Below are 55969 nucleotides of genomic sequence, written 5' to 3' on the forward strand. Positions count from 1 at the left end.
GCAACCCGCGGCCCGCCTATATGCCCGGGCCTGTTGGGGGGCCCGCCCGGGGCCCCCGGGGCGTGGGGGGGGGGGGCGGGGGGGGCCCCGGCCGGCGCCCCCCCACCACGGTCGTGTTCCGGCGGCGGCACGTCCGTCAGGACTTCCCGGAATCCGGCGGGAATGGCGGCGGAAGGTCGTCATCGAACCTCTCCCGGCCCGCCGGTGGGGGAATTCGCCGCAGCCGCGGTGGGGGCATCGGCAAGGGACCGCTCCGGGTGGGCGGATTCCTCTCGACGAGGCAAAGGGCGTGATGTCCCGTCGCGGCCTTCAGTCGGGTGAATTCACGCCGCGGGCGGGAGCGCGGCAGCCGTCAGGCCGCCTGCTCCGCCTCCTCGACGATCCGGCCGTCGTGGAGCTCGATCACCCGGTCGGCGAGCCCCATCAGCGTCGGGTCGTGGGTGGCGACCAGGACGGTGACGCCCTCGCTGCGGACCACCGCGCGCAGCAGCTCCATGATCGAGCGGCCGGTCTCCGAGTCCAGCTGGCCGGTGGGCTCGTCGGCGATGATCAGACCGGGCTCGTTGGCCAGCGCGCGGGCGATCGCGACGCGCTGCTGCTGGCCGCCGGAGAGTTCGCCGGGCCGCTGGCCGGCGTGGTCGGCGAGGCCGACCAGGGCGAGCAGGGTGTGGGCGCGCTCCTCGCGCTCGGCCGGCGGGACCTTGCGCAGCCGCATCGGCACGCCGACGTTCTCGGCGGCGGTGAGCATCGGGATCAGCCCGAAGGACTGGAAGACGAAGCCGATCCGCTCCCGGCGCAGGGCCAGGCGGCCGTCCTCGTCCAGTCCGCCGAGGTCGATGCCGTCCAGCCTGATGCTGCCGCCGGTCGGCGCGTCCAGACCGCCGACCAGGTTGAGCAGGGTGGTCTTGCCGGAGCCGGAACGGCCCTTGAGCGCGGCGAGTTCACCGCGTTCGATGGAGAAGTCGATGCCGCGCAGGGCGTGGACGGTCCGCTCGCCGGTGCCGAAGCTGCGCCGGAGGCCGGTCACCTCCACCATCGGGCCGGTGGTCGTCGGGCCGGTCGTCGGGGTGGTGTCGGCGGCCTGGTGTCGTGTCATGCGGCGTCCCCCTGCGGGCGATGGGGCCCGGTTCTCTCCGGGCCAACGGATGTGGTGGCCAATTCGGTTCAGCGTCCCGGGCGGAGAATTCGTAACGGAGGAGTTCCCTGGTCAAAGGGGTGCACGGAAGCCCGAGTTGTGAAGTGTGCATGGCATTTCAATGGCTTGTCCCCGGTGGGGTGATGGCCAATACAATGAATTTGCTCATTGCTTACTTGATTCGCGCAAGTCCCTTCCGTTCCCGGATCGAATCTGACAGCATCGTCCGCTATCCGGCGATCGAATGCCGGGGATCACTGCGCCGGTGTGCCCGTGGGGTGTTCGTCCGTGGCCGAGATGTGCCCGGACCGGATCGACAGGCGCCGGGATGCGACCGGGGATGCAACCGGGGGAGGAACTTGATGCTCGGCTTCGTCGTGCGCAGGCTGCGCGGGCGACTGCCGCTGGCTGCTGCCGTCCTGCTGACGGTACTGATCACCACGGCGGTGCTGACCGCCCTGGTGACCTTCAACAGCGGTGTCGGCCAGGCCGGCCTGAGGCAGGCGCTCCAGGGGCCGGGTCATGCCCGGACCACCGTGGTGGTGACCGCCGAACACGGCCTCGACCAGCGGCAGAAGGACGAGGAGGCGCTCGCCTCCTACCGGCAGAAGCTCTTCGGTGACCTGCCCGTACGCACCGACAGTCTGCTCCGCAGCCGCTCCTACGGCCTGCCGGGCGGTGACGCCCCGGCGGGCGGTGCCCCGGCGGGCACCTCGACGAACGGCGCCCCGGAGGGTGCTTCGGCGGGTGGTCAATCCAGTTCCGACAAGCCCGACTTGACGGTGCTGGCCGACCTCGACCGGTCCCGGGTGAGCCTGGTCGCCGGTGCCTGGCCGGGCGCCGCCACCGGTCCGGTCCGCTCCGCCGCCCCGCAGGTCGCCGTCCCGCAGGCCATGCTGACCCGGCTCGGCCTGACCGCCGAGGCGCTGCCCGCGGACGTCCGGCTCGCCGACCGGTTCGACGGCTCGCCGCTGACCGTCCGGGTCACCGGCAGCTACCGGGTCGTCGACCCGTTCGCCCCCTACTGGCGGATCGACCCGGTCGGCGGCCACGAGATCCAGATCGGCGGGTTCACCACCTACGGCCCGATGATGGTCGACCAGAGCGCCTTCACCGCGGGCGGCCTGCCGCAGAGCAGCCGCGGCTGGCTGCTCGACGCCGACTTCGCGGGCGTCGACCAGAGCACGGCCGAGGCCATCGGTGCCCGGGCCCAGGGTCTGGGCGCCGACCTGCGGAAGACCTCCAGCCTCACCGCCAACACCGAAGTCCAGGATCTGGTGGGCGAGTTGTCGGCCAGCCTGCTGGTCGCCCGGTCCACTCTGCTGATCGGCGCCCTGCAACTCGCGGTGCTGGCCACGGCGGCCCTGCTGCTGGTGGTCCGACTGATCTCGACCCGCCAGGAGCGGGAGAACGAACTGCTCGCCGCCCGCGGCGCCTCCGGTGCCCGGCTCGGTGGCCTCACCGCGCTGGAGTCGGTGCTGCTCGCCCTCCCGGCCGCCGTGTTCGCGCCGCTGCTCACACCGTTCCTGGTCCGCGTCCTGGCCGGCCTCGGCCGCTCCCATCAGGTCGCCCTGGAGACCCAACTGCGCTGGACGCTCTGGCCGGTGGCCGTGCTCTGCGCCCTCGGCTGCATCGTCCTGGCCACCGTGCCCAGCCTGCTGCGCGGCGCCGGCGCCGCCCTGCGCCGGCGAGCCGGCCGCCGCCAGGCGGTGGTCTCCGGCATCGCCCGCAACGGCGGGGACCTCGCGGTGCTCGCCCTGGCCGCGCTCGCCTACCAGCAACTCGACCAGTACGGCGGCGGACTGTCCACCGACTCCTCCGGTCGGCTCGGCGTCGACCTGCTGCTGGTCGCCACCCCCACCCTGGCCCTGTGCGCGGGAACCCTGGTGGTGCTGCGGCTGCTGCCGCTGGTCGCCCGGCTGGGCGCCCGGGTCGCCGCCCGGGGCAGCGGCCTCGGCCCGGCCATGGTCGGCTGGCAACTGGCCCGTCAGCCCGCCCGGGCCACCGGGCCGGTACTGCTGCTGGTCATGGCCGTCGCCACCGGGGTGCTCGCGTTCGGCCAGCACGCCACCTGGACCGCCTCCCAGAACGACCAGGCCGCCTTCGACACGGCCGGCGGCCTGCGGATCTCCGCCTCGCACAGCTCGCTGATGGGCCAGGGCGGCCGCTACGGCGACCTGCCCGGTGGCGATCGGCTGGTCCCGGTGGACCGCGAGGACCAGGCGCTGCCGAACGGCAACGGCCAGGTGCTCGCGGTGGACACCGCCGCCTTCGCCGACCGCGTCCCGGTCCGCGCGGACCTGCTCGACGGCGCCGACCGGTCGAAGCTGTTCGGCGGGCTCGCCCAGCCGGCGCCGACCGGCGCGAAGGCCGGTGTGCCGCTGCCCGGCCGCCCGCTGCGGATCGACGTCGACCTGACCGTCCGGCAGGAGTACAACACCACGCCCTCGGCCCCCGGCCTGCCTCCGGTGACCCCCACCCCGCCGGAGCTGACCCTCCTGCTGCGGGACCGCTTCGGCTACGTCCACAAGGTCCTGGTCACCGGTCTGCCGACCGGCGGCGAGCAGCGCGCCTCGGCCCCGCTGAGCCCGCTGGTCGACGCCCCGATCGGCTCCGTCGCCGCACCGCTGAGCCTGGTCGGCGCGACCGTCACCTTCAGCGACCGGGCCGGGGGCGAGTTGACCGTCCGCCGGCTGGCCGTCTCGGACACCGCCGACGGGCCCGCGACCGACGTCCCGGTGCCGACCGGACTCTCCTGGACGGGCGGGGTGGTCGACGGGCCGCGGCTCAAGCCCGGTGAGCCGCCGCTCGCCACCGCACGACCCGAACCGGCCGACGCCGGGCGGCTGTTCGCCGTCGACTACCGTCCCGGGAAGGGCGTCGGCGGCACCGTGCGGGCCGTCCTCGGCATCGCCGGAGCGGACGCTCCGGGCGTGCTGAGCGGCGTCGCCACCCAGGACTACCTGACGCTCGTCGGCGCCCGTGTCGGTGACGTCCTCCGGGTGCCGTTCGCCGCGACGACCCTCCAGGTCAAGGTCACCGGGGAGGTCCAGGCCGTACCGGCGACCGGGCGCACGGCGCTGGTCATCGACCTGGCGACCACCGCTCGGGTGCTGGCCGCCCAGGGCCGGTCCCTGCCCAGCCGCGCCGAGTGGTGGCTGCCCGCCACCGGGCCGGGCGACCGCGTCCCGGCCCAGGCCGCCGCCGCCGTGCGGGCCACCCCCGGCTCCCAGAGCGTCCAGCTCTACGACGAGGTCTCGGAGGGAATGCTCAGCGACCCGGTGGGCGCCGCCCCGCAGAACGCGCTGCTGGCCATCGCGCTGGTCACCGCCGTGCTCGCCGCGATCGGCTTCGTCGCCGCCGTGGCCGGCTCCGCCCACGAGCGCGCCCGGGACTCCGCGCTGCTGCTCGCCCTGGGCGCACCGCGCAAGCAGGTGTCCCGCACCGTCGCGGCCGAACAGGCCCTGCTGGTCGGACTCGGCGGGGTGGTCGGGCTCGTCCTCGGCACCCTGCTCGTCCACCTGATCGTCCCGTTCGTCGTGCTGACGCCCGCCGCCCGCCGGCCGATGCCCGAGGCCCTGATCGAGCTGCCGGTCGGCCAGGCCCTGCTGTTCGCGGCCGCGATCGCGGTCGCCCCGCTGCTGTCGGCCTTCCTCATCGGACGCCGCCGTCGAGACGTGGCCAGCCGGCTGCGCCACGTGGAGGAGATGTGACCACCCAGGCCGGCACCCACGTGCCCACCCCGGAGACCGCCCACCGCCCCGCGCGGTGGGTCCGCACCAGACTGCGGGCGAACCCGTCGGCCGCCCTGCTGATGGCGGCCCTCGCCTTCGTCACCGTCTTCCTGGCGGCGGCCTTCCCCCGCGTCACGGACCGGGGCGCGGACACGGCGCTCCAGGACTTCGTCCGTAAGGCGGGTCTCAGCCAGAGCAGCCTGCAGACCACCTCCAAGACGCTGGACGACGACTACGCCGCCGAACTCGACCGGGGGCAGCGGCAGATCGCCGAGATGGTCGGCCGGCAGCTGACACCGGCCCCGGCGGGCCAGGCCTACGGGGCCCGGGCCCTGGGCGAGCGCGGGATGGGGAACCCGGAGTACGTCCGGTTCGCCGAGAAGCACACCGATCCGACCCTGAGCCTGCTCTACCTGCACGACCTGGCCTCCAGGGCCACCCTGACCGACGGCACCTGGCCGACCCCCGGCGTCGTCGGCGGTCCGCTGCCGGTCGTGATCAGCAAGAAGGCCGCCGAGTCCATCCACATCAAGCTCGGTGACGCCATCGACAACGGCGTCGAGGGTTCGGGTAAGAAGCGGACCACCGTGGTGGTCGGCCTCTACCAGGTCAACGACCCGCTGGACCCGTTCTGGGACGACCTCGGCTGCCCGGCCCGGGCCTGCCTGCGGACCGCGCCCGGGCACGAGCACTGGGCGACCACTGGATTCGTCGACGGCGGCAGCCTGCCCGCGATGGCCCGATGGGGGTCCAACGCCGAGAACTTCTGGCGGACGCCCGTCGACATCTCCTCGTTGCACGCCGACGGGCTCGCCCACACCCGCAACGTCCTCAGCTCCTTCCTGACCGGGCGCGACGCCACCGCCATGGCCGGTGCCACCGGGCGCGTCGACCTGCACACCTCCTCGGGCCTTCCCGAACTCCTCAGGCGGGCGGACGACCGCTACCAGGCCTCGCTGCCGCTCAGCACGATCGGCCCGGCGGGCGTCGCGGGCGTCGCCACCGTGGTGCTCTTCCTGGCCGCCGCGCTCACCACCGACCGGCGCGCCGCCGAGATCCGGCTGCTCCGGGCCCGCGGCGGCTCCCGCACCGGGGTGCTGGGACGGCTGCTCGGCGAGGGCGCCGTCACCGTCCTGCCCGCCGCCGTGCTCGGCACGGTCCTCGCCCTGGTGCTGCTGCCCACCGCCCGGTGGGACCGCTCGGTGCTGGCGGCCCTGGCCGCGACCCTGATCGCGCTGCTGGCCTTCCCGGTCCGCGCCGCCCTGCTGTGGTCGCGCCGGCGGCCGGCCGCCGGCCGGCGCCGCCTGGTCGGCGAACTCGCCGTCCTGGCGGTCACCGTCGCGGCCGTCGCCGAGGTCCGCCGCCGGGGCGTCGGCACCGGCGGCGGGCTGGACCCGCTGCTGGTCGCCGCTCCACTGCTGCTCGCCGTCACCGGCGGACTGCTGCTGGCCCGGACCGAGCCGGTGGTGGTCGGCTGGCTGGCCGCCCTCGCCGGGCGCGGCCGGGGCCTGATCGGCTTCCTCGGCCTGGCCCGCGCCGCCCGCGACACCTCGGGCCGGCGTCGGCCCTCCGTACTGCCGCTGCTCGCCCTGCTGATCGCCGTCACCACGACCGGCTTCGGCGCCAACGTGCTCGACACCGTCGACCACGTCCGGACCCGCGCCGCGCGCATCGTGACGGGCGGGGACATCAGCGTGTCCCTGCCGGACTACGGCACCCTGTCCGAGTCGTTCGTCAAGGCCGCCGACGCGCTGCCCGGCGTCCGGGCCTCGACCGGCGCCTGGGTCGAACCCAAAGCCCGTTTCGTCGGCGCCGACCAGGACTTCACCGAGGCCTACCTGGTGGTGGTCGAGCCGACGGCGTACGCGGAGATCGCCCGGACGGTCGGCGTCGGCGAGTTCGACCCGGCGAAGCTGGCCGGGACCCCGGGCGGCCGGGACACCCCGGTGCCCGCCCTGTTCAGCCGGGACCTGGCCAAGCGCCTGGCCGGCGGCCCGGCCGGGGTGCGCACGCCCAACGGCAACGAGCTGCGCACCACCGTGGCCGGGATCGTCGCCGCCACTCCCGCCCTGCCCGACCCGGGGAAGCCGTTCGTCGTCGTCCCGTCCGGCCCCGCCTGGGAGCGCCTGCCGGACGTCGCGCGGGCGAACAAGTGGTTCGCCGTCGGCGACGTCGACCCCGAGCAGGTCAGGTCGGCGCTGCGGACCAACGGCGGTGCCCAGCTGACGGGCATCGCCAAGCTGGTCGGGGAGAGTGCCGCGGAGGCCGGCAAGGCCACCCACGGCCTGCCCGCCGGATACTCGGTGCACAGCAGCCGGGAGACCTCCGCCGCGCTCGGCGACGACCCGCTGCAGCACGCGGCCGAGCGGCTGTTCTGGTACGCGGCGGCCGCCGGGGCCGGATACGCCCTGCTCGCGGTGCTGCTGACGCTGTTCCGCGCCGCGCCCGACCGCACGGCCGTGCTCGCCCGGCTGCGCACCATGGGCCTGCGGCCCCGGCAGGGACTGGCGCTGATCATCACCGAGGCGCTGCCGCAGACCCTGGCGGCGGCGGTCGGCGGCGGCCTGGTCGCGGTGGCGGCGGTCGCCCTGCTGGGCGGCGCCTTCGACATCTCGACGCTGGTCGGGGCCAAGGTCGGGGACGTCATCACTCCTGCGCCGCTGCCGGTGCTGCTGCCCACCGCGGGCCTGGCCCTGCTGGTCGGCCTCGGGGTGGTGCTGGAGACGCTGGTCGCCGGCCGGCGCCAGATCGCCACCGAGCTGCGGGCCGGGGAGCAGTCGTGACAGCGGGACCAGCGGCACGGACCGCGACAGCGCAGAACACCGGGGTCGGCCGGCCGGCCCGCAAGAGCCGGGTCGGCCGGACCGTTCGGACCAGCCAGACAGCCCAGACAGCCCAGACCGTCGAGACAGGAGAGCAGCCGTGAAGAGCACCCCCCAGGAGCGGCCGGCCGTCGAGGCCCCCAGCCTGCAGGAGCTCCGGCAGCGGGCCCTGGCCGCCGCCTCGCCCAAGGCGTACGGAGCGGGCGCGGCCATCGTCTGCGACCGGCTGGTGCGGATCTTCAGCGCCGAGGGGATCGAGGTCCAGGCGCTGCAGGGCCTGGAACTGACCATCCAGCAGGGCGACCTGGTCGCCCTGGTCGGCGCCTCCGGCAGCGGCAAGTCCACCCTGCTGACCATCCTCGCCGGGCTGGACGTGCCGACCGCCGGCACCGCCACCGTCGCGGGCTGCGACCTGCTGGAGATGTCCGCCAAGGAGCGGCTGCGCTACCGGCGCGAGGTGGTGGGCTTCATCTGGCAGCAGACCGCCCGCAACCTGCTGCCGTTCCTGACCGCCGCCGAGAACATCGCCCTGCCCATGCAACTGCGCGGCCGCCGCGGCGGGGCGCTCGCTGCGAAGCAGCAGGGGGCCCGGGTGGCCGAGCTGATGGAGGCGCTGGAGATCGGAGAGCTCGCCCACCGGCGCCCCAACGAGCTCTCCGGCGGCCAGCAGCAGCGGGTCGCGATCGCGGTGGCGATGGCCAACGACCCGCCGGTGCTGCTCGCCGACGAGCCGACCGGCGAACTGGACTCCGAGACCGCGGGGGTGATCTTCGAGTCCTTCCGCACCGTCAACCGGGAACTGGGCACCACCGTGGTGATCGTCACCCACGACCCGATGGTCGCGGGCGAGGTCCGCCGGACGGTGGCGATCCGCGACGGCCGGACCAGCAGCGAGGTGCTGCGCCGCACCGTGACGGACGAGCACGGCGAGGAGTCGGTGAACGAGCGCGAGTACGTGATGCTGGACCGCACCGGGCGGGTGCAGCTGCCGGTCAAGTTCCTGGAGGCGCTCGGCATGGAGCACCGGGTGGCGGTCGACCTCGCGGCCGACCACATCGAGGTCCGCCCGGGCGACCTCGCCGGGAGCTGAGGTCCGCTCAGCCGTCGCCGCCCATCCGCTGGAAGAGGCCGCTGCCCTCGGCGTCCTTCCGGAGGTCGGGCGGCGCGGCCCCGTCGGCGCGCTCGCCCCGGGAGGCGGCGGTGCAGAGGGCGAAGACGAGCAGGGCACTGGCCGCCGCGGCGAGGATGCCCAGTGCGGTCAGGACGCGTAGCCAGGTCAAGGGAGTGCCTCCTGGGGACGGTGCGAGGGAGCGCCGCCGGGGTGTATCGGCAGCTCGGCCCGCACGGTCGAGTGCCCACGCTCGGTTCTTCCCGCCGACTGCGGTGCGACAGGTGGTCTGCGCGGGCGCTCGAAGCATCGAGGGGGCGTGTCACACTCCCTCGCGCGCCCCCGCGCGGCGGTGACGGTCCGTCCGGTGCGTTCCTCGACCAGGGCGCGCAGCGCCGACGGGTCGGGCTTGCCGAGCCCGTTCGGCGGGATCGAGGACAGCACCAGGACGGTGTCCGGGGCGCACCGGGCGTCCGCGTGCTCGCGCGCCCAGCGGCGCAGTTGCTCCGGGGGCGCCGGGGCGTGCGGCCGGACGGCCACGACGGCGTGGACGCGCTCCAGGCGGTCCGGGTCGGTGGTCGCGAACATCACCGCCTCGCGGACGTCCGGGTGGGTCCGTAGCGACTCCTCGACCTCCTGGGGGAACACATTGTGCCCCTCGACGATCGTCATCTGGTCCCGCCGCCGTGGCACAGCGGGGTGCAGAGCAGGAAGCACGCACCCGACAGCAGCGCGGGCCGGGCGGGCCGGGCGAAGCGGCGCAGCACGCCCTTCGGCCGGCCGGTGGTGCCGCCGGTGAACCGGAGGGCCGTCACGTCCTCGGGGCGGTAGGGCCTGGTCGGCGGCACGCACGGAATCCGCCCCGCGGACCGCCGGTGCGGGCGCGGGCGACGGCCTTGTTAGGGTCGTCGGTCGGACGGTGACGGGGGAGCGGTGGGCGGCGAGGTGGAGGCGGCGGTCGTGGCGCCGCGCGGGGTGCTGGACCTGCGGGGCGAGGCCGGGGCGGGGCTGGTGGTGGCCTACCCGGCCGGTGCCGTGGTGGTGGTGTCGGGCCTGCCGGGGGCCGGCAAGAGCACCCTGCTGCGGCGCTGGGCGGCGACGGGCGGAGCCGTGGCGACGGTGGATCCCCGGACCGTGCACGAGGCCTGCGAGGCGGTGATGCCCGCGCGCCTCCCGTACGCGGTCTACCGGCCCTGGGCGCGGTTGGAGCACTTCCGGCTGCTGCGCGCCTCGGTGCGGCGCGGCGGCCCACTGCTGGTGCACGACTGCGGCAGCCGCGCCTGGATGCGCCGCTGGCTCGCCCGGGAGGCCGGCCGGCAGGGCCGGGAACTGCACCTGGTGCTGCTCGACGTCGGCGCCGCCACCGCCCTCGACGGCCAGCGAGCCCGTGGACGGCGGGCCTCCGCCCGGGTGTTCGCGCGTCATCGTCGGGGCCTGGGGCGGTTGTCGGCGGCGTTCACCCGGTACGCGCGCTGCGGCGGGCCGGTGCCGACGCCGGAGGCGGCGTCGGTGCTGCTGCTCGACGCCGTCTCCCGGGCGCGGGCGGAGGCGGTCACGTTCCGGACGGCTCGTTGAGCTCGGCCGCGGGCCGGGTGTCGCGCCTCGGTTCCGGCGGATCGGCGGATGCCCCCGGTGCGGCGGGGCACAGCACGGCATGATGGCACGGACCCGGAGGGAGACGTGGAGCGGATGGTGCGGATCGAGACCCCTCGGCTGGTGCTGCGGCGCTGGCGGGAGAGCGATGTGCCGGTGATGGCCCAGGTGCACGGCGACCCGGAGGTGATGCGCTGGATCGGCGAGGGGAGGGCCCTCACCCCGGAGGAGAGCCGCCGGGCCGTCGAGCGGTTCGAGAACACCTGGGAGACCGAGGGCTTCGGCCTGTTCGCGGTGGAACTGCGCGACACCGGTGAACTCGCCGGGTTCACCGGCCTGGCCGTGCCGTACTTCCTGCCGGAGGTGCTGCCCGCCGTCGAGATCGGTTGGCGGCTCGGCCGGGCGTACTGGGGCCGGGGCATCGCCACCGAGGCGGCGTGGGCGGCGCTGCGGTTCGGCTTCGAGACCGCGGAGCTGGACCGGGTGGTCAGCATCGCCCAGATCGGGAACACGGCCTCCGAGCGCGTGATGGCCAAGCTCGGCCTGCGGCCCGAGCGCGAGACCACCCGCCCGGACAGCGGCACCCCCTTGCGCGTCCACGAACTGACCCGCGCCGACTACTTCGCCCGCCCCCGGCGGGCGCACGAGGGGGGTGGCACGCCGTAACCGTCCCCGGGGCGGCGGGCGCGCTGCGAGACTGGGGTGAACAGCGTCCGACACGGAGAGAGGTCACACCCCGCATGTCCAGCAGCGCCGCCGTCGACAACCCGTGGTTCCGCCGGTTCAACCCGTCGGACTCCGCGCCCGCCCGGATCGTGATCTTCCCGCACGCGGGCGGCTCGGCCAGCTACTACCTGGGGTACGCCAACGCGCTGGCCCCGTACGCGGACGTGCTGGCGGTGCAGTACCCGGGCCGGCAGAACCGCTTCGCGGAGCCGACGATCCACTCGGTGCCGGAACTCGCCGAACAGCTCTACCGGGAGCTGCGCGCGTGGATGGACCGTCCGGTCCTGTTCTTCGGGCACAGCATGGGCGCGGCCGTCGCGTTCGAGGTCGCCCGCCGCTTCACCCGGGACGGACTGGCCGGGCCCGAGCGGCTGTTCGTGTCCGCGGGCCGCGCGCCCTCGCTGCCGCGGGACAGTTCGGTCCACACGCTCTCCGACGACGGCATGCTGCGGGAGATCGTCCGGCTCGGCGGGACGGACGAGCGGATCCTGGATGTGCCCGCCCTGCGCGAGCTGGTCATCCCGGCGCTGCGGGCCGACTACACCGCCATCGAGACCTACCGGGCCGAGGCGGACGCCGTCGTCCCCCAGCCGATCACCGGTCTGGTGGGGGAGAGCGACGGCAACGCCACGGCCGAGCAGGTCGCCCAGTGGGAGCGGCACACCAGCGGCGGGTTCAGCCTGCGGACGTTCCCGGGCGGGCACTTCTACCTGGCGGAACAACTCGACGCGGTGGTGCGCCTGTTGGCCGCGCACCTGGGCGGCTGAGGCCCTCGGGCCGCGGGGGCGAGCGGGTCAGGTGGTGTAGTCGGCGTTGAGCTTGACGTACTCCTCGGTGAGGTCGCAGCCGTAGACGGTGAACGCGCCGTCGGCGATGCCCAGGTCGATCCCGATGACCACGGCCTCGCCGCCCAGGTAGGCGCGGGCCCGCTCCAGCAGGGCGTCGTCCGGGTCCTCGGGGTACATCGGGAGGTCGCCGAACGCGATCCGGACGGCGGCCGGCTCGATGTCGGTGTCGTCCTGAAGCTTGCCGACGGCCATGGTGACCCGCCCCCAGTTCGGGTCGGCGCCGTGCACGGCCGCCTTGACCAGCGGGGAGTTGACCACGCTCTTGCCGACCCGCTTGGCCTGGGCCGCGTCGCGCGCCCCGGTGACCCGCACCTCGATCAGCTTGGACGCCCCTTCGCCGTCCGAGGCGATCTCGCGCACCAGGTGCAGGGCGCACTCGTACAGCGCCTGTTCGAAGGCCGCCGGGTCGACCGGTCCGGCCAGTCCGTTGGCGAAGACCGCGGCGGTGTCGCTGGTGGAGGTGTCGGTGTCGATGCTCAGCGCGTTGAAAGTGCGGTCCATCACCCGGCGGAACAGGGCGTCGAGTTCGGCGCCGGGGAGGTCCGCATCGGTGAAGAAGAAGGTCAGCAGGGTCGCCATGTTCGGCTCGATCATGCCGACGCCCTTGGCGATGCCGACGAGCAGGGCGTCCCCGCAGCGCGCGTGGACGTACTTGGGCCGGGTGTCCGTGGTCATGATCGCGCGGGCCGCCGCCGGGTAGTCGGCCTCGGGGAAGGGCCAGGTCAGGGCGGAGAGCCCGGCGCGGATCCGGTCCATCGGGTACGGGCGCCCGATCACGCCGGTGGAGCCGATGACGAGTTCCTCCGGGGCGATGCCGACCACCTCGGCGACCCGGCGGCGCACCTCGGCGGCGTTCTCCGCTCCGGTGCGCCCGGTGGCGACGTTGGCGTTGCGGGACAGCACGACCATCCCGCGGCTGCGCCGGAGCGCGGCCGCCTCGCGGCTGAGCAGGACGCTGGGGCCGGCGAACCGCGAGCGGGTGAAGACCGCCGCGGACCGGCAGGGGACTTCGGAGACGACGGCGGCGAAGTCGTCCTCGACGTCCTTGAGGCCCATGTTCGTCGTGATGGCCCGGAAGCCGCGGGGTGTCACCGGTTGCATGGTCGATCGACCCTCTCGGAGTGGTGGAGTGGCGGGAGTGCTGGATAGATTTGCAGATTAACGGATACCTTGGCAATCGGTTTTGGTCAACGGACAGGCTGAATCAGGCGGTTCACTCTCCGCTACTGCATGAATATGCGGGGAGTGGGGTGGTGCGGCGGGCGATCGGTCCGGCCCGACCCCTGCCCGCGGCCCGGGGGCTCGGCTACTGTGCGAGCTGGACGCACCGTGTTCGAAGAGCCGACAGACCGTCAGCAGACCACCGGGAGGCCGCCGTATGAGCCCGATCGCCGTCGTCGGAGCGGGTCAGGCCGGCCTGCAGCTCGCGCTCGGGCTGGTGGACGACGGGTACGAGGTGACGCTGGTCGCCGAGCGCACCCCGGAGCAGGTCCGGGGCGGGCGGGTGCTGTCCACCCAGGCGATGTTCGGCCCGGCACTGCGGATCGAGGCGGCGGCCGGGTTGGACCACTGGGCGGGCGAGGCCCCGGCGGTGGACTCGGTGGACGCGGCGCTCGTCGCGCCGCCCGGCACCCGGGCCCTGGAGTTCACCATGACCCTGGACGAGCCCGCCCGGTCGGTGGACCAGCGGATCAAGCTCGCGCACTGGCTGGAGTTGCTCGCCGAACGCGGCGGCCGGATCGAGTACCGCTCGCTGGACCGGGCCGGGCTGCACGAGCTGGCCCGGCGGCACCGGCTCACCGTGGTCGCGACCGGGCGCGGCGAACTGGCCGGGATCTTCGAACGCGACGCCGCGCGCTCGCCGTTCGACCGGCCGCAGCGCGCGCTGTCCTGCCTGTACGCGCACGGCGTCGGCTCGCCGGACCCGGCCGCCGGGCCCAGGGCCCGGATGTACGCCCTGCCCGGCCTGGGCGAGCTGTACCTCCAGCCCGCCCTGACCCGCTCCGGCCCCTGCGACATCCTGCTCTGGGAGGCGCTGCCCGGCGGACCGCTGGACGTGTTCGGCGACGGCCCCGCGCCCGACGTCCAACTCGACCGGATCCGGGCGCTGTTGGCCGCGTACCTGCCCTGGGAGGCGGAGCTCTGGCAGGCCGCCGAGCCGACCGACGCCGGGGCCGGGCTGTGGGGCGCGGTGACCCCGGTGGTCCGTCGCCCGGTGGCCGAACTCGGCTCCGGCGTCGACGCGGTGCACGTGCTGGGCCTGGGTGACGCGGTGGTGGTCAACGACCCGATCACCGGGCAGGGCGCCAATGGCGCCGCCCGCGCGGCGGAGGCGTATCGGCGGGCGATCCGCGAGCACGGCGACGCGCCGTTCACCGCGGACTGGATGTGCCGCACCGCCGAGCGCTTCTGGCAGCGACACGCCCGCCACAGCGTCGAGTTCACCGCCGCGATGCTGACCATGCCGGACCACCTGCAGGGGGTCTTCGCGGCCGCCGCCGAGCACCCGGAGGTCGCCCGGCGGCTGGCCAACACCTACGCCGAGCCGAGTGACCACGCCGCCTGGCTGGCCACGCCCGAACTGACCGCCGGGTACCTGTCGACGCTCGGCGGCTGACCGCAGGCTGGGCGGGGGAGCGTCACACCAGGTCGTAGGCCGTCGGCCCGCGCCCGGCCCAGATGGTGCGGGAGGCCTGCCCGGGGTAGCGGACGGTCTCCGGGGCGGCGCTCAGCACCCGGGTGAGCTGCCGCTCCGGCTCATGGGCGGCCCAGCCGGGCTCGCCGGTGGTGACGAACCGGGCCCAGGCCTGCCGCAGCTCCCGGGAGAGTTCGACGGCCTCCGGGGCGGGCGGGGCGCCGAGGAAGTGCCGGCCCATCGGGCTGTCCAGGGTGCCGAAGGCCAGCGGGACGTCCAGCCCGTGGCAGGCGCCGAACGCCCCGTCCAGTGCGGGGGCCGGGTAGCCGAGTTCGATGAGGTACGAGGTGCCGCCGGCCGCCGTGTTGCCCTCGGCGAGGTGGAGCGAGGGCATCCGGAACAGCGCGTCGGAGAAGACGGCTTCGACCAGGTCCCCGGGCGTGGCTGCGGGGAAGGCGGCGCGGTAGGCGTCCGGGCCGTCCGGGTGCGGGGCGAGCTGGTCCAGGGCGAGTCGGGCGTCCTGCTCGGTGAAGGTGCCGTGCCGGCCGGCCAGCACGGCGAACAGCCGGAACTCGTCCCGGGCGTGGCTGACCAGCAGCTCCGTCCCGGCGGCCCGCCCGGCGGACAGGGCGGCCCATGGCTCCTCGGGCAGCACCTCGCCGTCGACCACCGGGACGGTGGCGACGCCGGTGTGGGCGAGCCGCCCCCAGCGGGCGAGGTGCCCGGGGAGTTCGGTGCCGAGGTCGGTGACGGCCGCGGCCAGCCTCCAGGGGTCGACCTCGGCCAGGCCGGCGGCGGTGGGGGCGGCGCCGAGCCGCTCCGCCAGGGTGGCGGTGACCTCGGCGGCCAGCGCGGGGGTGGCGAGGTTGCCGCCGACGGAGTGGGCGATCGCCCGGTGGAACAGGCCGCGGGCCCGGGGCATGGTCAGCAGCGCGGCCACCGAGGAGGCCCCGGCGGACTGGCCCGCGATGGTCACCCGGCCGGGATCGCCGCCGAACGCGGCGATGTTGCGCTGCACCCACTCCAGGGCGGCGATCTGGTCGAGGAAGGCCCGGTTGGCGGGGGCGCCGTCGAGGAGCGCGAAGCCCTCCGCCCCCACCCGGTAGTTGATGCTCACCACGACCAGACCGGTCCGGGCCGTCTCGACCGGGTCGTACAGCGGGTCGGCGGCGGTGCCCGCGATGAAGCCGCCGCCGTGGATCCAGACCAGCACCGGCAGCCCGGCCGCGTCCGGGGTCGGGGTGCAGACGTTGAGCGTCAACCAGTTGGTGCCGGTGGTCGGTTCGGCCTGCAGCGGCCCGGACTGGGGGGCGACGGGGCCGAACTCGACGGCCTGGCGGACGCCGTCCCAGCGCTCGGGCGGGACGGGCGCGGCGAACCGCAGCGCTCCGACGGGCGGTCGGCCGTACGGGATGCCACGGAAGACGGCGAGGCCTCCGTCCAGGAGACCGCGGACGGCTCCCTCGGTGGTGTGGGCGACGGGCTGGACAAGCATGGGGCGCTCCTCCCTCGGAGTGCCCCAGCGTTATCGGTCGCCTGTATTATGTCAATCGTATTGGAGTGAGGGGGTCGTCGAGGAGAGCCGGGCCATGCCCAAGCAGGTGGACCACCAGGAGCGCCGAGAGACCATCGCCCGGGCGCTGTGGCGAGTCGTGGAACAGCGCGGCGCCACGCAGCTGACCCTGCGCGAGGTGGCCGGCGAGGCCGGGATCTCGCTCGGGCAGCTCCAGCACTACTTCCGCTCCCGGGCGGAACTGCTCGGCTTCGCGATGGACCTCGCCGGGGAGCGGAGCGGCCGGCGGGTCGCGCGGGCGCTGGCGGAGCTGGGCGAACGGCCGCACCCGCGGGCGGTGCTGCGGGCGATGCTGGTCGAACTGCTGCCGCTGCACCCGGACTCGCGGGTGACCAGCCGGATGAGCGCCGCCTACGTGCTGGAGGCGCTGCACGACGAGGAGGTCCACGCACGGGTGCGCGGCGGGCTGGTCCGGGGGCGGGAGGCGGTGGAGCGGGTGGTCCGGCAGGCGGTCGCCGACGGGCTGGTCCCGGCCGACCGCGACCCGCTGGTGGAGACGGACCTGCTGCTCGCGCTCACCGGATTCACCACGCTGCTGGAGCTGGACGTGGTCGAGCCGGACGCCGTGCTGACCGCCGTGGACCGGCACCTGGACCGGCTGTTCGCGGGGGCGGAGGGCGGGTCGGCCGGGTCGTGACGGCGGGGGAGGATCGCTCGGCGGGCCCGTGGCGGCGCGGGAGGGCCGGTCGGCCGCCCCGTGGCGGCGTGGGAGGCTGATGGGCGCCCACCGCCGTCTTCCAGGACGCCGACCCCGTGACCAGGAGCACCCGCATGGACCGACCCGTCGTCCTCCGCCTCGACGCCACCGCCTCCGGGCACCCGGCGGGCATCCTGGACGCCGCCGAGCAGGCCGAACGCCGGGGCATGGACCGGCTGGTGGTCGCCGAGACCGCCTACGACCCGTTCCTCCAGCTGGCCCGGGCCGCCGACCGCACCCGCGAGATCGAGCTGGCCACCGGGATCGCGGTGGCCTTCGCCCGCACCCCGATGACGCTGGCCTACCAGGCCTGGGGCCTGCACGCGGCCTCCGGCGGACGGGCCGTCATCGGGCTGGGCTCGCAGGTCAAGCCGCACATCGAGAAGCGCTTCGGGATGCCCTGGGACCGTCCGGCCGCCCGGATGCGGGAGTACGTGCACGCGGTGCGGGCGATCTGGCACAGCTGGCAGACCGGTGAACGGCTGCGGTTCCGGGGCGAGTTCTACACCCACACGGTGATGACGCCGGTCTTCTCGCCCGACCCGATCCCGGCCGGGGTGCCCCGGATCCTGCTCGCGGGCGTCGGGCCGCTGATGACCCGCACCGCCGGGGCGGTGGCCGACGGCTTCCTCGCCCACCCGTTCTCCTCCACCGCCTACCTGGCCGAGCAGGTGCTGCCCGGGCTGGTCGAGGCGCGCGGGCAGGCGGAGGCCGAGGGCGCCGGGTGGACCGGGCGGCCGTTCGAGATCGTCGGCAATGTGCTCACCGCCACCGGCCGGACGGAGGAGGAGCTGGCGGCCAACCGGGCCGGGGTGCGGGAGCGCCTCGCCTTCTACGCCTCCACCCCGGCCTACCGCCCGGTGCTCGCGCAGCACGGCTGGGAGGGCCTCCAGGAGGAGCTGCACACCCACTCGGTACGCGGGCGCTGGGCGGAGATGACGGCGCTGATCTCGGACGAGGTGTTCGACACCTTCGCGGTCTCCGGCACGGTGGAGGAGGCGGCCCGGGAGATCCACCGCCGGTACGCGGGGCTGGTCACCCGGCTGTCCGTCAACCTGCCGGAGGACGCGGACCAGGAGCTCGGCCTGGACGTGCTGGCGGCGGTGCGCGCGCTGGGCTGAGGCGGGCATCGGGCTGAGGCGGCGCGCCGGGTTTGAGGTGAGCGGGGCTGGGGGGCCGGGGGTGAGCGGGGCTCGGTAGCTGCGACGGGCGAGCGAAAGCGGCCAGGGTTCCGTCCTTGCGGGGCGGTGACCGGTCATGAACCGATCAAGAAAGGTCACCTTCCGGCAAGCGGCCCCCGGCGGCCCGTCCGGGCGGCAGGATCGCGCTAGCAGGTGGACCGTGCCGGGCGGCGCGCATCTGTCATGCCTTGGCCATCCGCCGACGATCGTGGGGGTGCCCGCGTGTCCGTGTCCGACGATCGCCTGGTCGATGACGACCCGTACGGGGAATGGGGGCCCGTCGAGGACGACGAACTGGCCGACCTCGACGAGTTCCTACGCGTCTGCGCCGACCTGACCGGCTTCGACGTCCCCGACCTGCGCGCCACCGGGATGGCGCACGAACACCACCGGACCACCCTGGCCCACCGGGTCCGGGACGAGCACGCCCTGGTCCACCTCTGGTACGTCGGCGCCTGGCCCGGCGAGGCCCCCAGCTCCGCCCGCGCCCACGACCAGGGACTGGTCTGGCGGACGTTCCGGGCCAGACCGCCCGGCGCCGCCGCCCCCGGCCACGGCAGCTGGGCCGAGGCGCCGCTCGGGGGTGAGCAGCGGTGAGCGCCCAGCGGGTCGGCACCGGGAGCGAGGACGCGCACTGGGACGCCGTGGTCGTCGGCGCGGGCTTCGCCGGGAGCCTGGTCGCCCAGCGCCTCGGCGCCCGGGGCTGGCGGGTCCTCGTCCTGGAGGCCGGACGTACCGCGCCCACCGCAGCCGAGACCGCCACCGCCCACCGCGCGGCCGGCGGCGGCCCGCCCACCGCGCCGTACCCGCACAACCCCGACGCGCCGTCACCCGACGTCACCGACCTCACCGGCCACCCCGACGGCGGCTTCACCGCCACCGGGTACCTCCGGCAGTACGGCCCGCTGCCCTACGCCAGCGGCTACCTGCGCGCCAACGGCGGCACCGGACTGCTCTGGACCGGCCTCGCCCCGCGCATGCACCCCGAGGACTTCCGCACCGGCGAGCTCGGCCACGGCCGCGACTGGCCGATCGGCTACCACGACCTGGAACCGCACTACCGCGACGCCGAACGGGAACTCGGCGTCGCCGCCGACGCCGAGGAACAGCGCCAGGCCGTCGGCCTGCCCATCCCGGACGACTACGCCTTCCCGATGCGGGCCATCCCGGCCAGCTACCTCGACCGGCGACTCGCCGACGCCCTCGACGGTCGGACGGTGCACGACCCCGCCGCGCCCGACCCGGCCCGGCTCGCCGTGACCTCCACCCCGCACGCCCGCAACGGCCGGCCCACCCGCCCCGGCACCGGCCACGGCCCGCTCTGCGCGGGCAGTGCCAGCTGCGTCCCGGTCTGCCCGAGCGGCGCCAAGTACACCCCGCTGCGCACCCAGGCCCGCTGGGCCCCGGCCGTCGAACTGCGCACCGAGGCCGTGGTCGGCCGGGTGCTCGCCGACCCGGTGACCGGACGGGCCACCGGAGTCGAGTACCTGGCCGGCGGGGCCACCCACCGGGTGACCGCCGACCTGGTGGTGCTCGCCGCGCACGCGATCGAGAACGCCCGACTGCTGCTGCTGTCCGGCCTGGCCAACCGCAGCGACCAGGTCGGCCGCAACCTGATGGACCACCCCGCGCTGCTCACCTGGGGGCTGATGCCCGACCAGGTCGGCCCGTACCGGGGGCCCGGCTCCACCGGCGGGCTGGAGGCCTTCCGCTTCGGTGGGGCCCGGCGCCGCCGGGCGCCGTTCCGGATCGAGATCGGCAACTGGGGCTGGTCCTGGGCCGGCGGCAGCCCCGAGGCCGAGGCCGCCGCGCTGCTCGCCGCCGGACTGCGCGGCAAGGAACTGCGCGAACGCCTCGGCGACCGGCTGGGGCGGCAGTTCTCGCTCCAGTTCGAGCTGGAGCAGCCCGCCGACCCGGCCAACCGGGTCACCCTCGACCCGCACCGGCGCGACCCGCTCGGCCTGCCCGCCCCCGCCATCCACTACGACCTGGACGGCTACGTGCGGGAGGGCATGGTCTCCGCCCGCGCCGTCTCCGACCAGCTCTTCGCCCTGCTCGGTGCCGAGGACCACACCGCCTACCCCGGCGCCGGCTGGCCAGGCCGGCTGGAGCACCGGGGCGAGGTGTACGGCTACCGGGGCGCGGGCCACGCCGGCGGCACCCACCTGATGGGCGACGCGCCCGGCACCTCGGTGGTCGACCAGTGGCAGCGCTGCTGGGACCACCCCAACCTGTACGCCGTCGGCTGCGGCTCGATGCCCTCGCTCGGCACCTCCAACCCCTCGCTCACCATGGCCGCCCTCGCGCTGCGCAGTGCCGGACGGATGCACCAGGACCTGCTGGCGCTGCGTCGGCCGGCGACCCTCTCCGTCCAGCCCTTGCGTTCCGTCCCCTCCGTCCCCTCCGCACCTTCCGCGTGTTCCTCGCCTTCCTCGCTTTCGGAGCCCTCATGACCGGCCTGCCGCTGCCGCCCGTCCCGGAGCCCTACTGCCTGCCCTTCCACTACGGCGCGCTGCACAACATCGGCGTCGACTACCTGGTGGAGCCCGAGCAGGCCCGCCGACTGCTCGACAAGCGCCACCCCGGCCTGGCCGTCGCGGCCTTCGACGGCGGGGCCTGCGTCTCGCTCAACTACCAGCTGTACTTCGCCCAGTACCCCAACGGCGGAGGCATCACCGAGGAGCTGGAGATCAACCTGATCGCCCACCCGGTGTTCGCGGAGGACCGCGTCCCGGTGGTCAACTACGGTCAGTACGCCCGGGGTTACGACCAGACCAAGCTGCTCGGCATCGCCCGGCTGCACGTGCTGTGCGACAATCCGCTGGCCATCGACGCCGGGCGCCGGCTGTACGCCGAACCCAAGCACCCCGGCTGGTTCGAGACCACCCTGCCCTCGCTCAACGCGCCCGCCGTGCGCGAGCGGTGGAGCGTCTCCTGCCGCCGGGCCGAACTGGGCGCGGACGGGCCGGGTGAGGGCGGGCCTGGCGTGGGCGGGCCTGGCGAGGGCGGGCTGCGTCGGCACCAGGAGGAGATCCTCGCCCTGGACGTCGACCTGACCGGCCTCACCCCGGAGTCCGTCAGCAGCACCCCGATCACCGGCTACGGCACCGACGACGAGGGCAAGCTGCTGGCCGGCCCGCTCAATGTCCACCAGCCCTACCGCTACTACGCGTTGGACGACCGCACCGCCGGCCGGGTCCGGCTCGACCTCGGCAATCCCGCCGAGGAGGCCGCCCGCGACCTCGCCCTGCTGATCGGCGACGCCCCGGCCGCCGGGGTGTGGACCTACCAGTCCGCGCCGGTGGCCGCCCACCAGCGCCCGTACTACGTCCGGTGACGGGCGCCCCCTACCCGGCCGGCAGCACCGCCGTACGCCGGGACGTCGTGGGCGGCCGGATCTGGACGGCCATGCCGTACACCGTGCTCGCGGACGACGGCACCACCCTGACCCTGACCGCCCGCCCCGGCACCGAGAGCCTCGCCCCCGCCAGCTGGACCGCCTCCCGGCGACACGGCGACGTCGCCGCCCGCAGACGCGGCATCGACGACCTCGCCGCCGGGAGCTGGGAGCTCGACCACTGGGTCTGGCGCGACACCGTGGTGATCAGCCGCTTCACCGCTGGGGAGCCGTACAGCGTGCACCGGTTCCTCAGCCCCGAGGGCCGCCCGCTGCGCTGGTACGTCAACTTCGAGCTGCCGTACCGGCGGACGGCCATCGGCATCGACACCTTCGACCTCTACCTGGACCTGGTCGTCACCCCCGACCTCGCCTCCCACACCTGGAAGGACGAGGACGAGTACGCCGAGGCCCGGCGGCTCGGCGTGATCGACGAGGCCACCCACCGCGAAGTGGACCGGGCCCGCGACCATGCCCTCGCCCAACTCCGGGACCGCACCGGCCCGTTCGCACCCGACCCGGCGGCCTGGACGCTCCCCGCACCGGGCCCGCTGCCCGTCCTGCCGGCCGCCGCCCTCAGCATCCCGACAGCCCGCTGGGGGTAGGCTCGCGTTCCGACATGGGCGACACACACGTGGACGGACCGAGCGACATCGAGGCGCTCGACCACCTGCACGAACCCGGGGCCTACCTGCGACTGGCCGAACGGACCGCGGACCCCGGGGTGCTGCGCGTGCTGGGCCGGTGCGAGTACCCGTTCGTCTGGCACGCGATCGCCCGGAACGCCGCCGCGCCCGTCGACGTGCTGGTCGCCCTGGCACCCCGGCGGCACGACACCTGGAACGACAACTGCCTGCTGAAGCTGCTCGCTGCCCACCCCGAGCTCACCGGCACGGCCCTGGACGGGCTGGTCGAGCTGGTGGGCGCTCGACTGGAGGAGGGCGAGCGCCCGTACGCGGCGGTGCTGGAGCTGGCCCGGCGGCCGGAGCTGTCGGACGAACGGCTGAGCCGGCTGGGGCACCTGCCGGGTGCCTCCAGCCGGCTCCGCCGGGGGATCAGCCGGGCGCTGGTGGCCCGCCCGCCCGGCTGAGCTCGGCCGGCGGCTGCCCGTCGGCCGGGACCGGCGCGGGGGTTCGGGCCCAGCGCCCGGCGAGGACGGTGCCGACGACCAGTTGGAGCTGGTGGTAGGCCATCAGCGGCAGCACCATCACCCCCGCCTCCGACCCGAACAGCACGGTGGCCATCGGCAGCCCGTTGGCCAGGCTCTTCTGCGAGCCGCACAGCATCGCCGCGATCGCCGCCGGGCGGTCCAGCCCCAGCCCGCGCGCGCCGAGCCCGGTGACCGCCAGGGCCGCGGCCAGCAGGGCCAGCAGTACCACGAGCATCCCGAGCAGGGCGACGGGCGTCGCCTGGTGCCAGATGCCCTGGGCCACCGCCGCGCTGAACGCCGTGTAGACGACCAGCAGGATCGAACCGCGGTCCACCGGGGTCAGCAGCCGTTTGTGACGGGCCACCAGGTCGCCGATTCGCGGCCGCAGCACCTGCCCGAGCAGGAACGGCGCCAGCAACTGGGCCCCGATCCGCAGCAGCCCGTCCGCCGACAGCCCGGCGTGCGAGCCCAGCAGCCCGGCGACCAGCAGCGGGGTGAGCAGCAGCCCGGCGAGGCTGGAGTACGTCCCGGCGCAGATCGCCGCCGGGACGTCACCCCGGGCGGCCCCGGTGAGCGCCACCGAGGACTGCACCGTGGACGGCACCAGGCAGAGGAACAGCACCCCCGCCTGCAACTGTTCGGTCAGCGGAACCGGCGTCAGCAGCGCCGTGGCCAGCCCGAGCAGCGGGAAGAGACCGAAGGTGGCGGCGAGCACCAGGCCGTGCAGTCTCAGGCGGCGCAGCCCGGCCAGGGTCTCGCGGGTGGACAGCCGGGCGCCGTAGAGGAAGAACAGCAGCGCCACCGCGGTGTCACAGGCCGCCCCGGCGACCCGGGCCGAGGCGCCGGAGGCCGGGAACAGCGCGGCCAGTGCGACCGCCCCGGCCAGTGCGAGCAGGTACGGGTCGAACCTGTGCCACCATCGTGCGCGGGCCGGCCCTTCGGTGTGGGCCGGTCCTTCGGCGTGGGCCGGCCCTTCGGTGCGGACTGTCATGGCGGACCCCCGCCGCCGGCCAGACCGTTGGCCAGACCACCGCCCAGACCTCCGACCAGTGATCCGGCACCGTCGTGGTCGCTCCCCGCCGAGCCGCCGCCCTGCTGGACGTTGGCCGTACGGTCGATCTCCAGCCAGGAGTCGGCGTTCGAGTTGTCGATGACCGTGACCAGGCTGCCACCGGCGACGGCCGGGGCCGCGCCGACCGCGAGCAGGGCGCACGCCCCGGTCAGCCCCAGGACGGTGGCCCGCAGCGCGGCGGCCGCCGCGCGCGGGGCGGGGCGGCGCGGCCCGGGACTCAAGCCGTCACGTCCGCGAGGCGGCGGGAGCGTGCGATGTTCCGCTCCAGCAGCTCGGTGGACTCCCGCACACCGACCGGCCTGCTCTCCCCGGCCGGGGCGGGCAGCCGCCCGTCGGCGGTCTTCAGTCCGGTGAGCGCCTCGTCGATCGCCCGGTGGGCCGCGAACAGGCACGGGGTGCTGTAGATCGCCACGTCGACGCCGAGCTCGGTCAGCTCGGAGAGCGACAGTCGGGGGGACTTGCCGCCCGCGATCTGGTTGAAGAGCAGCGGCTTGTCGCCGACCTCCTTGCGGATCCGGCGGATCCACTCCTCGCTGCGCACGCCGTCGACGAGCACCACGTCGGCATCCGTCTCGGCGAGCGCGCGGGCGCGGCGCAGGATGTCCTGCTCGTCCGTGGCGTCGGTGCGGGCGACCACCAGCAGGTCGGTGCGGTCGGCGAGGACGAGTTCGAGCTTCGTCAGGTACTCCTCCAGCGGGAGGACCTGCTTGCCGTCGGCGTGCCCGCAGCGGCGCGGGCGCTTCTGGTCCTCCAGGATCACGCCGGAGGCGCCGATGGCCTCCAGCCGCCGCACGACGTGGCAGGCGACCTCGGGATCGACGTAGCCGTCGTCGATGTCGACCAGCAGGTGGTGCCGCGGGAACGCGCCGCGCAGCCGTTCGACGAACGCGACCATGTCGGGCCAGGCGATGAACCCGATGTCCGGCAGGCCGTAGTAGGAGGCGGCGAAGCCGAAGCCGGAGACGAACATGCCGTCGTAGTGCTCGGCCGCGATGGAGGCCGAGTACATGTCGTGGACGCCGATCAGGGGCGTGGTCCCCTGGTCCGCGATCGCCGCGCGGAGCCGCTGCCCGGGGCCCGCAGGGGTGGAGGAAGCGTGGAACACAGGTCTCTCCTCACTCGCAAGGACTTTGCCTGGACTTGGTGATCTCAAGACCAAGGCGAGGTGTCATCACTATGAGGTCTTTAATGTTCCTTGGGCAAACCTTTAAGGGTGATTCACCCGTGTGAGTGAGTGGATTTTCGACAATTAATTAGTCGTATGAATAAAACGCCCGGGTGGCGTCAGGCCGGTGCGCCCCGAGGCATGCCGGTGGACCCGACGGCTGTGCCGGCGGGTCCGGAACCGGCCGGGGTCTGCGGGCCGAGTTGTGGGTCCGGGGTCAGGCGCTCGGGGTGGGGCGGACGGCGCGGCGCTCGCGGAGGGTGTGCAGGACCCGGCGGGTGGCCCGGGTGGCGACCGGGGGCAGCAGGTCCAGGGCGAGCCGGCGCGGGGTGGAGCGCCGGAGCTGGGCGGGCGTCTTGACCTGGTAGTTCAGTCGCAGCACCCGGTGGCCGGCGATGACGTCCTCGTCGACGGCGTAGTCCTCGGCCCGCCAGTCGCGCTCCAGCAGCACCTGCCGGGCGGCGTCGGCGTCGCCCCAGGTGCCGTAGAACTTCATCGGGGTGAGCAGCACCGGGCGCAGACCGCCGGTGAACACCGCCTCCCAGACGGCGGCCGAGACGCCCGGGGTGTGTTCGGAGCGGTAGTCGTCCAGCGAGACCAGGCCGTTCTCGGTCAGCGCCGACCTGGCCACCCGGATGTCCCCGCTGACGTGCTCGTACAGGTGCGAGGCGTCGACGTGGACGAAGCGGCAGCTGCCCGCCGGGATCCGGCCGTCGGCCAGGACGGAGGTCGGCGCCTGGACGATCTCCGGCAACTCGCTGTGGAAGGCCAGGTAGTTGGACTCGAAGGCGCTGCGGGTGAGCGTCTTGCGGTAGGACATCGCCATTTCGGCGGCGTTGTCGGCGTCCCCCGCCTCGGAGTCGAAGAGGTCGCAGACGGTCAGCCGCTCGCCCGGCCGGAGGTGGTCCCCGAGCAGCACGGCGCTGCGGCCGAGGTAGCTGCCGAGCTCCAGGATGTCCCCGGTGACCCCGGCCGCCGTCTGGGCGGACAGGAGATGGGAGAACGCGGCCCGGTCCAGCCCGAAGAACCAGCCCGGGATGTCGTCCCGCTTGATCGGGGCGGCGCTCGCGGCGGCGGTCACTTCACTTGGCACGGCTGCCTCCAAGGCGGGCGGGGCGCGGTGGTGGGTCACGCCGCGGAAGGCGCCGAGGTCGTGAGACGGATCATCATAGCGAGGCCCGGGCGCCCCGGGGCCGGGTGCCGAAAGGTGCAAGTCCGGTCCACCGCCCCGGTGTTCGACGCGGGGTCGCGGACGGGCGGCCGGTCCCGGCCGGTCCCGGCCGGTGGACCGCCCGCGGTACCGGTCGTTCGGGTCCTACCGGTCGCGCGCGGCCTCCGCGCCCTCCAATTCGGCGACGGTCTCGGCCAGCCAGGCCCGCTCGGCGGCGCCGGAGGCCCGGGCGACCAGCAGCATGCCGCGCCGGAACGGGTTCGGCTCGCGCTCGGCGGTGACCGGCCGGCCGGCCCCGTCGTAGAAGAAGCTGCTCGGGGCCTCCAGGAAGGCCAGCCGGCGGCGGAGGACGGCGGCTTGCCGGGCCGGGTCGGCGAGTTGGTGGAGGAAGGCGGCGAGGGTGAAGAAGCGGATCTGGTCGGTGATTTCGGCCTGTTCCGGGTCGGCCAGCCGCCGCAGCAGGTCCGTCCGGCCCTCCCGGGTGAGTTCCAGGGTCTGGCGCGGGGCGGCCCCGGTGCCGGGCTCGGTGCGGCGGTGCAGCAGTCCGGCCTTCTCCAGCCGGGTGATCGCCGGGTAGAGCGCGCCGTCGCTGACCGGCCGGACGTGGCCGGTCAGCCCGGTGATCCGGGACTTGAGTTCGTAGCCGTGCAGGGGCTGGTCGTACAGGAAGCCGAGGATCGCGAGGGTCAGCACGGTCGGAGCCCTTTCGTCGGAGTGCGCCCCATGATGCGCCCCATCCCGCGGTGGTGCTACCTCTTGTCGTGGTACATCGAATCGATGTATATCCATTCGAGGCAGCTGCCGCGGTGGAGCGTGCGGCGCGAGAAGAGGGGGGTGGCCATGCGCGAACAGTCGTTCCGGCTGGCCGTACTGGCCGGTCCGGTCTACGCCGAACTGCTGTCCGGGGTGATCGCGACGGTGATCGGCACACTGTGGGTGGCCGGCCTCGGCGGAGCCGCCGTCGCCGCCGTCACCCTGGCCGGAACCCTGGAGAACCTGCTGCTCGGACTCGTCCTGGTGGTGTCCTCCGGCGTCAGCGTCCGGCTCGCCCGCGCCCTCGGCGCCGGCGACCGCGACGAGGCCGCCCGTACCACCCGCGCCGCCTGGCGGCTCTGCGCCCTCGGCAGCCTCGCCCTCGCCACCCCCGGCTACCTGCTGCGGGACCGGATCGCCGCCGCGTTCCTCGACGGTGAGGCCGCCGCCCGGGCGGCCGACTACCTCACCGTCGCCTTCCCGGCCTTCGCGCTGTTCTTCGCCCAACGCGTCGCCGACGAACTCTTCAAGGGCGCCGGGGACACCCGCACCCCGATGCGGATCGCCCTGCTCTCCAACGCCCTGCTGCTCGTCCTCGACCCGCTGCTGATCCTCGGCCCCGGCCCGCTGCCCGCCCTCGGCGTCCCGGGCGCGGCCATCGCCCTGGCCGCCTCCCGGGCGGTCGCCCTCGCCGTCACCCTGCGGCTACGGCCCCGCACCGGCGGGCCGGTCGCGGGCGTCGGCGCGGCCGCCGCCCGGATCCTGCGGGCCGGCGCGCCCTACGGCCTGGACTTCACCGCCCGGATGGCCGTCGGCACCGCCCAACTCGGCCTGGTCGCCGGCTTCGGCGTCGCGGCGGTCGCCGGGTACGGCATCGGCTACCGGCTCCTGCTCGTCCTCACCATGGCCTTCTACGCGCTGCGCCAGGCCACCGCCATCCAGGCCGCCCGGCTCGCCGGCGCCGGCGCGGACGCCCCACTGGACGCCCTCCACCGGGCCACCGCCCGTTTCGCCGTCCTCCTGGGCGCCGTCGCGGCCCTGCTCGCGGCCTGCGCGGCCGGCCCGTTGACCGCCCTGTTCACCGACGACCCGGCGGTGACCGCCCGTTCCACCGGTTTCCTTCACCTGGCGGCCCTCTACCTGCTCCCGTACGCCCCGGCCGTCGCCCTCGGCGGCTACCACCAGGCCACCGGCGCCGGCCGGCCGCTGGTGCTGTCCGCGGTCGCCGGCCTCGGCACCCAACTCGCCACCGCGGTGGCCCTGTCGGGACCGCTCGGGGTGAACGGGGTGTGGCTCGGCCAGGCCGTCGGGGCGGTGGTGCAGCTGGGGCTGCTGGTGGCGCTGACCCGGGGCGGGGGTGCCCGGGTGGCGGTGGCGGTCGAGTGAGACGGGTGGGCCCTCGGGGGTGCGCGCGGTGGGGCGGGCGGCTCGGGGTTCCAGGGGTGCGGTGGTGGGTCAGGGGCGGGCCCGACCCCCGTGCGGGTCCGCCCCTGACGGTCAGCAGTGGAGGGACTCGGCGAAGGTACGGGCGGCGGCGAGGTCGTGGGGGTTGGGGCGGTGCTTGCTGATGCCGCCGACCAGGCGGAAGGGGAGCCAGGTGTCGTGCCCGCGGGCGGTGAAGGTGTCGACGACCTGGAAGCCCTTGGGTGTCAGGAGGCGGGCCAGCGGGCGGGTGAAGGGGCGGAAGCCGGGCTCGGGGAGGCCGCTGGTGGCGAACACGAAGGCCCGGGTGGGGTGTTCGGCTGCCGGCAGGGTGCGGACGAAGTGGCGCAGGCGTGGGTGGAGCCGGCCGGTGAAGACGCCCGAGCCGAAGCCGACCAGGTCGTGGCCGGCGAGGTCGGCCGGGTCGAGTTCCTCCGGTTCGACCACCCGGGCGGCCAGTGGGCGGGCCATGGCCTCGGCGATCCGGCGGGTGTTGCCGTGGGACACCGAGACGCACACGATGACGGCCTTCATGATGATGACGCTCCCTTCGTTCTGCACGTACCCGGATGGACCGGGTGGGGCGGCGGAACGTGACATCGGGAGCGGGGCGTCCGGTGCAAGTGCCGGTTGGCGGGGCCGGGTTCACTTGCCGGCGATGCTCCAGGTGCCGTCGCCGGTCGCGGCGGCGGTGCCCAGCGCGGTCCAGGCGGTGTCGTCCAGCCGGAAGGCGTGGCGGAGGTAGGCGGAGATCGCGTCGGCGACGAGGGTGACGCGGGCGGGGTCCTCGTCGGTGGTCTCGGCGACCCTCTCGCCGGCGATGCCGCCCAGGGTGTGCTCGCCTTCGGCGATGGTGAGCAGGCTCTTCGGGGACGGGCTGAGGTGGTAGGCGTCGGTGAACCACTCCGGTCCGCGGGTGGAGAGGCGGGACCGGTCCCTGCCGCCCGCGACGATCAGGGCCGGGGCGGCCATGGTGGAGTAGTCCGGCCGCATGAACGGAAGGTGCTCGGCGGCGAAGGGGGTGAGGCTGTCGCCGGTGCCGGTCGCGGTGATGAGCGCACCGGCGGTGACCGCCGGGTGGGAGAAGTCCGCTCCGGGCACGCCGTCGGCGTCGAACACCCGCGCCCCGAGGAGTGCACCGGCGGTCTGGGCACCCCAGGAGTGGCCGACGACGGCGATGCGCCCCCGGTCGACCCGGGCGTCCAGGCCGTCCGCCTGGGCGAGGACGTCGTCGAGGCCGTCCAGGATCGCGTGGAGGTCGGCGATCCGGACGCGCCAGATGGCGGCGAAGCGCGGGTCGTCGAAGCCGATGCCGTTGCGGCGGGAGTCCAGGTGGGTGGGCTGCACCACGACGAATCCGGCGGCGGCCCAGCGGTCGACCAGGGGCTCGTACGCGTCCAGGGACCAGGCGTTGCCGTGGGAGAACACGATGACGGGCAGCTGCCGTCCCGACAGTGGGGCGGTGACCTTCACCCGCAGTTCGACGCCGCGGTCGGGCGCGGGGACGCTGATCGGCTTGACCGCGAGGATCCGCTGGTCGGAGTGGCTGGAAGACATGGGGGACCTGCGCCTTCTCCAGGAGACCGCTCTGCCATACTTTGGCGGAGCGCTGTTCCGCCAAGTTAGCGGAACATTGTTCCGCGAGTAAAGGGAGGACCCGTGCCGGAGGCGGTCGGAGTACGGCAGGCACAAGCGCAGCGCACCCGCAGCGGTGTACTGGCGGCAGCGGCGGCGGTCTTCGTGGACCAGGGTGTCCAGGCCCCCATCCGCGACATCGCCGAACGCGCCGGCGTCGGCGTCGGGACGATCTACCGGAACTTCCCGACCCGGGCGGACCTCGTCACCGCCGTCTACCGGCACCAGATCGACACCTGTGCCGCACTCGCGCCCCGGCTCCTGGCGGAATCGGCCACCCCGTTCGCCGCCCTGAGCCGTTGGGCGGACGCGTTCGTGGAGTTCCTGGTGACCAAGCACGGCCTCGGCGCCGCGCTGGGGTCCGGCGACCCAGGGCTGGAGAACCTCCACGCCCTCATGCTCGACACCCTCGTCCCGGCCTGTGCGACGGTGCTCGACGCCTGCGCCGCCGCCGACGAGATCAGCCCCGACATCACCGCCTACCGGCTCATGCGCGCCATCGGGAACCTCTGCATCACCGGCCCCGACTACGACCGGGCCGACGCCAGGCACATGGTCGCCACCCTCCTCGCCGGATGCCGCCGCACGGCATAGGCGGAGGCACCGGGTACGGCGGCGGGCGGCACCGGACGGGCGGCACTGGGTAGGCTGGCGCCCGCTGGTGGCGGCGACGTCAGGGAGGGCCCGTGCGATCCGAAGGCAGCGGCTTCTGTGACCGGAACGACCCTCGGCCGCCCGAGAGTTGTGCCCGGGCCGGGCGGGCCGGGCGGGATGTGGGGGGTGTGCGGGTCACCCGGATCGGCAGCCGGTGGCGGGTCGACCGCCCCCGGCATCCCGGGCTGCGTCCGTTCGTCCACAGCTACGCCGGCTACTGGGAGACGGAGGCCGTGCCGTACCGGGTGCGGCTGGTTCCGACCGGGCGGGCCGTCCTGGTGATCAACATCGCGGAGCCGTTCAGCGAGGTCCGCCGACTGGGCGAGCGGCCCGGGGGGAGCGCCGTGGTCGGCTCGCTGGTCGCGGGTCTGGAGGACGGCCCGCGGGTGTGCGCTCACCCCGGCGGCCAGGAGGCGATCCGCCTGGAGCTGACGCCCCTGGGGGCGTACCGGCTGTTCTCGCTGCCGATGCGCGAGTTGACCAACACGGTGGTCGAACTCGCGGAGGTCCTGGGGCCGGTGGCCGCGGAGCTGGTGGAACGGCTGGCCGGCACCAGGGACTGGGCGGCCCGGTTCGACCTGGTGGACGCCGCGCTGCTGGACCGCCTCGGGCGGGGACTGCGCCCCGCGCCGGAGGTCGCCCAGGCCTGCCGGCTGCTGTCCGAGACCGCGGGCGGGATCCGGGTCGCCCGGCTCGCCGCCGAAGTGGGCTGGAGCCATGGCTACTTGGTCCGCCGGTTCGTCGAACAGGTCGGTCTGACGCCCAAGGGCTTCGCCCGGGTGCTGCGCTTCCACCGTGCCGCGGGGATGCTGTCGGGCGGCGGCGTCGACCTGAACGAAGCCGCGGTGGCCTGCGGCTTCTACGACCAGGCCCACCTCAGCCGGGACGTCCGCGCCCTGGCGGGCCTCACGCCCGGCCGGCTGGCCGCCGCTCACTGGGCGGACGGTGCCGTGGCCCTCTGATCCAGCTGAGGGCAGGTCAGATTCTTCCAATCCAGGCCCGCCGGACCGCCGCTAGGCTCCCGGCTCGGCGCGGTTCCACCCCCGCGGCTGGGGAGGGGTCGATGGTCACGTCACGACGCGGGTCCGGTTTGAGCGCGGTGGCCGCCCTCGCGGCCGCCCTCGTCCTGTGCGGCGCGGTGCTGGTTCCCGCGCCCTCGGCCGAGGCCGCCACGCCGACGGACCTGTGCGCCCCGCAGTACGCGGCCGCCCAGGCCGTCCAGGCCAAGATCAAGAGCCACAACGCCCAGCCGCACGAGTTCCCGCCCGAGCAGAGCGGCGCCCTCGCGGCGTACAACGCCGAGGCGGCGGCGCTCAACGCGGAGAGCGCCAAGGCCGTCGCCGCGTACACCGCCTGCTTCCAGGCGATGATGGCGATGGTCGACGCCACCGGCGCGGGCAGCATGGACCTCAAGGACCTCACCCCGACCAAGCGCACCCAGATCGACGACGCCAAGCGACGCCTGGGCACCGGGTGGACGGCACCGCCCCCGCCCGCCCCCGGGAAGAACTGGCGGGTGCCGAAGACCTCACCGGCCCGACCGCTGTACGACGCCCTCCGGGCGGGGAACCCCGGCAACCTCCCCTACAACTATCTGAAGGGCGGCACCAAGCTGACGGTCGGCCGGCCGGATCCGGCCTATCCGGCGTCCTCCCGGCGGGTCATCATGCCCAATGCGAGGGGCAATCCGAAGATCAGCGCGGACCACATAGTCCCGCTGGCGGAGCTCATGCAGATGCGCGGCTTCACCAAGCTCAGCACCGAGAACATGTTCATCATCAGCCGCGCGCCGGTCAACTTCCAGTGGCTGTCGTCCGCGGCGAACCTGTCGAAGCAGTCGCGCAGCGCGGCCGCCATGACGGGCGTGGATCCCAAGTGGCAGGCGAGTCAGGTCACGTTGGAGAACGAGACGCGCAAGAAGCTCCAGGACATCATCGACCAGCTGCTGAAGAGCCAGGGAAGCTGACATGACAGGGAAGTTGATGTGACAGGGGAGCTGACATGACAGGGAAGTTGATGTGACAGGGAAGCTGACGTGACAGGAGTCGACGCCGCCGGGATCGCCCGGACGCTCCCCGCATGGTCGCTGGCCTTCGTCGAGCCCGGGTCGGAGCGGATCGCCTCGCTCCCCGAACGCTGGCGGCCGATCGCGCTGGCCGACCGACCCGAGGCCCGGTACCGGCTGGCGCGGTCCCTGTGGAACCAGGACTTCCTCGCACTCCTCCCGAGGTTCGCGGCCGCGATGGACGCCCGCTGCGTCGACGTCAGGGCCTGCCTCACGGACGCCTGCGCCGCCCTGGTGTACGTGATGGCCGACGAAGGCGGCGGACTGGTCTCCTGGGTCGGCTACGACCCCCGCAGTTTCGGCCCCGAACCGGAGTTCTGGCCGGCCTTCCCCGAGCCGCTGCGGGATTTCCTGCGCGGAGTGCACGCCGGATTCGTCTCGGGGGGCGACGGGACGTCGTTCGGTCTGGCCCGGCCCGTCCACATGACGACGCTGGCGGAGTTCGCGGACTTCCCCGAGGGCATCCCGGGCTGGGACGAGGACCAGATCGATTCGACCAGGTTGCTGCGGGTCACCTCGGACGGCGGGAACCTGCACTACTGCCTGTCGCCGGAGCTCGCACCGGGGGAGATCGCCCTCGTCGACGCGGGCGAGGTCGACCCGGGGGACTGCGGCGCCGCACTGGACGAACTGATGGTGTCGCACTTCGCGCCGTCGACCCGAGGGCCCGGAGCCGACGGACGGGAGTGCCCACGATGACCCAGGACCCATTCTGGCCGCCCGCACCGGCCGGTCCGCCCGAGATCCCGCGAAGCGCGCCCCGGAAGCGCTGGCCGTACCTGCTCGGCGCGGCCGTGCTGCTGCTGGCGGCGGCGGGCATCGTCGGGTACGTCACAACCGACCGGGCGCCCAGCGAACCGGACCGGGTCCGGCAGCTGGTCGGCCGGTTCGCGACCGCGGTGGACCGGGGCGACGTGGCCGGAAGCGTCGGGATGCTCTGCCCGGAGGAGGCCGGGGACATGGCCGACAGCGACCTCCCGTCCGACGGCGTGAGCCCGTCGGCGGACGAGCAGCAGCCCGCGGCCTCCGGACCGCCGGTCGAGGTCTCCGACGTCAGGATCGAGGGCGACGTCGCGAGCGCCCATGTGACCAGGCCCGGCGTGGACACCACGATCTACCTGCGGAAGGAGGCCGGTGCCTGGTCGGTCTGCGCGCCGGCCGCGGCACGGCTGCCCGGGGCGGCCTCGCCCCGACCCTGAACCGATCTCACCCGGCCGTGGAACAGGTCGCGTCAGCGCTGGCTTGATCTTCAACTACAGGGCTTTCCTCTGTGATTGACGGGCCATCAGGACTCTCGCGATGGCGCCGTCAGGTCAAGTCCGCCAAGGGGTGCGGTGGTTGCCGGCGGGGGAGGCGCAGGGCGAGCAGCGCGCCCGCGGCGGCGACGGCGGCGGTCGCCAGGGCGACCGGGGTCAGGGCGGCGCCCGGCGCGGCACGGCCGGTGACGGTGGTGGCGAGGGCGATGCCCAGGGCCGGGCCGACGTTCATCATGGTCTGCTGGAGGCCGCCCGCGACGCCGGACTGGGCCGCGGGGGCGCCCTGGACGATGACCGACGTGGCGGTGGCCATCACGGTGCCGAGACCGCAGCCGAGCAGCAGGAAGCAGCAGCCGATCGCCGGGTCCCCCGAGTCCGGGCCGAGCCGGGCGGTCAGCAGGATGCCCGCCGTGATCAGCACCATGCCGGCCAGCACGGTGTCGCGTGCGCCGTGGCGCTTGGCCAGCCAGGCCGAGGCGGGCGCGGCGAGGATCATCGTCACCGCGAGCGGCGCCGCCCGCAGGGCGCTGCGCAGCGGGTCGAGGCCGAGGACGTCCTGCAGGAAGTAGGTGGTCGGGAACAGGACGCCCAGCACCGCCGCCGAGGCCGCCAGCAGGGCGCCGAGGGCCGGCCCCACGGCGGGCGAGCGCAGCAGGGCGGCGGGCAGCAGTGGGCGGGCGGTGCGCCGTTCGTGCCGGGCCAGGGCGAGGCCGGCCAGGGCGGCGGCCGCGAGGGTGAGCGCAGTGCCGGGGGACCAGCCGTCGGTCGGCAGGGTGACCAGGGTGTGCACCAGGCAGACCAGGGTGAGCGCGAGCAGGCCCGCGCCCGGCAGGTCGAGGTCCGCCCTCGTCGTACTCGTCGAACTCGTGCAACTCGTGGACCGTGGGGACCTCGCGGGCTCGGCGGGCTCGGTGGGCACCGCGAGGACGGCGAGCAGGGCGGCCGTGGCGGGCAGCAGGCCGAGCAGGAACACTGCCCGCCAGCCGAGGTGGGTGGTGAGCGCCCCGCCGATCAGAGGCCCGGCCGCGGCCGCGAGGCCGATCGCGGCGGTGCGGGCCGCGATGGCGGCGGGCAGCCGCTCGGCGGGCCAGCCGGTCCGCAGCAGGCCGAGGGTGGCGGGCTGGAGCAGGGCGCCGGCCACCCCCTGGGCGATGCGCAGGGCGATGACCCAGCCGATGCCGGGGGCGAGGGCGATCCCGGCCGAGCTGGCGGCGAAGCCCGCCACCCCGAGGGCGAACAGGCGCCGGTGCCCGTACCGGTCGCCGAGCCGGCCGGCGAAGACCAGCAGGGCGGCGACGGTGACCAGGTAGCCGGTGCTGGTCCACTGGACGGCGGCGACGGAGGCGTGCAGATCGCGCTGGAGGGTGGGTTGGGCGACGCTCAGCACCGTGCCGTCGAGGGCGACCAGGACGGCGCCGGTGATGCTGGCGGCGAGGGTGAGCCCCCGGTGGTGCCGCCTCACCGGGGGGCCGGGCCGAGGTGGGCGTCCAGGGTGGCCCGCAGCAGCGGTTCCACGTCCTCGCCGCCGGTGACCAGCCGCAGGCTGCCCCAGGCGCGCAGTTGGGCGAGGCCGTGCAGGTTGGCCCACAGCGCGGCGGTGGCGGGGGTCGGGTCCGCCGACCGCGGGTGGACCTCGGCGACCAGGTCGGCGAAGGTCCGGAACAGCGGCAGGGTGGTGCGGCGCAGCTCGGTGCCGCTGCCCTCCAGCAGGTCGTGACGGAACATCAGCTCGAACATGCCGGGGTTGGCCGCGGCGAAGCCGAGGTACCCGCGGGCGAGTGCGTCGATCCGGGTGCGGGCGTCGGCCCCGGTCGCGGCGGCGAGGGCGTCGGCCCCGGCGAGGGTGTCGGTGAGCCGGCCGAAGCCGTGCCGCGCGACGGCGGCGAGCAGTTCCCGGTGGGTGGGGAAGTGGCGGCGCGGCGCCCCGTGCGAGACCCCGGCGTGCCGGGCGATCTCGCGCAGGCCGAGTGCGTGCACGCCCTCGCGGCTCACCAGCTCGACGCCGGCGGCCACCAACCGGGTGCGCAGGTCCTGATCCTGTTCGGTCATGGACACTGTCTACCCGATCTTCGTAGACAGTGTCTACTCGCCACGGCGGAAACCCGCCGGGCAGAATCGGAGGCATGGACGAAGGCGGCGAGTCGGCCTGTTGGCTGGACCGGGTGTGCCCGGAGTGCGGACGCCTGCGCGAGCGGCCCGGCCCGGGGCCCTGCGAGAACTGCGGCGAGGGTGGGGAGAGCGGCGCCGGCGCGGGCGGCGGCGCGGGCGGGGAGACCGAGCGCGACACCGACGGAGAGCCGGACCAGCTCGGCCGGGGCCGGGGCTGAGCGCCACCGGCCCCGGCCGGGAGGTCCTGACCGGGCCCGCTACTGCGGCGGCTGGTCGCGGAACTGCTCCTTCAGCTTGTCCTGGGCCGTGTCGACCTGGCTGGTGTACTTGCCCTCGGTGCGTTCGTCCACGTAGTCCCCGGCCTTGTCGACTCCCTTGCTGGCCTGGTCCTCGTGGCCCTTCAGCATGCTCTTGAGCTTGTCCAGCATGGACATGTGGTCACCCTCCTGGATGAGACCGCCCCCGCCCCTCCAGGATCACCGCCCGCGGCGTCCTCCGCATTTCGCGGCGCACGGCGTGTGGCGGCCTTGGCAAGCCAGGGCGGTTCGGGTCCAATCGTGAGTCCACGGACCGTCGGAAGGAGCCGCTTTGAAGCCGCGCACCCGTCGCGAGACCTCCCCGCTCGACCCCGCAACCCCGTTACCGCGCCCGCGCACCGCCCGTCACCCGCTGACCCGGACCTCGGCCCTGACCCGGACCCCGACCCTGATCCGCACTCTGACCCGCAACCGCGCGGGCGCCGCGCTGGCCGCCGCCGCCCTGGCCGCTCCGCTGCTGCTGGCCGGCGCGGGCAGTGCCAGCGCCGAGCCGGACCAGGCACGCCGGGGCGCCCGGCTGGCCGAGCGGCTGGTCGAGGCCGGCGACGCCGAGTCCGCCCACCGCACGCTGGCCGCGCTGCAGCGGTTCGCCGACCGCAACGGCGGTACCAGGGCGGCCGGTTCGAAGGGCCACGACGAGTCCGCGCGCTACGTCTACGAGCAGGCGCGGCGGGCCGGGCTCAGGGTGTCCCGGCAGGAGTTCGAGTACACCTTCTTCGAGGCCCGCGCCGAGCACCTTGACGTGCTGTCGCCCCAGGTCGAGTCGGTGCCGGTGCTCGCCATGACGTACTCGGTGAGCGGCCCGGAGGCGGGCCTGACCGCCGAGTTGGGCGTCGCCCCCGTCTCCGCCACCACCGGCTGCGCGGCCGCCGACTACCCGGCCGGCTCCGTCGCCGGGCGGATCGCGCTGATCCGGCGCGGCGGGTGCACCTTCGCCGAGAAGCAGGCGGCCGCGGCGGCCGCAGGTGCCCTCGGGGCGCTGATCTACAACAACACCGACGGAGACCTCAACGGGACGCTCGGCGAGCCCGCCGCCGGCAAGGTCCCGACCGGCGGGATCAGCCGGGCGGCCGGTGAGGCGCTGGCCGCGAAGGCCGCCGCCGGGCCGGTGCGGGTCACCCTGGACCTCCGGACCTTCATGGAGCCGCGCAAGACCTGGAACGTCATCGCCGAGACCCGCGGCGGGGATCCGGCGAACACGGTGATGGTCGGCGCCCACCTGGACTCCGTCCCCGCCGGGCCGGGCATCAACGACAACGGATCCGGCGCGGCCGGCATCCTGGAGGTCGCCAGGAACCTCGGCGTCCGCCCGGTGAAGAACAAGGTCCGGTTCGCCTGGTGGTCCGCCGAGGAGTTCGGCCTCAAGGGCTCCGAGGCGTACGTGAAGTCGCTCTCCGAGGCGGACCGGAAGAAGATCCGGCTCTACCTCAACTTCGACATGATCGCATCCCCCAACTACGCGCAGTTCGTCTACAACGGCTCCGGCAGCGCGGGCGGCGACGCGGGCCCCGAGGGCTCGGCCCAGATCGAGCGGGACCTCACCGACTACCTGGACGGCCGGGAGCTGCCGCACGACCCGTCCGCCTTCAACGGCCGCTCCGACTACGGTCCGTTCATCGACGCGGGCATCCCGGCCGGCGGCACCGACACCGGTGCCGAGGTGATCAAGTCCACCGAGCAGCAGGCCCGTTACGGTGGCACGGCGGGCACCGCCTTCGACGCCTGCTACCACAAGGCCTGTGACGGCCTGGACAACATCGACATGGACGCCTTCGACGTCAACATCGACGTGATCGCCCACGCCGTCGGCACCTATGCCTGGGACCTCTCCTCGCTGCAGCGGCCGGTACCGACCCCGCAGCCGGCCCGGCGCCCGGCCGGTCAGCCGGCCGCCGGAACGGGTATGAGCACCCCGGGAAGTGCCGGATCGGGCAGTGCCGGCACGACCGGCGCCGAGGCCCACGAGGTGGCGGCCTGACGCCCGGGTGGGCCCGCTGCCGTCCTCGGGCGGCGGGCCCACCCGCCCGCCGTACGCGTTCCGTCCATCCGGAGCCCTCCCTCCGTCATCGCCCCTGGTGGGGCCGGGTGCGAGTGACCGTATCGGACACCACTGACAATCGGCCCCCAGCCCTGTACGGTGCCGCGCGGAGCGCGTCCGCCGAGACCCGGTGGGTGCGCCTGGTCCGGTCCTGACACCATGGGATCGAGATCACGACACCGTGACACCCTCGGAGGAGTCAGCAACATGAGCACGCACTACGACGTCGTCGTCCTCGGCGCGGGGCCCGGCGGCTACACAGCCGCCGTCCGCTCGGCCCAGCTGGGCCTGAAGGTCGCGGTCATCGAGGCCAAGTACTGGGGCGGCGTCTGCCTCAACGTCGGTTGCATCCCCTCCAAGGCCCTGCTGCGCAACGCCGAGCTGGCCCACATCTTCACCAAGGAGGCCAAGACCTTCGGCATCAAGGTCGAGGGCCAGGTGACCTTCGACTTCGGCGAGGCGTTCCGCCGCAGCCGCTCGGTGGCCGACGGCCGGGTCAAGGGCGTCCACTACCTGATGAAGAAGAACGGCATCACCGAGTACGACGGCTGGGGCACCTTCGTCGACGACCACACGCTCCAGGTCGCGCTCAGCGGTGGCGGCTTCGACGTGGTCACCTTCGACCACTGCATCATCGCCGCCGGTGCCACCACCCGCCTGCTGCCCGGCACCAGCCTGAGCGAGCGCGTGGTGACCTACGAGGAGCAGATCCTCACCGAGCAGCTGCCGGAGAGCATCATCATCGCGGGCGCCGGCGCGATCGGCGTCGAGTTCGCGTACGTGCTGCACAACTACGGCGTGAAGGTCACCATCGTCGAGTTCCTGGACCGGATCGTGCCGCTGGAGGACGTCGAGGTCTCCACCGAACTGGCCAAGCAGTACCGCAAGCTGGGCATCGAGGTGCTCACCTCGACCCGGGTCGAGTCGATCGACGACAGCGACCCGAACGCCAAGGTCCGGGTCACCGTCACCAAGGACGGGCAGCAGCAGGTGCTGGAGGCCGACAAGGTGCTCCAGGCGATCGGCTTCGCGCCCAGGGTCAACGGCTACGGCCTGGAGAACACCGGGGTCAAGCTCACCGACCGCAACGCCATCGCGGTGGACGGCCGCGGCCGCACCAGCGTCGAGCACATCTTCGCCATCGGCGACGTCACCGCCAAGCTGATGCTCGCGCACGCCGCCGAGACGATGGCCGTGATCGCCGCCGAGACCATCGGTGGGGCGGAGACCATGGAGGTCGACTTCGCGATGATCCCGCGCGCCACCTACTGCCAGCCGCAGATCGCCTCCTTCGGCTACACCGAGGCCCAGGCCCGCGAGCTGGGCCACGACGTCAAGGTCGCCAAGTTCCCGTTCACCGCGAACGGCAAGGCGCACGGCCTCGGCCACCCGATCGGCTTCGTCAAGGTGATCAGCGACGCCAAGTACGGTGAGCTGCTCGGCGCCCACCTGATCGGCCCCGAGGTCACCGAGCTGCTGCCCGAGCTGACGCTGGCCCAGCAGTGGGACCTCACCGTCCACGAGGTCGCCCGCAACGTGCACGCCCACCCGACCCTGGGCGAGGCGGTCAAGGAGGCCATCCACGGTCTCGCCGGTCACATGATCAACATGTGACGACCCGGCAGCCCGACGGGGCGCTCCCGCGCGGCGGTGGCGCCCCGTCGTCGTCAAGCGCTGCCCTGACTACTGCAGTTGGGAGCGCAGCCAGCCCTTGACCTCCGGGGTGACCTCGTCGGTGAGGTCGGTGAACTCCTGGTGCTTGGTCAGGAACTGGGCCACGTAGGGGCAGATCGGCACGATCCGCTGTCCGGCGGCCCGGGTGTCCGTCAGGGCCGCCTGGACCAGCTGTCCGGCCAGGCCGCGGCCGGCGAAGGCCTCCTCGACCAGGGTGTGGTAGAAGACCCGCTGCCCGTCGTGGTCCAAGTACTCGGCGAATCCGGCGAGTTCGCCGTCGACCCGGATCTCGTAGCGGTGCAGCGCGTCCGCCCGCTCGACGACGGGGGTGTTGGGGGTGCTCATCGGGGTGGCCTTCCGTTCGCGGAGCCCGTACGGGCCTTCGGTGCGGGGTCAGGGTATCCCCGGCCCCGCGCGGTCGGCGTACCCGCTTGATCAGAGCGGCTGGTCAGAGCGGCTGGTCAGGGCCGCTGGTCAGGGCCGCTGATCTGGGCCGTTGATCTGGGCCGTTGATCTGGGCGGCTGATCAGGGCAGCAGCAGGATGCGGCCCAGCTGGGCGCGCTCCTCCATGATCCGGTGGGCGGTGGCGGCCTCGGCGAGCGGGATGCGGGCGTGGACGGTGGTCCGCAGCCGGCCGGTCGCGAAGTGGTCGACGGCTTCGTCGACGTCCCGCCGGGCGAGGTCCGGCCGGGCCGCGCGCCAGGCGTTCAGGGAGTAGCCGACGGCGGTGCGAAGCCCGAACAGCCGGGCCGCCGGCACACTGCCCGGCTCGCCGTCGGCGGAGCCGTACAGCACCACCCGGCCGAGCGGGGCCGTCAGTTCGAGGCTGTGTTGCAGGACTTCACCGCCGACCGAGTCCAGGACCACGTCGACGCCCTGCGGCGCGGCCGCCCGTACCCGCTCGGGCCAGTCGGGGGCGAGGTAGTCGACGGCGGCGTCCGCGCCGAGCGCCTTGACGAAGTCGAGCTTGTCGGCCGAGCCGGCGGTGGCGATCACGGTGCCGGCGCCGAGCAGCTTCGCCAGCTGGACGGTCAGGTGGCCGATCCCGCCGGCCGCGGCGTGCACCAGGACGGTCTCGCCCGGCGCCAGCCGGCCGGCCCGCAGGACGCCCAGGGCCACCGGTGCGGCGAGCGGCAGCATGCTGGCGTCGCCGGGGTCGAGGCCGTCGGGCACCGGGGCGAGCCAGGTGGCGTCGGCGATCGAGTACTCGGCGAAGGCGTCCAGGGCGAGCCCGGCGACCCGCTGCCCGAGCAGGCCGGCGTCCACCCCGGGGCCGAGGGCCTGGACCGTCCCGACGACGTCGCCGGTCAGCACGCCCGGCAGCGGCCGGTGGAACACCGATCCGGCCGGTGCCCCGCGGCGGAACCGGGTGTCCACGAAGTTCGCCCCGATCGCCTCGGCGCGCAGCAGGACCTGGCCGGGCCCCGGTTCGGGGACGTCGGCCTCCTCCGGCGTCAGGACCTCGGGGCCGCCGTACCGGTGGTAGCGGATGCGTCGCATGGTGCCCTCCCTCGACGGGCCGGCCCACAGCGAACTGGACCGGCGGTCAACTTCTCCCCGGGACCGTACTGGACCGCCGGTCCAGTTGTCCACGGGTTACCGTACGGGGCACGCGTACGAGACGAACGGGGAAGGGGCAGCCCATGGCGGAGGACCGACGCGAACGCGCCGACGCGGCCCGGAACCGGCGCGCGATCCTGCGCGCCACCGAGGAACTGCTGGCCGGGCACCGGCCCGAGCAGATCTCCATGGAGCAGGTCGCCGGCGCCGCCGGGGTGGGCAAGGGCACGGTCTTCCACCGCTTCGGCAACCGGATGGGCCTGATGCTCGCACTGATGCAGGAACGCGCCCTCGACCTGGACGAGGCCGTCCGCAACGGGCCGCCGCCGCTCGGCCCGGGCGCCCCGCCCCGGGAACGGCTGCTCGCCTTCCTGGACGCCGTGGTCGCCGTGGTCGCCCGCAACAAGAGCCTGCTCGCCGCGCTGGGCCACGCCGTCACCACCGCTCCGCAGCCGCCCGACCAGGCTCCGCGCGGCGCCCACCCGGTCTACCAGGTCTGGCACGCCCACCTCAGCGGGCTGATCGCCGAACAGCGCCCCGACCTGGACGCCGAACTGCTGGCCCACGTCCTGCTCGGCACGATGCACAGCGACCCGATCCTGCGGCTGCTGGAACAGGGCGAGGGGGAGCGGCTCGCCGACGCCCTGCGGGTGCTCGTCACCCCGCTGCTCGACGCGCCCACGGGCTGAGCCGGCCACTGCGGACCGGGCCGGCCACTGCAGACCGGGCCGTTCAGCGGCGACTGGGGCTTCCAGCGACGTCTGGGCCGTTCACCGGCGACCGAGCCGTCCGCCCAGTGGGCCGTCTGCCGGCTGGGTCGTCCACCGACCGAGCCGTCCACCGACTGGGCCGAACGGGCGCGGGCCGGGGCGCACCCGTGCCCCCCGACACCTAGCGTTGGCCCGACGCCCCGCCCCCGCCACCTAGCGTCGGTGGGAGCGACCGGAGGAGCGGAGAGGTCGTTGCGGGTGCGTGCCGCGGAGCCGTACGGGCCGTCACAGCCGCCGTCGGGGCCCGGCACCCAGCTGCCGGTGCTGATCCGCTGCGGCCACCGGTCCTGGCTGATCCCCGTCCTGCTGCCGGCGGCGGTGGTGGTCGTGGAGGCCCTCACGCCCCGCACCTTCGAGTCCCTCGGCTGGCTGGCCCTGGTCCCGGTGGTCGCCGCCGGACTGTGCGGCCCGGCGGTCACCCCGGTCTTCGCCGGGCTCGCGATCGTCGCCTATCCCGGGCTGAACAACGTCTGGGGCACGTCCCACGGGATCGAGGACTTCCTGCTGGTGATCGCCGGCTGCGTCCTCGCCCTGCCGCTCAGCGTCTTCTGGGCCCGGGCCGCCGCCTACGTCCACCATCTCCAGGGCGGCGCGGCCACCGGTTGAGCCGGGGGCCGCGCCGGTCGGTGGTTGCGGAGGGTGAGCGGGGCGGGGTCAGGCCCGTAGCTGGAGCACGGCCGGGCCGGGGCGCGGGATCCGGCTGATCACCGAGCCGATCAGGGTGCCGATCGACACCCCGAACACCGCCGACACGGCGGCCAGCACCGACTGCGCCCCGTTGCCGACCTCGATCTGCGCGGTGTTCAGCAGCCCGAAGGAGCCCGGCACCACGATCCAGAACGCCGGGAGGTAGAGCACTTGCCAGAGCGGGCCGCCGGGCAGCCAGTGCACCACGGTGGCCGCGACGGCGGCGCTGACGGCGCCGGCCAGGCCGCCTATCGCGGCGCCGTGCACCGAGCCCACCACCACCTGCACGGTGACGCTGACCGCGATCACCGCGGCGATCCACGGAATGGCCGAGGGCGGGGTGTTCACATTGACCACGACGCCGGCCACGGCGATCGCCAGCCCCACCCCGATCACCCACCAACTAGGCTTGGCCACCTGAACGTTGGCCAGCGCGCTGGCCGGCATCCCGATCGCGGTGGTAGCCGCCGCCACCCCGGCCAGGAACAGCGCCAGCTGCACCGCGCCGGACACCAGCCGGGCCGTGCCGGCGCTGGCGGCGCCCGCCGCGATCTCCGACAGCCCGGTGACCAACAGCCCGCCCGGCAGCAGGATCGCGAGGGTGGCGACGATCGTGCGCAGCGGCCCCTCCAGCAGGCCGACCCGGGCGAGCGACAGGACGAGCAGCGCCACCAGGAACCCGGCCGTGACGGGCAGCAGCGGGCGCAGCCGGGGCAGTCGGCGGGCCAGCACGGTCAGGCCCGCCACGATCACCGAACCGGCCCCGGCGGCCAGCACGTTCGCCGTCACCGGCTGGAGGAACAGGCAGACGCCCACCCCGACCGGCAGCGCCCCGAGGTCCGCGACCCAGGCGGGCCAGCGGGCCGGTGCCCGGCGGACGCGGTCCAGCTCGTCCAGGGCCCGGGGCCCGTCCAGCTCGCCCGAGCGCAGCCGGTGCACCAGGTGGAGGACGTCCGCGGTCTGCTCGAACCGCAGCGCCGCCCCGACCGGTTGGAACCGGGTGGCGTCCGCGCTGTCGAGGGCGACGAACAGGCCGTTGGTGAGCGCGGCGACCCGTACGTCGGGGGCCCCCGACGCCCGCCCGAGCCCGCGGAGCTCCTCCTCGACCTCATGGACGGGCAGGCCCCCGCCCAGCAGGGCGTCGCCCAGTTCGAGCAGCAGGCGGCGGAGCTGGTCGGCGGGGGCCTCGGCGCCCCGCACCGATGGAGACTTGCTAGACATGGCAGGTATCGTCCCATCCCGCCCGGTTGGGTCCGAATCTGCCCCGGTCTGATCGCTTCCAGGCCGGGGCCGAGTTTCCCTGGGGTGGGGCGGGTGGTGCGCCGGCCGGTCCGCGGGCGCCGGTGAGCCCGCCCGCACTGGTCAGCTCACATATACCAGTCGGTCCACATGTACTGATCAGTTCACATACACCGTCGGTGCGCCGGCCTGGCTGGTGTCGGCGAGCGGGCCGTAGCCGGCCGAGAAGTAGCCGTCGGCGGGGCAGAGGCCGGAGCCGCCGCTCTTGGCGAAGTGCTCGTTGGTGAAGGTCAGGCCCTGACCGCCGTTGTCGGCGCTGCCGGTGAAGGCGCCGCTGAGCTGGTAGGTGCAGGTGATGGTGCCGAACCAGCTGTTCAGGACGGCGGTGGCCTGGATCGGGCCGGCGCTGCCGCCGGTGAGGGTGACGGGCAGCCCGGTGCCGTCGTCGACGGAGAGGCCGTAGGGGAGGGTGTCGACCGTCAGGCTCTGCACCGAGGTGACGCCGGTGACGTTGGCGGTGCACGAGTCGAAGGTCAGCCCGGTCATCGACTCGGTGGCGGTGCCCGGAGCGGCCGGGTTGGTCAGCACCGTGGCGGACAGCTGGGAGGTGGCACAGGTGACGCCGGTCGTGCTGGTGGCGGTCGAGTAGAAGGTCGCGGAGGTGTTGGCGGCGAGCGGCGCGGCGAGCGCGTCACCCGCCGCCACCGCGGTGCCGCCCACGCTGCCGGTGGTGAGCACCGGGCCGGCGGCGTCGGCCGGGGCTGCGGGGGCTGCGGGGGTGGCGGAGGCGGGGGCCGCCGCGGTCAGGGCGAGCGCGGCGAGGGTGGCCAGGGCGAGCGGTGCGGTGCGGCGGGGGAGTGCGCGCATGGGAAAGCCTCTTCTTCGGTGAGGGGCGAGAAGGCGAACTTTCGCTGCTCCCGGGGGTTGGGGGAACGGGGAGCTGACTCCGTTCTAGGACCGTGTCGGTGTGCCGTCAAGGCGCTGCGGCAATGTTGTTGACGTTTCGTCAACAAGCCTGCCGGCTGACGTGCCGGCCGTCCCGTGCCGGGCGCACGTGCCCCGTCGCCGGGCGCCGGGAGCGGCGGCGAGCCGCGCCGACGGGGTGTCAGCGAAATGCCGGTGCGCTGTCAGAGTCCTGACAGCGGCGGACGGAAGACTCCGTGCCGTCGGACCGGACGAGTCCTGTGGTTCCCACGATCCGCATGGCGTCCTCGTGCCGTGTGGATCATCCGTCCCCTCCGACATGCCCGTCCCCTCCGACATGCCCGACCCCTGTGACATGCCCGACCCCTGCGACCGACGAGAGAGCCGCCCGTGCCCCGACCGCGTTCCACCACCCTCCGCGCCGCAGCCGCCACGGCCGCCGGCCTGTTGCTGGCCGCCCTGACCCCGGCTGCCGTCGCGGCCGCCGCGCCCGTCCCGCCCGTGCCGGCCCTGAGCTGGTCGAAGCCCTGCGCCCCCGGCTTCCAGTGCGACACCGCCCGGGTGCCGCTGGACCACCGGGCCCCGCGCGGCCGTTCGATCGAGCTGGCGCTCATCCGCCGCCCCGCCGACGATCAGGGGCACCGGGTCGGCACGCTGTTCTACAACCCGGGCGGACCGGCGATCCCCGGCACCGCGGCGCTGCCCGCCGCGGCCCCGCTGTTCCCCGCGGAGGTGCGCAGGCGCTTCGACATCGTCAGCTTCGACCCGCGCGGCGTCGGCGCCTCCACCACCCTGCAGTGCTTCCCCGGCCCGGCCGCCGAACAGGTCCTGCTCGGCGGACTCCCCGCGGGCTACCCGGTCGGCGCCGAGCAGCAGTCGCGCTGGGCCGACACCTATGCCCAACTGGGCCACCGGTGCGCCGCGAACGACCGCACCGGCCTGCTCGCCCACCTGTCCACCGCGGACGTCGCCCGCGACCTCGACCTGCTGCGCCAGGCCGTCGGCGAGCGGCGGCTCAACTACCTCGGCACCTCCTACGGCACGTACCTGGGCGCCACCTACGCCAACCTCTTCCCCGGCCGGGTCCGCGCCATGGTCCTGGACAGCGGTGTCGACCCGGTCGCCTGGTCCACCGGCCGCACCCCGCAGGACCGCGCTCTGCCGCCCTTCCTGCGCACCGGCAGCGACCTCGGCTCGGCCCGCACCCTGGACGACTTCCTCGACCGCTGCGGCGCCGCGTCCCCGGCGGACTGCGCCTTCTCGGTCGGCAGTCCGGCGGCGACCCGGGCCGAGTACAGCGGGCTGATGGACCGCCTGGAGCGCGGCCCGGTCACCGTCGGCACCGGGCCGCAGGCCGTCACCTACGACCGGGCGACCGCCGTCTCGGCCATCGCCCCGCTGCTCTACTCCGCCCAGCCGGAGCCGGCGTTCCACAGCCCCGGCTGGGCGGCCCTGGGCCAGCAGCTGCAGAGCCTGTGGACCGCCGCGGACACCCCGGCCGCACCGCAGCCCACCGGCGCGCCGCCGTACCAGACCCAGGTCCTCGGCGTGCTGTGCGCCGACACCGCCAACCCGCCCGCGGACGCCGACTACCCGGCGCTCGCCGACCTCGCCCAGGCGCGCTCCGGCGCCCTCGGTCCGTACTGGGTCTGGCAGACCCAGCGCTGCGCGGGCTGGCCGGCCGAGGCCGCCCGGGACCGCTACGACGGGCCCTGGGACCGTCGCACCGCCGCGCCCGTGCTGGTCGTCGCCAACACCGGCGACCCGGCCTGGCCCTACCAGGGCTCCCGCACGCTGGCCGACACCCTGGCCCGGGGCCGGCTGCTGACCGTCGACGGCCCGGGCCACACCGTCCTCGGCAACCCGAGCGCCTGCGCCGCCGGCTACGAGGAGCGCTACCTGCTGGACGGCGAACTCCCGCCGCCCGGCCAGGTCTGCGCACCGGACGGGCCGCCGTTCCCGTAGCGGTTCGGGGACGGGCGAGGAGGGCTCGGCGGCATCGAGCGGGACCGACGAGAGGGGCGGCCCCGGGCGGGACCAGGACCGGGGCGGCTGAGCGGGCGGATCTGCGTCATCGCCGGTGCGGGCGGAGCCATCGCCGACGCCGTCGCGGGGCGGTTCGCCGCCGAGGCCGGGCAGGTGGTCGGAATCGACCGACAGCCGCTGGACGTCGGCCTCCGAGCTCCCCGTCCACGGCGGCATCCGCGCCGCGTACACCGTCCCCGAGCACTGAGCCCCCTGGTTCAGGGCTTGCCTCCATCGTCGTCCTCCGAGCGCTCACCGCCCCGGGTACGGTGCCGCCGCAGGTACCAGACCAGGAGGGCGACGGCGACGAGCACGGCGATCGTGAGGGCGGCGACCCGGCCGACGGTGCCCTCGACCCGGGCGTAGGCGGCCCCGGCGAAGTAGCCCAGAAGGGTGAACCCGATGCCCCAGGCGAGCCCGCCGAGGGCGTTGTAGAGCAGGAAGCGGCGGTACGGCATCCGGGACATCCCGGTCAGCGAGGGCACCAGCGGGCGGAAGAAGGCGATGAACCGGCCGACGAAGACGGCGGCCGGACCGCGTCGGCGGATCAGGTCCTGCACCGAGTCGACCGGCTTGGCGTGGCGCCGCAGCGGGCGGGTGCGCAGGATCGCCGGGCCGAGGTGCCGCCCGATCTCGTAACCGGCGGAGTCCCCGAGGACGGCCGCGCAGACCACGACCAGGACCATCCAGCCGAGCGAGACGCTGCCCTGGTGGGCGATGAAGCCGCCGATGACGGCGGCGGTCTCGCCGGGGATGAAGAAGCTGAAGAACAGGGCGTCCTCGGTGAAGACCATGCCGCCGACGACCGCGTACACGACCGGGCCGGACAGGCCGCGCAACCAGTCGGTGATCGAGTGCATCCGCCACACCCCGTCGGCGATCGGGCCCCTTTCCGCCCCAATGTAACGCTTGTCCGGATCGGGCCTCAGCCCCCGGCGGCCGGCAGCCGCCCCATCCGGTGCAGCAGACGGACCTGGAGTGATGCGTCCCGGGTCGGCGCCCCCTCGGGGGCGGCGAAGAACCGGTGGGTCGTCCCGGCGGCGGTGGGCGTCTCCGGCAGGCCGGCGTAGACGGCGTCGAGATTCCCGTCGATCCACCGGACGAGCTCGGCGTCGAGGGCGTCGTCCAGACCGAGGGCCCGTGCGAGGTCCCAGGAGTGGACGGTGCTGTCCGTGATCCGCACGGCGAGCGCCTGCCGCCCAGCCACCGGACCCAGGGGATAGTCCAGGACCCGCTCCAGAGCACCGACCCGGCCGAACTCCCGCGCCACCTCCCCGACGGACCGGACGTAGGCCTCCAGCGGATCGGCGCCGAGCGCGTCGACGTCCCGTAGCCGCAGGAACTCCGCCGCGTCGCCACCGTGCAGCAGACGCACGTAGGCGAGGTTCCCTCGGGTCATGTGGTTGACCAACTGCCGCACGTTCCACTCCGCGCACGGGGTCGGCGCGGCCCACTGTCCGCCTCGGACGCATCGCAGCCGCCGCTCGAATTCCCCACTGGACAGCAGGAACCGGTCGATGAGCCCGTCGAAGGTACTGGTCATGCACCCCAGCATGTCGGCCGCACGCCGCCGGGACCGGCGGCTATCGGACATCGACGCAAAACCCGCGACCCCGCCCATGAGAGGCTGGCCGCCGGCTTTCCTGGCCGAGCGTTGACCGAACGTATGCCGCCCACTGCTTCGATCGAGCATCACTCGACACTCGACGTCTCCTGATGAGGCGCCGTGAGATTTGAGGAACGGAATGCTCGACCGTCATATACGTTCACAGTTGGGAAAAAGGTCGCCGATGACGCGATCTTTCCCGGCGCGCATAGCTGTCGTCCTGGCGCTCGCTCTGATCGCCGTGCTCGCGCAGACACTCCCGACGTTCGCACCGCGCGCCTCCGCCGCGATCACAGATGCCACGGTGGCGACCTGGAACATGCGCGGGGGCACGGCGAAATGGTCGAACCCCGACGACCTGCCCCACCTCCTGGACCGGTACCACGTGGTCGCGTTGCAGGAGCATCCCGACACCGTGCCGCCCGGCATGGTACAGACGGACGTGAAGTTCGTGCGTCCGGGGTTCGACACCGATACGCCCGGGTGGAACGACGACGCAGACGGCGCGTTCCGAGTCGTCACGTACCAGTGGACCCACCCGCAGAACGGCCGTGTCTACTACGTCTATTTCCTGGAAACCCCTCGAAATGGCCGGGCGTTGGTGACGGTCAGCGATCGGGCTGCAGTCGCAGTAGGTGTTCTTCCGGCGGTGGGGGGTGTTGCCAATCCCCGCCCTGCGTTCGGTATCCGCCGCGATGACGCTTGGTTCTACAACATTCACGCAGACTCCCCAGGAGGCCCGGATGCCCCTGGCCTGGTTCAGGCCGTTGCGAACAAGTACCCAGGTCCGGCGGCCTTGTGGACAGTGATAGGCGATTTCAACCGGGAGCCCGACACACTTCCGCTGGGGCTGGGCGGGCCCGGGACTCAGATCATCGACTCCGGACTCCCGACGTACGAGGTACCGAACCCTGAGTCGGAATACGACTACATGGTTGCTCACGGGCTTCAAGCCGACCACGAGTATGCGGCACGCCGCCTCACATATATGGAGAGCTCCGACCACTACCCCGTTTCCTTCGCCGTCGACCCGCGCGGTCGGGGTCAGGACTGCAACCGACCAGGCCCTCCGGTTCCCGGGCCCGCTCCCGCCCAGGCACCGGTCGTACCCAGGTCGACTCCGCCCTCCGAGGCCGGTGCGGACATCGCCGTGCACACGTCTGCGACGGACTGCGCTCCGTCCAAACCCAAGGCGATCGTGTCGATGGGCGACAGCTACATCTCCGGCGAGGGCGGCCGGTGGGCGGGCAACGCGCTGACCAAGCAGGACGGGGACGTCTGGGGAACGGACCGGCGGTCGCGGTGCCAGGCGGGGCAGGACTGCGTCTACGACACCACGTCCTACGACAACGGCGGCAACCACTGTGACCGCTCCGACATCGCCCCCGTCAAGGGGACCGAGTTCGAGGGCATCCCGGTGGAGCGGCGGTTCAACCTCGCCTGCTCGGGCGCGACGACCAAGGACATCCTCTCGGAGTCACACAACGGCGAGAAGCCGCAGATCCAGCAGCTGGCCGACCTCGCCCGCACCCACGACATCCGGATGATCGCGGTGTCCATCGGCGGCAACGACCTGGACTTCAGCGGGATCGTCACGGACTGCGCAAAGGCCTACTACTACTGGGAGGAGATCTGCTCCTCCCCCAACAAGGCGGCTCAGATCGCCCGCAAGGTCGACGCGGTGAGGGCGGACATCGTCAAGACGCTCGCCGCGATCCGCTCCACGATGAGCCAGGCCGGCCAGTCGGGCTACCAGTTGGTGCTCCAGTCCTATCCCAACCCGATTCCGGTTGCGGCCGATTTCCGCTACCCCTCCGGCGCGGTCACCGACGCGCGCTTCCGTAAGGGAGGCTGCCCGTTCACCGATCCCGACGCCGACTGGGCGCACAAGACGCTGGTGCCGCAGATCAGCGACATGCTGCGGCAGGCTGCGGGGACCGTCGGGGCGAGGTTCCTGGACGTCCAGAACGCCTTCGTCGGGCACGAGTTGTGTTCCAAGAACGCGGATCAGGCGTCAGCGGAGAACAACAACGGAAACCCGTTGCCGGCCTCGAAGGCCGAGTGGGTCCGCTGGGTCCCGTACATTCCGAAGGCCGGGTGGATCACGCCCAACGCGCAGGGCGACGTCCAGGAGGCCGTCCACCCCAACGCCTTCGGACAGCAGGCGTTGTCGCAGTGCCTGACCGAGTTCGGCAAGGTGGCCGCCAGGAGCAAGAGCTACGCCTATATCTGTGCGGGTTCGGGCGGCGATCTGAAGGTCGATCCCGACAACGTCCGGATTCGTGAGGGCGTCGTCCGGCTGCGCAACGCCCGGACGGGCGAGGTGCTGGACGCGGCGGGAACGGGCAAGGACGACTACCTCGTCACCCGTCCCGACGACGGACGGGCCAGCCAGCGGTGGCTGCTCCACAACGTGGGCCAGAAGCTGACGTTGCAGGCGCAGCACAATGGGCGTTACCTGACCCTGTGGCACAACTTCCTCAGCGGTAGGAACTGGGCGTCCCTGGGCGGCGACCAGCTCGGCTGGTTCCACTCGGGGACCCCAGACGGCCGGATCGCGCTGTCCCTGGACCAGAGCGACGGGTCAGCCTGCCTCACGCAGGATCCGGGGCAGCGGTCTAGTGACACGAACTGGGTCGGCATCGATCCCTGCCCCAAGGGTGTCAATGAGAACCAGTTCTGGTACATCGACTACCCCGGGGAGGTGGCCGTCACCCCGCGCGACCCGGACCCCGGGACGGACCCGCGCGAGGGTCAGCAGGTGGAGCTGCGGTCGGCCACCGGTATGGCCGTTGACCTGAGCGGCAGCAGCACCGCCGCCGGGACGAGCGTCCAGGCGTACGGGCCCAACGGCAGCGGTGCCCAGCACTGGGTGATGCGCTCGCTGGGCGGCGGGAACTGGCGGATCGCCTCCTCACTGGATCCGGGCATGGTGGTCGACCACGATCCCGGGCCGCACACCACTCACCTCATCCGGACCGAGGAGGGCAACGCCAACCAGGTCTGGCAGCCGAAGGGCGCCGGCAACGGCTGGTACACCCTGGTCAGTTCCGCCGACGGCGGCTGTCTGACCGCGGGCAACCCGGGCGAGGCGCTCGCCGTGACGGCCTGCGACGCGAACAGTCAGGCCCAGCGGTGGAAGCTCCGGGAGACCGGGACGGGCACGCAGGTGGGCACGATCCGAGGGCTGGGCGGCAAGTGCGTGGAGCCGCGCGGCGGCAGCCGGGACGACCGGACCCCGATCCGGCTCACGGACTGCACCGGCTCCGACGGGCAGGCGTGGACGGTGACGGACGACGGCACGCTGCAGGCGCTGGCCAAGTGCCTGGACGTCGACGGCGGGCGCGTCGACAGCGGGACGGCCATCCAGTTGTACACGTGCAACGGCTCCGCCTCCCAGAAGTGGTTCTACAGCGCGCGGCAGGAACTGCGGAACCCGAACTCCGGCAAGTGCCTGGACGTCCCCGGCTCGGACACCGGCCGACCGCTGCAACTCTACGACTGCAACCGGAGCGACGCCCAGAAGTGGCAGCTGGCGACCCCCCCGGTGGGCCAGCCCGACGGCGGTGACGCGGGCGATCCGTTCGACGCCTCCCCGGACAACCGTGGCACCAAGCCCGCCGCCTCGGGCGACTGCCGTCCCGAGGGCATGACGCCGACCCAGGGCGTCGCGGCGCGGTACTGCGACGTGTACGACGGCGCTGGCCGCGAGTGGGTCGGCAACGACCGCACCCGGCGCGTGGTGGGCTACTTCACCGGATGGCGCGCGGGGAAGAGCGGCGACCCGAAGTACCTGGCGTCGAACATCCCCTGGTCGAAGGTCACCCACGTCAACTACGCGTTCGCAGACGTCAAGGACAATCGGATCGACATCGGCGACCCGAACGACCCTGCCAACCCGGCGACCGGCATGACCTGGCCGGGAGAGAAGAACGCGATGGACGCCTCGCTGCCGTACAAGGGGCACTTCAACCTGCTGAACACCTACAAGAAGAAGCATCCGGCGGTGAAGACGCTGATCTCGGTCGGCGGCTGGGCGGGCACCCGGAGCTTCTACGCGATGGCCACCAACGCCGACGGTTCGGTGAACCAGGTGGGCATCGACGCGTTCGCGGACTCCGTCACCGCCTTCCTGGACCGGTACGGCTTCAACGGCGTCGACATCGACTACGAGTACCCGACGGCGTTGCCCGACACCGGCAACCCGTTGGACTGGGACGTCTCCAACCCGCGCCGCAAGGGCCTCCAGCAGGGCTACAACGCCCTGATGAAGACGCTGCGGGAGAAGCTGGACCGCTCCGGCGCGGAGAAGGGCCGCTACTACCTGCTGACCTCGGCCGGCTCCTCGTCGGGCTACCTGGTGCGCGGGTTGGACGCCGGGCAGTCGCTCCAGTACCAGGACTTCGTCAACGTCATGACCTACGACCTGCACGGCTCCTGGAACAAGTTCGTCGGCCCGCAGGCCCCGCTGTACGACGACGGGCGCGACAACGAGCTGGCGGACGCCGGGATCTACGACGACCAGGCGCCCGACACCAAGGACTTCCAGAAGGAGGGCTACTTCAACACCGACTGGGCCTACCACTACTACCGGGGCGCCCTGCCGCCCGGCCGGATCAACCTCGGCATCCCGTACTACTCGCGCGGCTGGCGCGACGTCCAGGGCGGCACCGACGGGCTGTGGGGCACGGCCGCGATGCCGGACCAGGCGCAGTGCCCGCTGGGCACCGGCGGCCGGGGGCCCGCCAACGCGCAGTTCTGCGGGATGGGCGCGGTCGGGATCGACAACCTCTGGCACGACCTGGAGAACGAGCGGGAGGTCGGCGCCGGGTCCAACCCGCTGTGGCACACCAAGAACCTCCAGGACGGCCGAACCCCCGGCTACCTGCGCTCCTACGGCGTCGACACCGGCCTGACCAGCGGGCAGCTGACCGGCACCTACGCGCCGAAGTACTCAGACGCGCTCCAGGCGCCCTGGCTGTGGAACGACACCAAGAAGGTGTTCCTGTCCACCGAGAACGAGAAGTCGATCGACGCCAAGGCGAAGTACATCGTCGACAAGGGCATCGGCGGCGCGATGATCTGGGAGCTCGCCGGCGACTACGCCCAGCGGCCGGGCGGGGAATGGGGCATGGGCTACGACCTGACCACCCGCCTGGACGAGGTCCTCAAGGGCGCCGGCGCCGCCGGCAACACCAAGGCCGGCGGGCGGGCCCAGCCCGCCGAGGTGATCGACGTGAAGGCCGAACTGGTGGAGTTCCCCACCGGGAAGGACGACTTCTACCCCGTCCAGCCGAAGCTGCGGATCACCAACAACTCCGGCGTCACCCTCGCCCAGGGCACCGAGATCTCCCTCGACCTGCCCACCTCGATGCCGCCGGTCGTCAAGGACAACGACTACAAGGAGATGAAGGGCCTCGTGCCCGGCCACACCGGCCCCAACACCGGCGGCCTCAAGGGCGACTTCCACCGCCTCACCCTCACCCTCGGCTACTGCGAGGACCTGGCGCCGGGCAAGTCCCGGGACATCGACCTGAAGTACTACCTGCCGATCACCGGGCCGTCCAACGTGACGTTCAAGATCGGCGGCCGGGAGTACGGCTCGACCGGCGACCAGCGCCGCGACGTCCGCACCGTGACACCGCCGGCCCCCACCGCGGGCAGCTCCTGCCAGGCGCCGGACTGGAAGCAGGACCAGGTCTACCGGCCCGACGGCGGACGGCTGTGGCGGATGTACGACAAGGGCGACAGGGGCTGGATGTTCGAGTACGGCGACAGCCAGGCCGGCAAGCCCATGATGATCGACAACAACCCGGACCAGTCCCGGGCGCACCTCGTGGAGCTGAACGAGCAGAACCCCAACCAGTACTGGCAGATCCAGAACGCGGGCGGCGGCCTCTACACCGTCGCCGGCGGCGGCAGGTGCCTGACCGCCACCACCTCCCGGCAGGACATCGCCTCGCTCCCGTGCGACGGGCGGACCGAGCAGAAGTGGCGGCTCGTCCCGATCGCCGACAACGGCAGCGAAGGCGCACCCGGCGGGCCCGAGCACAACGGCCTGTTCAAGCTGCGCTCCGCCGGCGGCAACGACATCGAGGTCTCCGGCGGCTCCACCGTGCGGGAGACCCACCTCCTCGCCGGCGACCCGGCCGCCTCGACGGCCGCGTTCGTGAAGTACCAGGGCTACTACTGGTACGCCCAGTGGTACACCACCGCCGCCCCCGGCACGGCGGAGGCCAACGGCGGCCGACCCTGGAAGAAGCTGAGCCCGGCGCCGTAACCCCGGGAACCGGCCGGCCGGGCACCGTACTTCCACCGGTGCCCGGCCGGCTCCTTCGGCCGAGGGGAGCCGGACGACCGGGTGTTACGAGTCGGTGTCCCAGTTGCACTTGGAGGCGAGCATCTTCTTGAGAACCGCGTCGGCATTTCCGGTGAGTTCGGGGCGCCAGGTCTCCAAGTCCCAGGTCGGGCCGCCGAAGTGCCCGCCGTCGGGGTTGGGGTAGGAGAACTGCGCGTGGCAGAAGAGCTGTTGGTAGGTGGACTTCTGCTCGGTCTGGGTGGCGCCGGGGAACATGCGGGTGTTGGACCACACCTGCTTCCAGTCGTCCTGCACGTCGCTTGCGGCGTCGTCGTTCCCGGTGACGGTCTTGAACGCGGCGGCGGTCGGGGTGACGTGGACGGACGTCAGGCGGCTGTTGGTCCAGTTCACGTAGACCTCGGTCTTCACCACCCACTTCGTGTTGGTGGTGCCGCCGTAGCCGATGCACGCACTCTGGCAGGCCTCGAAGGCGTCGGCCTGACCGCCGCTCCACAGGAGGTACTTGCCGGACTGGAAGTCCTGGCGGATGCCGTTGTTGTCGTCGACGTTGCCGCCGACGTGCCCGGTGTCGTACTCGTCGCTGGTGGGGTAGCCGTACGTCCCCCCTTCGTACCCGTACTGCCCCCACCACCAGCCGATGTTGCCGTGCACCGCGTGCGCTCCGGTGCTGGGGGACCAGTAGACCGTGGCGTTCTGGAACTGCTGGCGGACGCCGATCCCGTCGGGGTTCTTCAGCTCGTCGGTGAGCGGGTACCCCATGTAGCCGCCCTCCCAGCCGTGCTGGCCCCACTCCTGGCCGATGAGGCCCCACACGGCGTGCGCCCCGGTGTTCGGGCTCCAGTAGATCGAGCCGTTGTCGAAGACCTGGCGGCGGCCGACCCCGTCGGGAAGGCCGAGTTCATCGCTGG

The 55969-nt window shown here is 73.7% G+C and carries 50 protein-coding genes (1 of these 50 running past the window's edge); 27 read left to right on the forward strand and 23 right to left on the reverse strand.

The window, feature by feature from the left end; translation table 11 throughout:
• Positions 1–352: 352 nt before the first annotated feature.
• Positions 353–1096, reverse strand: coding sequence for an ABC transporter ATP-binding protein (locus ACFWIS_RS05940; protein WP_380523486.1), 744 nt, complete (start codon positions 1094–1096; stop codon positions 353–355).
• 401 nt (positions 1097–1497) lie between these two features.
• Between ACFWIS_RS05940 and ACFWIS_RS05945 the strand changes: the two genes are divergently transcribed.
• From ACFWIS_RS05945 to ACFWIS_RS05955, 3 genes are all read left to right on the forward strand, one after another.
• Positions 1498–4848, forward strand: coding sequence for an FtsX-like permease family protein (locus ACFWIS_RS05945; RefSeq protein ID WP_380463939.1), 3351 nt, complete (start codon positions 1498–1500; stop codon positions 4846–4848).
• Complete coding sequence (locus ACFWIS_RS05950) at positions 4845–7652, forward strand: hypothetical protein (protein WP_380523488.1); 2808 nt, start codon at positions 4845–4847, stop codon at positions 7650–7652. The genes ACFWIS_RS05945 and ACFWIS_RS05950 overlap by 4 nt, the downstream gene beginning before the upstream one ends.
• A gap of 139 nt (positions 7653–7791) precedes the next feature.
• Positions 7792–8781, forward strand: a complete 990-nt coding sequence (locus ACFWIS_RS05955) for an ABC transporter ATP-binding protein (protein ID WP_380458124.1) — start codon at positions 7792–7794, stop codon at positions 8779–8781.
• Between the two features lie 7 nt (positions 8782–8788).
• Here the strand turns inward: ACFWIS_RS05955 and ACFWIS_RS05960 are convergent, their stop codons facing one another.
• The 3 genes from ACFWIS_RS05960 to ACFWIS_RS05970 are packed head-to-tail and all read right to left on the reverse strand — an operon-like array spanning position 8789 to position 9647.
• Positions 8789–8971 (reverse strand): hypothetical protein, encoded by a 183-nt coding sequence (locus tag ACFWIS_RS05960; RefSeq protein WP_380458126.1) that lies wholly within the window; start codon positions 8969–8971, stop codon positions 8789–8791.
• Complete coding sequence (locus tag ACFWIS_RS05965) at positions 8968–9471, reverse strand: hypothetical protein (RefSeq protein ID WP_380458128.1); 504 nt, start codon at positions 9469–9471, stop codon at positions 8968–8970. The genes ACFWIS_RS05960 and ACFWIS_RS05965 overlap by 4 nt, the downstream gene beginning before the upstream one ends.
• Positions 9468–9647, reverse strand: coding sequence for a hypothetical protein (locus ACFWIS_RS05970; protein ID WP_380458130.1), 180 nt, complete (start codon positions 9645–9647; stop codon positions 9468–9470). The genes ACFWIS_RS05965 and ACFWIS_RS05970 overlap by 4 nt, the downstream gene beginning before the upstream one ends.
• Before the next feature lie 85 nt (positions 9648–9732).
• On the opposite strand from ACFWIS_RS05970, the gene ACFWIS_RS05975 reads away from it, so the two are divergent.
• From ACFWIS_RS05975 to ACFWIS_RS05985, 3 genes are all read left to right on the forward strand, one after another.
• A complete protein-coding gene (locus ACFWIS_RS05975; RefSeq protein WP_380458132.1) occupies positions 9733–10374 on the forward strand; it encodes an AAA family ATPase in 642 nt (213 codons plus the stop codon).
• A gap of 114 nt (positions 10375–10488) precedes the next feature.
• Complete coding sequence (locus tag ACFWIS_RS05980; RefSeq protein ID WP_380458223.1) at positions 10489–11058, forward strand: GNAT family N-acetyltransferase; 570 nt, start codon at positions 10489–10491, stop codon at positions 11056–11058.
• A gap of 74 nt (positions 11059–11132) precedes the next feature.
• On the forward strand, positions 11133–11885 hold the full coding sequence (locus ACFWIS_RS05985) for a thioesterase II family protein (RefSeq protein ID WP_380458134.1): 753 nt from the start codon (positions 11133–11135) through the stop codon (positions 11883–11885).
• 27 nt (positions 11886–11912) lie between these two features.
• Here the strand turns inward: ACFWIS_RS05985 and argJ are convergent, their stop codons facing one another.
• A complete protein-coding gene (gene argJ / locus ACFWIS_RS05990) occupies positions 11913–13067 on the reverse strand; it encodes a bifunctional glutamate N-acetyltransferase/amino-acid acetyltransferase ArgJ (protein WP_380458136.1) in 1155 nt (384 codons plus the stop codon).
• Positions 13068–13344: 277 nt separating this feature from the next.
• On the opposite strand from argJ, the gene ACFWIS_RS05995 reads away from it, so the two are divergent.
• On the forward strand, positions 13345–14583 hold the full coding sequence (locus ACFWIS_RS05995; RefSeq protein WP_380458138.1) for a styrene monooxygenase/indole monooxygenase family protein: 1239 nt from the start codon (positions 13345–13347) through the stop codon (positions 14581–14583).
• Between the two features lie 22 nt (positions 14584–14605).
• Here the strand turns inward: ACFWIS_RS05995 and ACFWIS_RS06000 are convergent, their stop codons facing one another.
• Complete coding sequence (locus ACFWIS_RS06000) at positions 14606–16096, reverse strand: carboxylesterase/lipase family protein (protein WP_380458140.1); 1491 nt, start codon at positions 16094–16096, stop codon at positions 14606–14608.
• A gap of 94 nt (positions 16097–16190) precedes the next feature.
• On the opposite strand from ACFWIS_RS06000, the gene ACFWIS_RS06005 reads away from it, so the two are divergent.
• The 7 genes from ACFWIS_RS06005 to ACFWIS_RS06035 all read left to right on the forward strand — a co-directional run bounded on the left by ACFWIS_RS06005 (position 16191) and on the right by ACFWIS_RS06035 (position 22539).
• A complete protein-coding gene (locus tag ACFWIS_RS06005; RefSeq protein ID WP_380458142.1) occupies positions 16191–16811 on the forward strand; it encodes a TetR/AcrR family transcriptional regulator in 621 nt (206 codons plus the stop codon).
• A gap of 134 nt (positions 16812–16945) precedes the next feature.
• The gene (locus tag ACFWIS_RS06010; protein ID WP_380458144.1) at positions 16946–17992 is read left to right on the forward strand and encodes a TIGR03617 family F420-dependent LLM class oxidoreductase; all 1047 of its coding nucleotides are present in this window, start codon (positions 16946–16948) and stop codon (positions 17990–17992) included.
• Positions 17993–18280: 288 nt separating this feature from the next.
• Positions 18281–18649 carry a hypothetical protein gene (locus ACFWIS_RS06015; protein WP_380458146.1) on the forward strand — a complete coding sequence of 123 codons (369 nt, stop codon included), beginning with the start codon at positions 18281–18283 and terminating at the stop codon, positions 18647–18649.
• Positions 18646–20505, forward strand: coding sequence for a GMC family oxidoreductase (locus tag ACFWIS_RS06020; RefSeq protein ID WP_380458148.1), 1860 nt, complete (start codon positions 18646–18648; stop codon positions 20503–20505). The genes ACFWIS_RS06015 and ACFWIS_RS06020 overlap by 4 nt, the downstream gene beginning before the upstream one ends.
• The gene (locus ACFWIS_RS06025; RefSeq protein WP_380458150.1) at positions 20502–21389 is read left to right on the forward strand and encodes a hypothetical protein; all 888 of its coding nucleotides are present in this window, start codon (positions 20502–20504) and stop codon (positions 21387–21389) included. Before ACFWIS_RS06020 ends, ACFWIS_RS06025 begins: the two co-directional genes overlap by 4 nt.
• Entirely contained in the window at positions 21386–22054 is a 669-nt protein-coding gene (locus ACFWIS_RS06030) for a DUF402 domain-containing protein (RefSeq protein WP_380458152.1), read from the forward strand. The genes ACFWIS_RS06025 and ACFWIS_RS06030 overlap by 4 nt, the downstream gene beginning before the upstream one ends.
• A 14-nt stretch (positions 22055–22068) precedes the next feature.
• Entirely contained in the window at positions 22069–22539 is a 471-nt protein-coding gene (locus ACFWIS_RS06035) for a hypothetical protein (protein WP_380458154.1), read from the forward strand.
• Here the strand turns inward: ACFWIS_RS06035 and ACFWIS_RS06040 are convergent.
• From ACFWIS_RS06040 to ACFWIS_RS06060, 5 genes are all read right to left on the reverse strand, one after another.
• Positions 22505–23590 (reverse strand): bile acid:sodium symporter family protein, encoded by a 1086-nt coding sequence (locus tag ACFWIS_RS06040; RefSeq protein ID WP_380458155.1) that lies wholly within the window; start codon positions 23588–23590, stop codon positions 22505–22507. The two genes, ACFWIS_RS06035 and ACFWIS_RS06040, sit on opposite strands and share 35 nt — an antisense overlap.
• On the reverse strand, positions 23587–23892 hold the full coding sequence (locus ACFWIS_RS06045) for a hypothetical protein (protein WP_380458156.1): 306 nt from the start codon (positions 23890–23892) through the stop codon (positions 23587–23589). Before ACFWIS_RS06045 ends, ACFWIS_RS06040 begins: the two co-directional genes overlap by 4 nt.
• Positions 23889–24776 (reverse strand): oxaloacetate decarboxylase, encoded by an 888-nt coding sequence (locus tag ACFWIS_RS06050; protein ID WP_380458158.1) that lies wholly within the window; start codon positions 24774–24776, stop codon positions 23889–23891. The genes ACFWIS_RS06045 and ACFWIS_RS06050 overlap by 4 nt, the downstream gene beginning before the upstream one ends.
• Before the next feature lie 277 nt (positions 24777–25053).
• On the reverse strand, positions 25054–25929 hold the full coding sequence (locus ACFWIS_RS06055; protein ID WP_380458160.1) for a class I SAM-dependent methyltransferase: 876 nt from the start codon (positions 25927–25929) through the stop codon (positions 25054–25056).
• A gap of 222 nt (positions 25930–26151) precedes the next feature.
• Positions 26152–26700, reverse strand: a complete 549-nt coding sequence (locus ACFWIS_RS06060) for a PadR family transcriptional regulator (protein ID WP_380458162.1) — start codon at positions 26698–26700, stop codon at positions 26152–26154.
• 147 nt (positions 26701–26847) lie between these two features.
• Here ACFWIS_RS06060 and ACFWIS_RS06065 point away from each other — a divergent pair, with 147 nt between their 5' ends.
• Positions 26848–28146, forward strand: a complete 1299-nt coding sequence (locus ACFWIS_RS06065; protein WP_380458164.1) for an MATE family efflux transporter — start codon at positions 26848–26850, stop codon at positions 28144–28146.
• A gap of 111 nt (positions 28147–28257) precedes the next feature.
• On the opposite strand, the gene ACFWIS_RS06070 is transcribed toward ACFWIS_RS06065, so the two are convergent.
• The gene (locus ACFWIS_RS06070) at positions 28258–28716 is read right to left on the reverse strand and encodes a flavodoxin family protein (RefSeq protein ID WP_380458166.1); all 459 of its coding nucleotides are present in this window, start codon (positions 28714–28716) and stop codon (positions 28258–28260) included.
• Between the two features lie 111 nt (positions 28717–28827).
• Positions 28828–29739 carry an alpha/beta hydrolase family protein gene (locus ACFWIS_RS06075; protein WP_380458168.1) on the reverse strand — a complete coding sequence of 304 codons (912 nt, stop codon included), beginning with the start codon at positions 29737–29739 and terminating at the stop codon, positions 28828–28830.
• 102 nt (positions 29740–29841) lie between these two features.
• Here ACFWIS_RS06075 and ACFWIS_RS06080 point away from each other — a divergent pair, with 102 nt between their 5' ends.
• The 5 genes from ACFWIS_RS06080 (at position 29842) to ACFWIS_RS06100 (ending at position 33735) form a co-directional block, all read left to right on the forward strand.
• Entirely contained in the window at positions 29842–30411 is a 570-nt protein-coding gene (locus ACFWIS_RS06080) for a TetR/AcrR family transcriptional regulator (RefSeq protein WP_380458170.1), read from the forward strand.
• Between the two features lie 188 nt (positions 30412–30599).
• Positions 30600–31433, forward strand: coding sequence for a helix-turn-helix domain-containing protein (locus ACFWIS_RS06085; protein ID WP_380458171.1), 834 nt, complete (start codon positions 30600–30602; stop codon positions 31431–31433).
• A 101-nt stretch (positions 31434–31534) separates the two neighbouring features.
• Positions 31535–32437, forward strand: coding sequence for a hypothetical protein (locus ACFWIS_RS06090; protein WP_380458173.1), 903 nt, complete (start codon positions 31535–31537; stop codon positions 32435–32437).
• A 69-nt stretch (positions 32438–32506) separates the two neighbouring features.
• Positions 32507–33235, forward strand: a complete 729-nt coding sequence (locus ACFWIS_RS06095; protein WP_380458175.1) for a hypothetical protein — start codon at positions 32507–32509, stop codon at positions 33233–33235.
• Entirely contained in the window at positions 33232–33735 is a 504-nt protein-coding gene (locus ACFWIS_RS06100) for a hypothetical protein (protein ID WP_380458177.1), read from the forward strand. The genes ACFWIS_RS06095 and ACFWIS_RS06100 overlap by 4 nt, the downstream gene beginning before the upstream one ends.
• A 109-nt stretch (positions 33736–33844) precedes the next feature.
• On the opposite strand, the gene ACFWIS_RS06105 is transcribed toward ACFWIS_RS06100, so the two are convergent.
• Together ACFWIS_RS06105 and ACFWIS_RS06110 are read right to left on the reverse strand one after the other, a co-directional pair.
• On the reverse strand, positions 33845–35254 hold the full coding sequence (locus ACFWIS_RS06105; protein WP_380458179.1) for an MFS transporter: 1410 nt from the start codon (positions 35252–35254) through the stop codon (positions 33845–33847).
• A complete protein-coding gene (locus tag ACFWIS_RS06110) occupies positions 35251–35841 on the reverse strand; it encodes a TetR/AcrR family transcriptional regulator (RefSeq protein WP_380458181.1) in 591 nt (196 codons plus the stop codon). The genes ACFWIS_RS06105 and ACFWIS_RS06110 overlap by 4 nt, the downstream gene beginning before the upstream one ends.
• A 74-nt stretch (positions 35842–35915) precedes the next feature.
• Between ACFWIS_RS06110 and ACFWIS_RS06115 the strand changes: the two genes are divergently transcribed.
• Positions 35916–36119, forward strand: coding sequence for a hypothetical protein (locus tag ACFWIS_RS06115; protein ID WP_380458183.1), 204 nt, complete (start codon positions 35916–35918; stop codon positions 36117–36119).
• A 39-nt stretch (positions 36120–36158) separates the two neighbouring features.
• Here the strand turns inward: ACFWIS_RS06115 and ACFWIS_RS06120 are convergent, their stop codons facing one another.
• A complete protein-coding gene (locus ACFWIS_RS06120; RefSeq protein WP_380458184.1) occupies positions 36159–36335 on the reverse strand; it encodes an antitoxin in 177 nt (58 codons plus the stop codon).
• Between the two features lie 274 nt (positions 36336–36609).
• On the opposite strand from ACFWIS_RS06120, the gene ACFWIS_RS06125 reads away from it, so the two are divergent.
• Positions 36610–38196, forward strand: coding sequence for a M28 family peptidase (locus tag ACFWIS_RS06125; protein WP_380458225.1), 1587 nt, complete (start codon positions 36610–36612; stop codon positions 38194–38196).
• A 267-nt stretch (positions 38197–38463) separates the two neighbouring features.
• The gene (lpdA, locus tag ACFWIS_RS06130; RefSeq protein ID WP_380458186.1) at positions 38464–39870 is read left to right on the forward strand and encodes a dihydrolipoyl dehydrogenase; all 1407 of its coding nucleotides are present in this window, start codon (positions 38464–38466) and stop codon (positions 39868–39870) included.
• 69 nt (positions 39871–39939) lie between these two features.
• On the opposite strand, the gene ACFWIS_RS06135 is transcribed toward lpdA, so the two are convergent.
• On the reverse strand, positions 39940–40275 hold the full coding sequence (locus ACFWIS_RS06135) for a GNAT family N-acetyltransferase (protein WP_380458188.1): 336 nt from the start codon (positions 40273–40275) through the stop codon (positions 39940–39942).
• 181 nt (positions 40276–40456) lie between these two features.
• Complete coding sequence (locus tag ACFWIS_RS06140) at positions 40457–41431, reverse strand: zinc-binding alcohol dehydrogenase family protein (RefSeq protein ID WP_380458190.1); 975 nt, start codon at positions 41429–41431, stop codon at positions 40457–40459.
• A gap of 143 nt (positions 41432–41574) precedes the next feature.
• Between ACFWIS_RS06140 and ACFWIS_RS06145 the strand changes: the two genes are divergently transcribed.
• A complete protein-coding gene (locus ACFWIS_RS06145) occupies positions 41575–42180 on the forward strand; it encodes a TetR/AcrR family transcriptional regulator (protein WP_380458192.1) in 606 nt (201 codons plus the stop codon).
• Between the two features lie 279 nt (positions 42181–42459).
• Positions 42460–42867 carry a hypothetical protein gene (locus tag ACFWIS_RS06150; protein ID WP_380523490.1) on the forward strand — a complete coding sequence of 136 codons (408 nt, stop codon included), beginning with the start codon at positions 42460–42462 and terminating at the stop codon, positions 42865–42867.
• A gap of 48 nt (positions 42868–42915) precedes the next feature.
• Here the strand turns inward: ACFWIS_RS06150 and ACFWIS_RS06155 are convergent, their stop codons facing one another.
• A complete protein-coding gene (locus tag ACFWIS_RS06155) occupies positions 42916–44169 on the reverse strand; it encodes a threonine/serine exporter family protein (protein ID WP_380458196.1) in 1254 nt (417 codons plus the stop codon).
• Between the two features lie 177 nt (positions 44170–44346).
• Positions 44347–45054 (reverse strand): Tat pathway signal sequence domain protein, encoded by a 708-nt coding sequence (locus tag ACFWIS_RS06160; RefSeq protein ID WP_380458198.1) that lies wholly within the window; start codon positions 45052–45054, stop codon positions 44347–44349.
• A gap of 447 nt (positions 45055–45501) precedes the next feature.
• Between ACFWIS_RS06160 and ACFWIS_RS06165 the strand changes: the two genes are divergently transcribed.
• Entirely contained in the window at positions 45502–47076 is a 1575-nt protein-coding gene (locus ACFWIS_RS06165) for an alpha/beta hydrolase (protein WP_380458200.1), read from the forward strand.
• 278 nt (positions 47077–47354) lie between these two features.
• Here ACFWIS_RS06165 and ACFWIS_RS06170 read toward each other — a convergent pair whose 3' ends face one another.
• Positions 47355–47996, reverse strand: a complete 642-nt coding sequence (locus ACFWIS_RS06170; protein ID WP_380458202.1) for a DedA family protein — start codon at positions 47994–47996, stop codon at positions 47355–47357.
• Between the two features lie 65 nt (positions 47997–48061).
• Positions 48062–48679, reverse strand: coding sequence for a TIGR03086 family metal-binding protein (locus ACFWIS_RS06175; RefSeq protein ID WP_380458204.1), 618 nt, complete (start codon positions 48677–48679; stop codon positions 48062–48064).
• A gap of 1267 nt (positions 48680–49946) precedes the next feature.
• On the opposite strand from ACFWIS_RS06175, the gene ACFWIS_RS06180 reads away from it, so the two are divergent.
• Positions 49947–55022: a glycosyl hydrolase family 18 protein gene (locus ACFWIS_RS06180; RefSeq protein WP_380458206.1), complete on the forward strand. Its 5076-nt coding sequence runs from the start codon at positions 49947–49949 to the stop codon at positions 55020–55022.
• Between the two features lie 84 nt (positions 55023–55106).
• Here ACFWIS_RS06180 and ACFWIS_RS06185 read toward each other — a convergent pair whose 3' ends face one another.
• On the reverse strand, positions 55107–55969 hold the 3' portion of the coding sequence (locus ACFWIS_RS06185; RefSeq protein ID WP_380458207.1) for a DUF2599 domain-containing protein. The gene runs 190 nt beyond the window's last position; 863 of the gene's 1053 nt are visible here — the last part of the coding sequence; the start codon falls outside the window, past its right edge — the gene reads right to left on this strand; the stop codon is at positions 55107–55109.

Source organism: Kitasatospora sp. NPDC127060, from assembly GCF_042724935.1.
GTDB lineage: Bacteria > Actinomycetota > Actinomycetes > Streptomycetales > Streptomycetaceae > Kitasatospora.

Bases quoted from the DNA above. Each gene is read 5' to 3' on its own strand.
- ACFWIS_RS06100 (WP_380458177.1), top strand. From the start codon at position 33,232: ATGACCCAGGACCCATTCTGGCCGCCCGCACCGGCCGGTCCGCCCGAG.
- ACFWIS_RS05985 (WP_380458134.1), top strand. From the start codon at position 11,133: ATGTCCAGCAGCGCCGCCGTCGACAACCCGTGGTTCCGCCGGTTCAAC.
- lpdA (WP_380458186.1), top strand. From the start codon at position 38,464: ATGAGCACGCACTACGACGTCGTCGTCCTCGGCGCGGGGCCCGGCGGC.
- ACFWIS_RS06155 (WP_380458196.1), bottom strand. From the start codon at position 44,169: ATGTCTAGCAAGTCTCCATCGGTGCGGGGCGCCGAGGCCCCCGCCGAC.
- argJ (WP_380458136.1), bottom strand. From the start codon at position 13,067: ATGCAACCGGTGACACCCCGCGGCTTCCGGGCCATCACGACGAACATG.
- ACFWIS_RS06005 (WP_380458142.1), top strand. From the start codon at position 16,191: ATGCCCAAGCAGGTGGACCACCAGGAGCGCCGAGAGACCATCGCCCGG.
- ACFWIS_RS06115 (WP_380458183.1), top strand. From the start codon at position 35,916: ATGGACGAAGGCGGCGAGTCGGCCTGTTGGCTGGACCGGGTGTGCCCG.
- ACFWIS_RS06010 (WP_380458144.1), top strand. From the start codon at position 16,946: ATGGACCGACCCGTCGTCCTCCGCCTCGACGCCACCGCCTCCGGGCAC.
- ACFWIS_RS06120 (WP_380458184.1), bottom strand. From the start codon at position 36,335: ATGTCCATGCTGGACAAGCTCAAGAGCATGCTGAAGGGCCACGAGGAC.
- ACFWIS_RS06145 (WP_380458192.1), top strand. From the start codon at position 41,575: ATGGCGGAGGACCGACGCGAACGCGCCGACGCGGCCCGGAACCGGCGC.
- ACFWIS_RS06175 (WP_380458204.1), bottom strand. From the start codon at position 48,679: ATGACCAGTACCTTCGACGGGCTCATCGACCGGTTCCTGCTGTCCAGT.
- ACFWIS_RS05965 (WP_380458128.1), bottom strand. From the start codon at position 9,471: ATGACGATCGTCGAGGGGCACAATGTGTTCCCCCAGGAGGTCGAGGAG.
- ACFWIS_RS05995 (WP_380458138.1), top strand. From the start codon at position 13,345: ATGAGCCCGATCGCCGTCGTCGGAGCGGGTCAGGCCGGCCTGCAGCTC.
- ACFWIS_RS06070 (WP_380458166.1), bottom strand. From the start codon at position 28,716: ATGAAGGCCGTCATCGTGTGCGTCTCGGTGTCCCACGGCAACACCCGC.
- ACFWIS_RS06090 (WP_380458173.1), top strand. From the start codon at position 31,535: ATGGTCACGTCACGACGCGGGTCCGGTTTGAGCGCGGTGGCCGCCCTC.
- ACFWIS_RS06180 (WP_380458206.1), top strand. From the start codon at position 49,947: ATGGGCGACAGCTACATCTCCGGCGAGGGCGGCCGGTGGGCGGGCAAC.
- ACFWIS_RS05940 (WP_380523486.1), bottom strand. From the start codon at position 1,096: ATGACACGACACCAGGCCGCCGACACCACCCCGACGACCGGCCCGACG.
- ACFWIS_RS06140 (WP_380458190.1), bottom strand. From the start codon at position 41,431: ATGCGACGCATCCGCTACCACCGGTACGGCGGCCCCGAGGTCCTGACG.
- ACFWIS_RS06135 (WP_380458188.1), bottom strand. From the start codon at position 40,275: ATGAGCACCCCCAACACCCCCGTCGTCGAGCGGGCGGACGCGCTGCAC.
- ACFWIS_RS06170 (WP_380458202.1), bottom strand. From the start codon at position 47,996: ATGCACTCGATCACCGACTGGTTGCGCGGCCTGTCCGGCCCGGTCGTG.
- ACFWIS_RS06110 (WP_380458181.1), bottom strand. From the start codon at position 35,841: ATGACCGAACAGGATCAGGACCTGCGCACCCGGTTGGTGGCCGCCGGC.
- ACFWIS_RS06025 (WP_380458150.1), top strand. From the start codon at position 20,502: ATGACCGGCCTGCCGCTGCCGCCCGTCCCGGAGCCCTACTGCCTGCCC.
- ACFWIS_RS06035 (WP_380458154.1), top strand. From the start codon at position 22,069: ATGGGCGACACACACGTGGACGGACCGAGCGACATCGAGGCGCTCGAC.
- ACFWIS_RS06160 (WP_380458198.1), bottom strand. From the start codon at position 45,054: ATGCGCGCACTCCCCCGCCGCACCGCACCGCTCGCCCTGGCCACCCTC.
- ACFWIS_RS05980 (WP_380458223.1), top strand. From the start codon at position 10,489: ATGGTGCGGATCGAGACCCCTCGGCTGGTGCTGCGGCGCTGGCGGGAG.
- ACFWIS_RS05945 (WP_380463939.1), top strand. From the start codon at position 1,498: ATGCTCGGCTTCGTCGTGCGCAGGCTGCGCGGGCGACTGCCGCTGGCT.
- ACFWIS_RS06040 (WP_380458155.1), bottom strand. From the start codon at position 23,590: ATGACAGTCCGCACCGAAGGGCCGGCCCACGCCGAAGGACCGGCCCAC.
- ACFWIS_RS06075 (WP_380458168.1), bottom strand. From the start codon at position 29,739: ATGTCTTCCAGCCACTCCGACCAGCGGATCCTCGCGGTCAAGCCGATC.
- ACFWIS_RS06000 (WP_380458140.1), bottom strand. From the start codon at position 16,096: ATGCTTGTCCAGCCCGTCGCCCACACCACCGAGGGAGCCGTCCGCGGT.
- ACFWIS_RS06065 (WP_380458164.1), top strand. From the start codon at position 26,848: ATGCGCGAACAGTCGTTCCGGCTGGCCGTACTGGCCGGTCCGGTCTAC.